Annotated in this window: 48 protein-coding genes and 1 tRNA gene (2 of these 49 cut by a window edge); 13 read left to right on the forward strand and 36 right to left on the reverse strand. The window is 70.0% G+C overall.

The window, feature by feature from the left end; translation table 11 throughout:
• Positions 1-999: the 3' portion of a flavin-containing monooxygenase gene (locus F8S09_RS07630; RefSeq protein WP_152870741.1), read on the forward strand. The gene continues 510 nt to the left of window position 1, outside the view; only the last 999 of its 1,509 coding nucleotides appear in the window; its start codon lies beyond the left edge, outside the window; its stop codon occupies positions 997-999.
• Positions 996-1,820, forward strand: a complete 825-nt coding sequence (locus F8S09_RS07635) for an SDR family NAD(P)-dependent oxidoreductase (RefSeq protein WP_322618634.1) — start codon at positions 996-998, stop codon at positions 1,818-1,820. The genes F8S09_RS07630 and F8S09_RS07635 overlap by 4 nt, the downstream gene beginning before the upstream one ends.
• A gap of 6 nt (positions 1,821-1,826) precedes the next feature.
• Here the strand turns inward: F8S09_RS07635 and F8S09_RS07640 are convergent, their stop codons facing one another.
• The 5 genes from F8S09_RS07640 to F8S09_RS07660 all read right to left on the reverse strand — a co-directional run bounded on the left by F8S09_RS07640 (position 1,827) and on the right by F8S09_RS07660 (position 4,728).
• Positions 1,827-2,477, reverse strand: coding sequence for an HD-GYP domain-containing protein (locus F8S09_RS07640; protein ID WP_152870744.1), 651 nt, complete (start codon positions 2,475-2,477; stop codon positions 1,827-1,829).
• Between the two features lie 105 nt (positions 2,478-2,582).
• Complete coding sequence (locus F8S09_RS07645) at positions 2,583-3,062, reverse strand: hypothetical protein (protein ID WP_152870746.1); 480 nt, start codon at positions 3,060-3,062, stop codon at positions 2,583-2,585.
• Between the two features lie 70 nt (positions 3,063-3,132).
• A complete protein-coding gene (locus F8S09_RS07650) occupies positions 3,133-3,510 on the reverse strand; it encodes a roadblock/LC7 domain-containing protein (RefSeq protein WP_152870748.1) in 378 nt (125 codons plus the stop codon).
• 19 nt (positions 3,511-3,529) lie between these two features.
• Positions 3,530-4,069, reverse strand: coding sequence for a GTP-binding protein (locus F8S09_RS07655; protein ID WP_152870750.1), 540 nt, complete (start codon positions 4,067-4,069; stop codon positions 3,530-3,532).
• Complete coding sequence (locus F8S09_RS07660) at positions 4,066-4,728, reverse strand: hypothetical protein (RefSeq protein ID WP_152870752.1); 663 nt, start codon at positions 4,726-4,728, stop codon at positions 4,066-4,068. The genes F8S09_RS07655 and F8S09_RS07660 overlap by 4 nt, the downstream gene beginning before the upstream one ends.
• A gap of 325 nt (positions 4,729-5,053) precedes the next feature.
• Here F8S09_RS07660 and F8S09_RS07665 point away from each other — a divergent pair, with 325 nt between their 5' ends.
• Positions 5,054-6,235 (forward strand): PAS domain-containing sensor histidine kinase, encoded by a 1,182-nt coding sequence (locus F8S09_RS07665; RefSeq protein WP_227978556.1) that lies wholly within the window; start codon positions 5,054-5,056, stop codon positions 6,233-6,235.
• On the opposite strand, the gene F8S09_RS07670 is transcribed toward F8S09_RS07665, so the two are convergent.
• A complete protein-coding gene (locus tag F8S09_RS07670) occupies positions 6,222-6,620 on the reverse strand; it encodes a winged helix-turn-helix transcriptional regulator (RefSeq protein ID WP_152870754.1) in 399 nt (132 codons plus the stop codon). The genes F8S09_RS07665 and F8S09_RS07670 overlap by 14 nt on opposite strands.
• A 95-nt stretch (positions 6,621-6,715) precedes the next feature.
• On the opposite strand from F8S09_RS07670, the gene F8S09_RS07675 reads away from it, so the two are divergent.
• The gene (locus F8S09_RS07675) at positions 6,716-7,375 is read left to right on the forward strand and encodes an NAD(P)-dependent oxidoreductase (RefSeq protein ID WP_227978557.1); all 660 of its coding nucleotides are present in this window, start codon (positions 6,716-6,718) and stop codon (positions 7,373-7,375) included.
• Entirely contained in the window at positions 7,375-8,271 is an 897-nt protein-coding gene (locus tag F8S09_RS07680) for an NmrA family NAD(P)-binding protein (protein ID WP_152870756.1), read from the forward strand. The genes F8S09_RS07675 and F8S09_RS07680 overlap by 1 nt, the downstream gene beginning before the upstream one ends.
• A gap of 7 nt (positions 8,272-8,278) precedes the next feature.
• Here the strand turns inward: F8S09_RS07680 and F8S09_RS07685 are convergent, their stop codons facing one another.
• From F8S09_RS07685 to glpK, 8 genes are all read right to left on the reverse strand, one after another.
• Positions 8,279-10,210, reverse strand: coding sequence for an HD domain-containing phosphohydrolase (locus F8S09_RS07685; RefSeq protein WP_152870758.1), 1,932 nt, complete (start codon positions 10,208-10,210; stop codon positions 8,279-8,281).
• A gap of 154 nt (positions 10,211-10,364) precedes the next feature.
• Positions 10,365-11,585, reverse strand: a complete 1,221-nt coding sequence (locus tag F8S09_RS07690; protein WP_322618635.1) for a S8 family serine peptidase — start codon at positions 11,583-11,585, stop codon at positions 10,365-10,367.
• A 384-nt stretch (positions 11,586-11,969) separates the two neighbouring features.
• The gene (locus F8S09_RS07695) at positions 11,970-14,153 is read right to left on the reverse strand and encodes an APC family permease (RefSeq protein ID WP_152870762.1); all 2,184 of its coding nucleotides are present in this window, start codon (positions 14,151-14,153) and stop codon (positions 11,970-11,972) included.
• A 378-nt stretch (positions 14,154-14,531) separates the two neighbouring features.
• Positions 14,532-16,814 carry an HD domain-containing phosphohydrolase gene (locus F8S09_RS07700; RefSeq protein WP_152870764.1) on the reverse strand — a complete coding sequence of 761 codons (2,283 nt, stop codon included), beginning with the start codon at positions 16,812-16,814 and terminating at the stop codon, positions 14,532-14,534.
• A 56-nt stretch (positions 16,815-16,870) separates the two neighbouring features.
• Positions 16,871-17,914, reverse strand: a complete 1,044-nt coding sequence (galK, locus tag F8S09_RS07705; RefSeq protein WP_152870766.1) for a galactokinase — start codon at positions 17,912-17,914, stop codon at positions 16,871-16,873.
• On the reverse strand, positions 17,911-19,032 hold the full coding sequence (gene galT, locus F8S09_RS07710; protein WP_152870768.1) for a galactose-1-phosphate uridylyltransferase: 1,122 nt from the start codon (positions 19,030-19,032) through the stop codon (positions 17,911-17,913). Before galT ends, galK begins: the two co-directional genes overlap by 4 nt.
• Positions 19,025-20,521, reverse strand: coding sequence for a glycoside hydrolase family 36 protein (locus F8S09_RS07715; RefSeq protein WP_152870770.1), 1,497 nt, complete (start codon positions 20,519-20,521; stop codon positions 19,025-19,027). Before F8S09_RS07715 ends, galT begins: the two co-directional genes overlap by 8 nt.
• A gap of 105 nt (positions 20,522-20,626) precedes the next feature.
• Positions 20,627-22,138 carry a glycerol kinase GlpK gene (glpK, locus tag F8S09_RS07720; RefSeq protein WP_152870772.1) on the reverse strand — a complete coding sequence of 504 codons (1,512 nt, stop codon included), beginning with the start codon at positions 22,136-22,138 and terminating at the stop codon, positions 20,627-20,629.
• 443 nt (positions 22,139-22,581) lie between these two features.
• Here glpK and F8S09_RS07725 point away from each other — a divergent pair, with 443 nt between their 5' ends.
• Together F8S09_RS07725 and F8S09_RS07730 are read left to right on the forward strand one after the other, a co-directional pair.
• A complete protein-coding gene (locus F8S09_RS07725; RefSeq protein ID WP_152870774.1) occupies positions 22,582-23,619 on the forward strand; it encodes a GGDEF domain-containing protein in 1,038 nt (345 codons plus the stop codon).
• Positions 23,620-23,687: 68 nt separating this feature from the next.
• Positions 23,688-24,794: a M42 family metallopeptidase gene (locus F8S09_RS07730; RefSeq protein WP_152870776.1), complete on the forward strand. Its 1,107-nt coding sequence runs from the start codon at positions 23,688-23,690 to the stop codon at positions 24,792-24,794.
• A gap of 52 nt (positions 24,795-24,846) precedes the next feature.
• Here F8S09_RS07730 and F8S09_RS07735 read toward each other — a convergent pair whose 3' ends face one another.
• From F8S09_RS07735 to F8S09_RS07750, 4 genes are all read right to left on the reverse strand, one after another.
• Positions 24,847-25,899 (reverse strand): glycoside hydrolase family 43 protein, encoded by a 1,053-nt coding sequence (locus F8S09_RS07735; RefSeq protein WP_152870779.1) that lies wholly within the window; start codon positions 25,897-25,899, stop codon positions 24,847-24,849.
• A 1-nt stretch (position 25,900) separates the two neighbouring features.
• Positions 25,901-26,803, reverse strand: a complete 903-nt coding sequence (locus F8S09_RS07740) for a carbohydrate ABC transporter permease (RefSeq protein ID WP_152870781.1) — start codon at positions 26,801-26,803, stop codon at positions 25,901-25,903.
• A gap of 1 nt (position 26,804) precedes the next feature.
• On the reverse strand, positions 26,805-27,758 hold the full coding sequence (locus tag F8S09_RS07745; protein WP_322618636.1) for a carbohydrate ABC transporter permease: 954 nt from the start codon (positions 27,756-27,758) through the stop codon (positions 26,805-26,807).
• 174 nt (positions 27,759-27,932) lie between these two features.
• Entirely contained in the window at positions 27,933-29,246 is a 1,314-nt protein-coding gene (locus F8S09_RS07750; protein WP_152870784.1) for an ABC transporter substrate-binding protein, read from the reverse strand.
• Between the two features lie 248 nt (positions 29,247-29,494).
• Between F8S09_RS07750 and F8S09_RS07755 the strand changes: the two genes are divergently transcribed.
• Positions 29,495-30,463, forward strand: a complete 969-nt coding sequence (locus F8S09_RS07755; RefSeq protein ID WP_152870786.1) for a glycoside hydrolase family 43 protein — start codon at positions 29,495-29,497, stop codon at positions 30,461-30,463.
• On the opposite strand, the gene F8S09_RS07760 is transcribed toward F8S09_RS07755, so the two are convergent.
• Positions 30,460-31,749, reverse strand: a complete 1,290-nt coding sequence (locus tag F8S09_RS07760; protein ID WP_152870789.1) for an MFS transporter — start codon at positions 31,747-31,749, stop codon at positions 30,460-30,462. The genes F8S09_RS07755 and F8S09_RS07760 overlap by 4 nt on opposite strands.
• Before the next feature lie 98 nt (positions 31,750-31,847).
• Here F8S09_RS07760 and F8S09_RS07765 point away from each other — a divergent pair, with 98 nt between their 5' ends.
• On the forward strand, positions 31,848-32,933 hold the full coding sequence (locus F8S09_RS07765; protein ID WP_152870792.1) for a M42 family metallopeptidase: 1,086 nt from the start codon (positions 31,848-31,850) through the stop codon (positions 32,931-32,933).
• Positions 32,923-33,750 carry a hypothetical protein gene (locus tag F8S09_RS07770; RefSeq protein ID WP_152870795.1) on the forward strand — a complete coding sequence of 276 codons (828 nt, stop codon included), beginning with the start codon at positions 32,923-32,925 and terminating at the stop codon, positions 33,748-33,750. The genes F8S09_RS07765 and F8S09_RS07770 overlap by 11 nt, the downstream gene beginning before the upstream one ends.
• An 88-nt stretch (positions 33,751-33,838) precedes the next feature.
• Here the strand turns inward: F8S09_RS07770 and F8S09_RS07775 are convergent.
• The 7 genes from F8S09_RS07775 to F8S09_RS07805 all read right to left on the reverse strand — a co-directional run bounded on the left by F8S09_RS07775 (position 33,839) and on the right by F8S09_RS07805 (position 41,078).
• A protein-coding gene (locus tag F8S09_RS07775; protein ID WP_152870410.1) for an IS630 family transposase occupies positions 33,839-34,808 on the reverse strand; the annotation gives its coding sequence in 2 pieces (ribosomal slippage) (positions 33,839-34,453 and positions 34,455-34,808; 969 coding nt in all).
• Positions 34,809-35,134: 326 nt separating this feature from the next.
• A tRNA-Thr gene (locus F8S09_RS07780) sits at positions 35,135-35,209 on the reverse strand.
• A gap of 59 nt (positions 35,210-35,268) precedes the next feature.
• On the reverse strand, positions 35,269-36,963 hold the full coding sequence (locus tag F8S09_RS07785) for a dynamin family protein (RefSeq protein WP_152870797.1): 1,695 nt from the start codon (positions 36,961-36,963) through the stop codon (positions 35,269-35,271).
• A gap of 65 nt (positions 36,964-37,028) precedes the next feature.
• On the reverse strand, positions 37,029-37,850 hold the full coding sequence (locus tag F8S09_RS07790; protein ID WP_322618637.1) for a prepilin-type N-terminal cleavage/methylation domain-containing protein: 822 nt from the start codon (positions 37,848-37,850) through the stop codon (positions 37,029-37,031).
• Positions 37,847-38,320: a PulJ/GspJ family protein gene (locus tag F8S09_RS07795; protein ID WP_322618638.1), complete on the reverse strand. Its 474-nt coding sequence runs from the start codon at positions 38,318-38,320 to the stop codon at positions 37,847-37,849. Before F8S09_RS07795 ends, F8S09_RS07790 begins: the two co-directional genes overlap by 4 nt.
• Complete coding sequence (locus F8S09_RS07800) at positions 38,317-38,778, reverse strand: pilus assembly FimT family protein (RefSeq protein ID WP_152870800.1); 462 nt, start codon at positions 38,776-38,778, stop codon at positions 38,317-38,319. The genes F8S09_RS07795 and F8S09_RS07800 overlap by 4 nt, the downstream gene beginning before the upstream one ends.
• Positions 38,778-41,078, reverse strand: a complete 2,301-nt coding sequence (locus F8S09_RS07805; RefSeq protein WP_152870803.1) for a hypothetical protein — start codon at positions 41,076-41,078, stop codon at positions 38,778-38,780. The genes F8S09_RS07800 and F8S09_RS07805 overlap by 1 nt, the downstream gene beginning before the upstream one ends.
• Positions 41,079-41,215: 137 nt before the next feature.
• Between F8S09_RS07805 and F8S09_RS07810 the strand changes: the two genes are divergently transcribed.
• Positions 41,216-41,428, forward strand: a complete 213-nt coding sequence (locus tag F8S09_RS07810; RefSeq protein ID WP_152870806.1) for a hypothetical protein — start codon at positions 41,216-41,218, stop codon at positions 41,426-41,428.
• A gap of 52 nt (positions 41,429-41,480) precedes the next feature.
• On the opposite strand, the gene F8S09_RS07815 is transcribed toward F8S09_RS07810, so the two are convergent.
• The 10 genes from F8S09_RS07815 to F8S09_RS07860 form a co-directional block, all read right to left on the reverse strand.
• Positions 41,481-42,182, reverse strand: coding sequence for a M48 family metallopeptidase (locus F8S09_RS07815; protein ID WP_152870808.1), 702 nt, complete (start codon positions 42,180-42,182; stop codon positions 41,481-41,483).
• 20 nt (positions 42,183-42,202) lie between these two features.
• Positions 42,203-43,075 (reverse strand): KPN_02809 family neutral zinc metallopeptidase, encoded by an 873-nt coding sequence (gene ypfJ / locus F8S09_RS07820; protein ID WP_152870811.1) that lies wholly within the window; start codon positions 43,073-43,075, stop codon positions 42,203-42,205.
• 178 nt (positions 43,076-43,253) lie between these two features.
• Entirely contained in the window at positions 43,254-46,673 is a 3,420-nt protein-coding gene (locus F8S09_RS07825) for an efflux RND transporter permease subunit (protein WP_152870813.1), read from the reverse strand.
• Positions 46,674-46,734: 61 nt separating this feature from the next.
• Positions 46,735-47,964, reverse strand: coding sequence for an efflux RND transporter periplasmic adaptor subunit (locus tag F8S09_RS07830; protein ID WP_322618640.1), 1,230 nt, complete (start codon positions 47,962-47,964; stop codon positions 46,735-46,737).
• A 105-nt stretch (positions 47,965-48,069) separates the two neighbouring features.
• On the reverse strand, positions 48,070-48,699 hold the full coding sequence (locus F8S09_RS07835) for a TetR/AcrR family transcriptional regulator (protein WP_152870815.1): 630 nt from the start codon (positions 48,697-48,699) through the stop codon (positions 48,070-48,072).
• A 96-nt stretch (positions 48,700-48,795) separates the two neighbouring features.
• Positions 48,796-49,899, reverse strand: a complete 1,104-nt coding sequence (locus F8S09_RS07840) for an ABC transporter ATP-binding protein (protein WP_152870818.1) — start codon at positions 49,897-49,899, stop codon at positions 48,796-48,798.
• Positions 49,896-51,452 (reverse strand): ABC transporter permease, encoded by a 1,557-nt coding sequence (locus F8S09_RS07845; RefSeq protein WP_152870821.1) that lies wholly within the window; start codon positions 51,450-51,452, stop codon positions 49,896-49,898. The genes F8S09_RS07840 and F8S09_RS07845 overlap by 4 nt, the downstream gene beginning before the upstream one ends.
• A 270-nt stretch (positions 51,453-51,722) precedes the next feature.
• Positions 51,723-52,217 (reverse strand): hypothetical protein, encoded by a 495-nt coding sequence (locus F8S09_RS07850; RefSeq protein ID WP_152870823.1) that lies wholly within the window; start codon positions 52,215-52,217, stop codon positions 51,723-51,725.
• Between the two features lie 74 nt (positions 52,218-52,291).
• Complete coding sequence (locus F8S09_RS07855; RefSeq protein ID WP_152870825.1) at positions 52,292-53,284, reverse strand: extracellular solute-binding protein; 993 nt, start codon at positions 53,282-53,284, stop codon at positions 52,292-52,294.
• A 63-nt stretch (positions 53,285-53,347) separates the two neighbouring features.
• On the reverse strand, positions 53,348-54,367 hold the full coding sequence (locus F8S09_RS07860) for a D-alanine--D-alanine ligase family protein (RefSeq protein WP_152870828.1): 1,020 nt from the start codon (positions 54,365-54,367) through the stop codon (positions 53,348-53,350).
• A 189-nt stretch (positions 54,368-54,556) separates the two neighbouring features.
• Between F8S09_RS07860 and F8S09_RS07865 the strand changes: the two genes are divergently transcribed.
• Both F8S09_RS07865 and F8S09_RS07870 read left to right on the forward strand, forming a co-directional pair.
• On the forward strand, positions 54,557-56,293 hold the full coding sequence (locus F8S09_RS07865) for an ABC transporter substrate-binding protein (RefSeq protein WP_152870831.1): 1,737 nt from the start codon (positions 54,557-54,559) through the stop codon (positions 56,291-56,293).
• 194 nt (positions 56,294-56,487) lie between these two features.
• Positions 56,488-56,610, forward strand: the 5' end (the start) of a protein-coding gene (locus F8S09_RS07870; protein ID WP_152870833.1) for an ABC transporter permease. It continues 900 nt past the right edge of the window; only the first 123 of its 1,023 coding nucleotides appear in the window; the start codon lies at positions 56,488-56,490; the stop codon falls past the right edge of the window.

Consider the following 56,610-nt stretch of genomic DNA (forward strand, 5'->3'; position numbering starts at 1 on the left):
AGCGGGAAGCGGGTCGCGGTGGTCGGCACCGGGGCCTCCGCGATCCAGTTCATTCCCGAGGTGCAGAAGGTGGCGGGGCAGCTCACCGTCTTCCAGCGCACGCCCCCCTGGGTGATGCCCCGGATGGACCATGAGACCAGCGAGCGGCGCCGCGAACTCTTCCGGCGCGTGCCCGCGCTGCAACGGGCCTCGCGCGGCTGGATTTTCGGCATGGCCGAGGCCCGCTTCCTGACCTTCACGAACGAGCGGGCCGGGCGGCTGGCCGAGGGGCTGGCCCTGAAGCACCTCGAAGCGCAGGTCGCGGACCCCGAGTTGCGGGCCAAGCTGACCCCCGACTACCGCCTGGGCTGCAAGCGCATCCTGATCAGCGACGACTATTACCCGGCAATTCAGCAGCCCAACGTCGAACTCGTCACCGAGCCCATTCGCGAGGTCCGGGGCACGGAGGTTGTCACGGCGGACGGCGCGGCCCGGCCCTTCGACGTGCTGATCGCCGGGACCGGCTTCAACGCGACCCAGCCGCCGATGGCCCGCCTGATTCACGGGCGGAGGGGCGTGTCGCTGGCCGACACCTGGAGCGACCACCTGGAGGCGCTGCGGGGGACCACGGTGGCGGGTTTTCCGAACCTCTTCCTGCTGGTCGGGCCGAACACGGCGCTGGGGCACAACTCCATCGTGTACATCATCGAATCGCAGATCGCCTACGTGTTGCAGGCGCTGGACTACCTCGACCGTCATGACCTCGGGGCGCTGGAGGCCCGCCCGGAGGCGCAGGCCGCCTACAGCGACGCCCTCCAGGCCGAGCTGCGCGAGTCGGTGTGGGTGCAGGGCGGCTGCACGAGCTATTACCTCGATGCGGCGGGCCGCAACAGCACCCTGTGGCCCCGGCGGGCGGCGGCTTTCCGGCGGGCGCTGCGGCGCTTCGATCCCGGCGAGTACGCGGTACGCCTGAGTCCGATCCGCCCCACGCCCTTGACCCGGCGCGAGGGCGCGGCGTGACCCCCTACGTCTTCGCGGGCGGGGTCGCCGTCCTCACCGGCGCGGCGGGCGGCATCGGGCAGGCGCTCGCGCACGGGCTGGCGGCGCGGGGCAGCCACCTCGCCCTGATCGACCGCGACGGGCCGGGGCTGGAGCGGGTCGCGGCGGCCATCCGCGCCCAGCACCCGGCCCTGCGGGTCACGGCCCACCCCTTCGACCTCGCCCACACGGGGGGCATCCCCGCCCTGGCGGACGAGGTGCTGCGGGCGCATGGCCGGGTCACCCTGCTCGTCAACAACGCGGGCGTGGCGCTGGGCGGCACCTTCGAACAGGTCACGCCGGAGCAGTTCGACCAGGTCCTGGCGATCAACTTCGGGGCGACCGTGGCCCTGTGCCGGGCCATGCTGCCCGCGCTGCGTTCGTCGCTGGGGGGGCAAATCGTGAACCTGTCGAGCCTGTACGGGATCATCGGCCCGCCGGGGCAGGCGGCCTACAGCGCGAGCAAGTTCGCAGTGCGCGGCTTTTCGGAGGCGCTGCGCCACGAACTCGCCGGGCAGGGCATCGGCGTGACGGTCGTGCATCCCGGCGGCGTCCGCACGGGAATCGCCCGCCACGCCGAGGTCGCTCCCGGTGCCAGCCCCGCCGAGACCGAAGCCGGGCGCCGCGCCCAGGAACGGCTGCTGCGGATGCCCCCCGAGCAGGCCGCCGAGACCATCCTGCGGGCGACGGGGCGCCGCGCCCCCCGCGTCCTGGTGGGCAACGACGCCCGCGCGGTGGATCTGCTCGCGCGGCTGCGGCCGGGGGACTACTGGGGGGTGCTGGGGCGGCTCTTTCGGGGGTAAGTTCGGTCAGGCTTGCAGGGCCGTCCCCTCCGGCACGCAACGCCTCAGGGCGGCGAGCACCTCGGGGTCGAAATGGCGGCCCGACTGCGCGGTGAGTTCGTCCCACACGGCGCCCGAGGTCCACGCGTCCTTGTAGGCACGGGGGGAACTCAGGGCGTCGTACACGTCACAGGCGGCCAGGATGCGAGCGAGCAGCGGCACGGCGTCCCCGGCGAGGCCGCCAGGGTACCCGCTGCCGTCGAGCCGCTCGTGGTGGTGGCGCACCGCCTGCCAGACCGTGAAGGGCAGGCCGGGCACCAGCCGCGAGAGCCCGGCGCTGTAGACCGGGTGGCGCTGCATCTGCCGCCACTCGTGCGGGTCGAGCGCTCCGACCTTGCGCCGCACCCGCCCGGAAATCAACAGCTTGCCGCTGTCGTGCAGCAGCCCGGCGAGGTACGCCTCGCGCACCCGCGCGGGGGCCAGTCCCAGGTCGTGGGCCACCGCGCCCGCCAGGCACGCCACCCGCCCCGAGTGCGCGGTGGGGGGCCAGCCGATGGCCCGCTCCACCACCCCCTGATAGGCGCGGCACCGCCAGTCGGGCCGCTCCAGCGGTGGGCGGGGCGGGGCGGTGGGGTGAGGGCGTGGCGTGGACAGGGAAGCGGTCGGACACAGCGGCATGGTGGGGCGAACCTTTCGAGTGGGGCGGCGGGTCAGCGGGGCGTGGGCAGCAGGAGGCCCCCTCCCACGGTCCCCGGTCGGGGGGCGGGAGGGGGCCTGCCGGGGTCAGAGGGGGCTGAAGACGAACTTGTCGCAGCTTCCGCCGCGCAGCACGCTCTCGGTGTGTTCGCCCAGGTAGGTCTGGCCGGTGATGGCCTCCAGGGCGCCCCAGACCGCGCCCAGGGTGAAGGTGCACTTGCGGTCACTGCCCATCGGCTCGCCCGCCGAGCAGGCCGTGTCCTGGGTCTCGATCACGATGTCCTCGCCCTGCCGGTAGGACCGGGTGACGGCGGCGAGGCAGGTGCCGTTCTTGCCGATGGCGGCGTCCAGCAGGGGCGCGATTTCCTCGACCGGCACGTTGCTGCCCGCCACGCCGAGGTCGGTGGCGAGGTCGCGCCCGCGCACCTTGCCCGCGCGGGTAAAGACCACGGCGGCGCCGTCCTCGCCGAGGGTGTCCTCGACGCCGACGATCACGGCCTTGAAGCAGACGATGGAGTTGAAGTCCCCGACGATGGGGCGCAGCGGTTGGGTGGCAGTGGCAGTCATGAATCTTCTCCTGGCAGGGCTGGGATAGAGGGCGGCGAGCAGGTGCCCAGGGGGGGGGTGGGGCGGGGGTTTACAGGATGCTGGCGACGTCCTGGGCAGTGTCGCGGGCTTCCATGTGCAGCAGCCCGAGGTTCATGCCGGGGGGCGTCACGACGGCCAGCACGCCCTTGGTGCCCGCCGCGTAGATGTAGACCTGCCCGGTCGCGCCGCTCACGCTCATGTCGGTGAGCTGGCCCGAGCCCAGGGTGTCGTTGATGCGCTTGCCCAGGCCCAGCGCGGTCGCGGCCATCGCGGCCACGCGGTTGGCGTCGGTGCCGTCGCTCATCGCCTGCGCGATGGGCAGGCCGTCCACGGTGGCGATCAATGCGCCGCGCAGCTCGGGCATGGAGGTGCGGAGGTTGGTCAGGGAAGCGTTGAGGCGGTCTTGCTTGCTGAGAATCGCGGTCATGGGAGTCTCCTGGGGAACTTCAGCCGCGCAGGGGCTGAGGTGAGAGGGTGGATTCGAGGAGGCGGGCGAGCACGTCACGCGCCTGAACGGGATCGGTGGCGTTGAGCCCCACGACCTGCCCTTCCGGCAGCCCGAAATACAGCGCCACGTCGGCGGGGTCCCACACGCGGGCCTGGTCCTGGCGGGTCACCCCGACCAGAAAAGGCACCGGGATGCGGCTGGTGATGAACTCGAGAATGCTCCGGGCGTGCGCGAAGTCCTGCGGGCGGTCCCCGGCGACGAGGAGCACGAGGCCCAGAGCGCCCTCGCACAGCACCTCCCACATGAAGCTGAAGCGGTCCTGGCCGGGGGTGCCGTAGAGGTGCAGGTCATGCCCGCCGAGGTGCAGGGTGCCGAAGTCGAAGGCGACGGTGGTGTTCGTCTTGCCGATGTCCTCGCTGGCCTCGGCCTCGGTGGCGATCACCGGGGTCTGCGAGAGCGTCTGCACGAAGGTGGTCTTGCCCGCCCCGACCGGGCCGGACACGACCAGCTTGAGGGGCGCCTGGGCAGCGGCGGTCATGCCCGCACCCCCCCTCCGCCCAGACGGCGCAGGGCGCCCAGCAGCCGCTGCACCAGGGGTGCGGAGACGGCGGTGACGGGCGCGGTGTCCACGGCGGTGACGGGTCCCGGCGCAGCCGCCGCCCGCAGCGGCGCGACGAGGTTGGCCGCCCGCAGGCGGTAGAGTGCTGCCCGCAGGTCCTGCTCACTCCAGCCCACCTGCCGGGTGAGGTCGGCGGCGCTCGCACCCCTCTCCAGCACGGGGCGCAGCACGGCCCACGTTCCGGCCAGCGGTGCGGGTACGGATAACGTGCCGGGCACCGCCACGAAGCGGGTCTCGGGGTGCGGCAGGTGCTCGGTCGGGGCAGTAACTTCGGTGTTCAGCACGCTGCCCAGCGGCAGTTCGTAGAACAGCAGGGCTCCGGCAGCGTGCTCGCGGCGCTGGAACTCGAAAGCGCCCCGGCCCTGGGCCGCGAGCTCGAGCAGGACGCCCCTCGCCCGCCCAGCCTCCATCACCGGGAAGCCGTCGAGGTACAGGGCGCGGAGCTGCCCGCGCGTGACCGTGAGTTCCAGGGTGCGGCCTTGATAGGCCTCGTGAAAGTAGAGCGTGCCCGTCTGAACGGCGAGCACCTTGAGCAGGTCGGGCAGCGCGTGGTCTTGCAGGTCGCCGAACAGGGCCATATCAACTCCTTTCTGCATCGGTCGGGACGGGAAGGGGAGAGCCAGCCGTGACAGGCTGGGCTGCTGGACATGCAAACAGGGTTTTAAGACCTGCGCCATCACACGTCTGTCACACTTGATGAGGTACTGATGAGTCTCATAATTCCCGCTAGCAACTCATTGGGCTCAAGCCGCTGGTTCCAACGGTTCAACGTGGAACTTTCTTGTCTAACACGGAACTCAGTCTTCTCATTAGGTGAGTTTTGCATGAGAGTACGCCTGTTGGGCTGTCCAATCGCCAGCGTGAACCATTGCCTGACCTTTCTTCCGTTAGGCTGCCCGAGCGATGTCGCCTGACCCCTCCACTGACCTCTTGCAACGAATCCAGGCCCTCGAAGCCGAGCGTCAGGCCTGGCAGCAGGCCCTGACGCTGTTCAGTGAGGCGCCCGTGCCCTACCTGCTGCTGAACTCGCAGGGCCGGGTGCAGGAGGCCAATGCGGCGGCCTGCACCCATCTCGGACACGGGGCTGAGGCGCTGCGGGGACGGCGGTTCACACGGTTCCTGACGCCGGGGTCACAGGGGACGTTCGAGTGGCTGCTGGGGCAGGCGGGCGGCACGGTGCCGCAGGTCCGGGCCGAGGGACAACTGCTGCACGCGGACGGCACCATGCTCGACGTGCTGCTCGACCTCGCCGCCCCGGCACCAGGCGCGGCGCCGGGACTGCTGCGCCTGATCGTCACCGACATCACGCCCTACAAGCAGGCGCACCGAGACCTGCTCGACATGACCGCCAGCCAGGACGCCCGGCTTCAGGCTGGGGCCACGCACTTCCGGGCCGCCCAGCAGGAACTGGAGGGCGTGGTCACGGTGGTCGTGCAGCAGCTTCAACTGCCGGTCGCGCGGGCGATGAATTACCTGGCGCTGACCCGCCGCGCCCTGGGAGACCCCGCTCCCGAGGAAGTGGCGCGGCCGCTGCTCCAGAGCGAGCGGGCCGTGCAGCAGATCATCGCGCTGCTCGCCTCGGTCGACCGTTACCTCCAGATGCGCCGGATGCGGCTGGGCCTGCGCCGGGTGGACCTGGAGCGGGTGCTGCGCGAGGTGCTCAAGCACGCCCAGCCGGTCATGGAGGGCCGCCATGTCCACGTCACCCACGATCCCCTGCCCACCGTGCTGGGAGACAGCCAGGCCCTCTTCGTGATGTTCGACGAGTACGTCGCCAACGCCCTGAAATACACCAAGGGCCGCGAGATCGCCCGCGTCCACGTGCGGGTGCGCGAGACGGAGACGGAGTACCACATCGGGGTGGAGGACAACGGGACAGGTTTCAACATGCGCCACAAAGACCGCCTCTTTCACCTGTTTGGCCGCCTGCACCCTTCGCGGTCCTACGAGGGCACCGGGGTCGGGCTGGTCACCGTGCGGCGGCTGTGCGGGCGTTTCGGCGGGCGCGTCTGGGCCGAGGGCAAACCGGACCAGGGGGCAACTTTCTGGTTCGCTTGGCCCAAGCTGCCCGTCATCTTGGAGTGAGTGGGGCGCGGTGCTCCGGGGCCGGGGCAGTGGTCGGCGCCTCGCCCGGCTCCCCAGTGCTGAGCTCCACGGCACTGCCCCAGCGGGCCATCGCCGCGATGATCTCCCCCAGTCCTTCACCGCGCGGGGTCAGGGCGTAGTCCACGCGGGGCGGTACCTCGGCATACACGGTGCGGGTCAGGACTCCCTGCTCCTCCAGGTCGCGCAGCCGGGCCGTCAGCGTCTTGGGCGAGATGCGTTCCAGGGCGCGGCGCAACTCGCTGAATCGCCGTGTTCCCCCCAGCAGCTCGCGCACGATCAGGGTGGTCCAGCGCCCCCCCAGCACGTCCATCGTGCGCTCGACCCCACACTCGGGGCGCCGGACTGCCGCATTGCCGTATTTCATGGTTCCTCCTGGGCCTACTGCTTTCTCATAGGATACTGGGTTTCACCTTCCCGCCTCTCTTTCCGGCGGCGCGGGGTGCCCTCTACCGTGGGGACATGACGGCTGGACTTTCGGGTGGGACGCGGCCAGGCATGACGCTGGCCCTGCTGGGGGGGACGGGACGCACGGGCCGCCTGCTGATTGACCGGGCGCTCGCCCAGGGGTACGCGCTGCGGGTGTTGGCCCGCGATCCCGAGCGGCTGCACCGCCGGGACGCCGCCCTGACCCCGGTGACCGGCGACGCCCGCCATGCCGACGACGTGTTCCGGCTGCTTGAAGGAGCGGACGCAGTGCTCAGCACCCTCGGCCCGGTGCGCGGCGACGGGGCGGGCGTGATGGGACAGGCCGCGCACCACCTCGTCGCGGTGATGCCGGGCCTGGGCCTCTCGCGCCTGATCACGCTGACGGGCGCGGGGGTGCGCCAGCCCGGCGACCACCCCAAGCTCAGCGACCGCCTGATTCGCCGGGCGCTGGCGACCCTGCAACCCGACGTGCTGCGCGACTCGGAAGCGCACGTGGCGACCATCACCGCCAGCCCGCTGGACTGGACGGTCGTGCGGGTGCCCCGGCTGGGCGACGGGCCGATGCAGCCGCTGAAGGTGGGCATGGTGGGGGACATTGGCACTTTCGTCTCGCGGGCCAGCACGGCCGACTTCATGCTGCGCGAGCTGGAGGAGGGCCGCTGGGTGCGCCAGGCCCCGGCGGTGAGCCACTGATGGGGGGTCCCGAGCTTCCGCCCCTGCCCGGCCCCGGCGGCTGGCCCGGCCCGGTCTTCGTGATGGGCGCGACGGGCCGGGTGGGCGGCGAGATCGTGCGGCACCTCGCGCCCACCGGGGCCGAACTCTGGGCCGCCGTCCGGGACACCGAGCAGGCGACCCTGCCTCCCGGCGTGCGGCCGGTGCGTTTTGATGTGGCCGATCTGGAAACCTACCCGGCACTGCGCGGGGCGGCCGTTCTCTTCGCGATGTGGCCCCCTGGCACCGGGGTGGCCGACCTGGGGCGGGTCTTTGCGGCGGCGCGGGAGGCGGGCGTGCGCCGGGTGGTTTTCCTGTCGATCCTGGGAGCCGAGCGCCTGTCCATCCTGCCCCACCGCCAGATTGAACGGGAACTGGAGGCGTCGGGTCTGGACGCGGTGCTGCTGCGCTCGGGATACTTCATGCAGAACCTGACGGGCATCCATGCGCCGGAGGTGCGCCGGGGTGAGCTGTTCATCCCCTCGGGCCAGGGCCGCACCAGCGTGGTGGACGTGCGCGACGTGGCCGCCGTCGCCGGACGCGAGCTGGCCCGCCCCCTCACGGCCCCGGCAGTGCGGGCCTGGAGCCTGACCGGACCGCAGGCGCTGACCTTCACCGAGATGGGGCATCTGCTGGGCGTGGCGCTGAACCGCCCGGTGCGGCACGTCAGTCCGGGACCCGTCACCTTCGTCCGGACGGTGACCGGGTGGGGCGTCCCGCGTGGGCTGGCCCTTTTCATGCTCGCCGAGTACACCGTGGCCCGCCTGGGCCTTGCCGCTCGGCTCACGGGCGACGTGGAAACCGCGCTGGGCCGCCCGCCTATCCCCTTCGCCCGCTTCGCGGAGGATTACCGCGAGGTCTGGTTGCCGAACAACTGAAGGCCGCTCAGGCCAAGGCCCGGACCATCGGGGAGCCTTCTTCCCCGCCGCCCCCGGTGTTCAGGGGCGGCGCCCCGCCCAGCACCACGAGGGCCTCGCGGACCACGGCCGGGTCGAACTGCTGCCCGACCTGCGCGGTCAGTTCCGCGAGCGCTTTTGGCTTCGGCCACGCGGCCTTGTAGGAGCGGCGGTGGGTCAGGGCGTCGTACACGTCGGCCACCGCCACGATGCGGGCGACGAGGGGGATCTCCTCGCCCGCGAGCCCACAGGGATAGCCCCGGCCGTTCCAGTGCTCATGGTGGTGCTGGGCGATGGTTTCTGCCATCTGCAGCAGGCGGCTCTGGCCCCCCGCCAGGATGCGGGCACCGATCACGGTATGCCGCCGCATCTGGCGGTACTCCTCGGGGGTCAGTGGGCCTTCTTTGAGCAGGATGCTGTCGGGAATCCCGATCTTGCCCACGTCGTGCAGCCGTGCGGCGATCCGCAGCAGCTCGACTTCCTCCGGCGGCAGCCCCAGCCGCGCCCCGATGGCCGCCGAGAGCTGGCCCACCCGCTGGGTGTGGTCCCCGGTGGTGTCGTCGCGGTACTCGGCCGCCACCGCCAGCCGGGTCACCACCTCGATCTGCGCGAGCTCCAGGCTGTGGGTGCGTTCGCGCACCTCGGCCTCGGCGGTGGCGCGGGCTTCCTCGGCGGCCACCATCCGCAGGCGGTTGAGTTCGGCCTGATGCTGCGCCCGTTCCACCTCGAAGCGGGCGGTCATGCCCTGCACCCGCTCGTCAACCTCGGCGTTCAGCAGGGTGCGCTCGCGCCCATACAGCTGCTCTAGGGCCTGAAAGGCCAGTTCCGTCTGTCCCAGCCGGGCCTGAAGTTGGTACAGGCAGCGCAGCGCGTCGCAGCCCACCTTGGGCCGCCCGATCTCGTCGGCCAGCCGCAGCGCCCGCTCGAAGATGCCGATGGCCTCGGGCAGGGCGCCCTGCCGAACATGCACTTCGCCCAGGTGCAGCAGCACGTCGAGCTGCCCCTCGACATCCTCGGTGTCCAGGGAGATCTGCTCGGCCTCGTGCAGCGTCTTCCGCGCCTCATCCACCCGGTTCCAGGCCAGCAGGACGCGGGCGAGACCGTCCAGCGCCGACAACTCGGCATAGCGGTTCTGCACGGCCCTGGCCAGCTCCAGTGCCCTGGCATAGTGCTTGTGCGCGTCGGCCAGGCGGTCCAGCTCATAGTCCACCCCCGCCAGGTTAAGGACGGCGAGCGCTTCCAGACTCTGATTCTTGAACTGGCGGGCCGAGGAAAGCACTTCCAGAAAGTAGTCGTAGGCTTTTCCCAGGTCGCGCAGGTCCTGATACAGGTCACCCAGGTTCAGCAGCAGATTGCCCTGCACCCGCAGCATCTGCTCGTCGGGGTCGGGGGTGCCTGTCGAAAGGGTGTAAGCGGAGGTCAGGCAGTGCAGAGCTTCCGGGTACTCCCCCCGCTTGGTCAGGAGAACGCCCATATTGCCCAGGGTCTTAACCTGCCCCAGGACAGAGCCCCGGTTTTCGTAGGCCACCAACACTTTTTCGAGTTCGGTCAGGGCCTTTCTCGACTCGCCGGTCGCGTGGTAGGAAGCCGCCAGGAGATTCCTGATCTCGACCTCTCGGTCCGGGGAGGGTCCCAGGCCAAGCGCGGCCTGGGCATGGTCATGGGCGGCGGGCCACTCGCCCATGTCCGTCAGCAGATCGGCCAATAGGTAGTGCGTGTCGGCCAGCTCCCCCCAGCAGTGCAGTTGCTGGTACAAGTGGAGGGCCAACTCGTACTGCTTGCGGGCCGACGCATGGTCTTCCCGGACGCTGTCCAAACGACCAAGCCGGAGGGCAGCCTCGGCCACCCTCCGCAAATCCCCCTCCGCCTGGGCGCCTGTCAGCGCTTCCAGCGCGGTTTCATAAACCTGATCGTCGCCCACACCTGTCAGGGTAGTCGGCGCTCCTCTCAATTCTCTTACTTTTCTTGTCCCCCTCGTCCATGCACCGGGTGGTTTCCGGTCAAACCAGGGGAGGGAACGCGGCCTGTTCCCTCCCCTGGCAGACCCCTGGATTCAGGCCGGGAGGGTCCGGGTGTTACTTGAGCACATCCTTGAGGAAGGCCTCGAGGTTCATCAGGCCCTTCTTGCCCAGCTTGTCCTTGTACGGCGCGTTCATGCCGTTGTTGTACAGGTCATAGGACTTTTCGGCCATCTTCTTGGTAAGGTCCTTGAGCGGTACGTCAATGCCTTGCGAGAGCGCGAGGGCCAGGCCGCCTGCAGCCATCGGCGTGGCCATGGAGGTGCCGCTCCACGACACCAGCATGCCGTCGGGGCCAGGCGTGTAGACATTCTCGCCGAGGGCCACCATTTCGAGGTTGGAGCTGTAGTTGGAAAACGGAGACTTCAGTCCTGCGGTGTTCACGCTGCCCACGCTGAGGCTACGCTCGCCCGCGCCGCCGGAGGCCATGTCGTGCGCGGGGTAGCTGATCGCCGGGCGGTTCTCGTTGCCCGCCGAGGCGACGACCAGAACGTTGTTCTTTTCCGTCGCCCGCTTGATCGCGTCCTGCACGATGGCCGAACGTTCCTCGCTCCCCAGGCTGAGGTTAATGACCTGAGCGCCCCTGGCGACCGCCCAGTCGATGGCCTGCGCGACGTGCAGCACGTCCCCGGAGCCGTCCGGTCCCAGCACCCGCAGCGGCAGAATGGTCGCCTTGGGCGCGATCTGGAGCACGATGCCCGCCACACCCGTGCCGTGGCCGTAGCCGCCCTCGCCCAGCACGCCTTCCTCGTCGGGGTTGGTGTCGCCCGCGTAGAAGTCGCGCCATTCCCCGGCGGGCGCCAGTGATCCGGCCAGTGCCGGGTGGTCCACATCCACACCCGTATCGATGACGGCGACCTTGATGCCCTGCCCCAGCTTGGGCGCCAGGGTATGTGCCTGCTCCAGACGGATGATCTGGAAATTCAGGTTGTTTTCCGGGATCAGGTCGTACTGCCCCTTGATCCACATGGTGCGGCCTTCGGCCGTCCAGAGGCTAAAGTCACCCTTGATCCACATGGTGCGCCCCTGCATGGTCGCAATGGCACTCGCCGAGAAGGCCCCCAGGTTGCTCTCAGGGGTCTCCGCGAGATTCTGTGCCCGCAGACCCGAGCCCCTCGCCTGCGCCGCCGAGAGCCCCAGTACGGCGTACCCCTCCTGGGCATCAAACATCAGGGCGGGGGCGCCGTAGGTGGCCTCCACCTGTTCGCGGGTGGTCCCGGCCGGGACCCGGACCTGCACGACGTGGCTGGGCCGCGCTGCCGTCGTCTGGGAGCCCACGGCGGTTGGCCCCTGCTGCGAGCAACTGGCCAGGATGAGAGACGAGAGGATAAGAACTGCTGCGGTAGAGCGCTTGACCATGACAACCTCCGTGAGAATTGACCAGTAAAGCCAACTCGCTTCTCAGAATCCTAACCCACTTTACATTCACGGAGTCCGCTCCAAACTGGAAGGCCATCTTCAGCTTTCGGGGGTAGCCATGGGGGAGGAGAGAGGCTCTGAAGCAATAGCCGGGCCAGCAGTAATACCGACCGCCTACCACCCTACCCAACTCGGCTCTGTCACGCAGCTCAAATGCACTGCTCATCTTAACCGAGTCTTCATTCTCTCATGCAAACGAGGGGCGGCCCGGGTGGCCGCCCCTCTCGCCGTGGTGGTGGCCGACTATCCGCCCACGTGGACGACCGGGCGCCGGGTCATATCCGGCTCGGCCACCCGCAGCACCTCGTGGGTCAGCGGCGGAATGTCGCCCTCGCCCGCGAGGAGGAAGCGTAGGGCGTTCTGGGCGGGGCCTTTCTCGCTCCACTCGAAGTACACGTGGGGGGGCGTGCCGGTGTGGTCACGCATCCACAACAGCACGGCGGCCAGCGTGTTGGGCACGCTGCTGCCCCTGGCCCGCAGGATGCGGTGCGGCCCCACCCGGACCCCGCACACCGGGACCACCGCGCTGAATTCGCTCGCGTCGGTGACCGCCACTTCTAGAAAGAGGGCCGCGTCCCCCGGTGAGAGGTGATTGTCGAGCCGCACCTCCAGCGCCTTGAGACGGTATTCCTCCGCGTCGCCTTCGTTGAGGCGGTTGGCGATAAAGCGCAGCGGCAGTCCCCGCGCAACGACGTCCCGCACCATCTGCTGCGCTTCCCCGTCGAGAACCACGCTCTGGACCCGCAGCTCTGTGCTGCGCTGCACACGCGATGCCGCACTGACGAGCACGATGGCAAGGACGAAGAGCAGCGCGATCCACAGCCCCTCGGGGCGCTCGCGGACGGTAACCACGCTCGTATAGATAAACAGCAGGCTGATCAGGCCGAAGGCCAGGGCCGCTCCCCGGTGCCCCCGCCCCCGCTCGGTGAGGAAGACGGCGATGGCCGCCGAGGTCATCAGGGCCAGCACGCCCGTCGCGTAGGCCCCTGCCTGCGCGTCCACGTCGGCGCGGAACAGGGCCGTGACTACGGCGCTGACCCCCACGAACAGCACGACCAGCGGCCGCGTCGCCCGCGTCCAGTCGGGCGCCATGCCGTAGCGCGGCAGGTAGCGCGGCACGATATTGAGCAGCCCCGCCATCGCTGACGCCCCCGCGAACCACAGGATCAGGATCGTGGCGAGGTCATAGAGGCTCCCGAACCCGTCGCCCAGCCGCTCGTGCGCGAGGTAGGCCAGCGCCCGGCCGTTCGCCTTGCCGGGAGGGGTCTGCACCGTGACGCTGGCAGCCCCCCCCTGCGGGGTCACCGTGACCGTGAAGGGCACCCGGCCCCCCACCGTGTCCGCGTCTACCGTGTAGGTGCCGGTGCGCCCGGCGGGCAGGGTCAGCGCGTGGACCTCGCGCGGGCGGGTGGGGTGGTCGAGCGGCACGTTCGCCACTGCGCGGCCCGATCTCAGGTCCGCCGCACTCACCGTCTTGGTGACGGTCGTCGCCGCCCAGAACTCGTGGCGGGGAATCAGCAGGGTGGTCACCAGGCTGGAGCCCAGCAGCATCACGCTCATGATCAGCGCGGCGGTGGTCAGCAGTTTGCGGGTGTTGCGGATGCGGCCACGCGGCTTTTCCGGCCGGTCGCCCGCTTCCCCGCGCACCAGCGGCATCACGACCACGCCCGTCTCGAAGCCCGAGAGCCCCAGCGCCAGTGCCGGAAAGACCAGGAGCGCCGCCCCCGCCAGCGCCAGGGGCGAGAGGTAGGTCCCGCTCAGCGCCTCCCACCAGCCACTCAGCAGCTCGGGCCGGGCCAGCACCTCGGTCAGCCCATGCCCCACCACCACCAGGCTGAGCCCCAGGTACGCGGCCACGATGCCCACTGCCAGCCCGATGGCTTCCTTGAACCCCTTGAGGAAGACGGCTCCCAGCAGGGCCAGCAGCCCCAGGGTCACGACGACCCGCTGGCCCTCCAGCACGTCCCGCAGCAGCGGCGTTTCCAGCAGGTGCGCGGTGGCGTCGGCGGCCGAGAGCGTGATGGTGATAATGAAGCCGGTGGCGACGAAGCCCAGCAGTGAGAGCACCAGCAGCTTGCCCGGCCAGTAGGCCAGCAGCCGTTCGAGCATCGACAGGCTGCCGTCCCCGTGCGGACTCTCGCCCGCGACCCGGCGGTACATGGGCAGGGCACCCAGGAGGGTGACCAGCACCAGCACCAGCGTCGCCACGGGCGCGAGGGCTCCTGCGGCCAGCGCGGCAATCCCTGGCTGATAGCCCAGGGTGGAGAAGTAGTCCACCCCGGTCAGGCACATCACCTTCCACCAGGGCTGGGTGCGGTGCTCGTGCTGCACTTCCTGTTCGCCCTCATAAAAGCCTTCGGGCTCGGGCGTGTCGGTTTCCAGAAACCAGCGCCGAAAGGCGCCGGAGGGCGCGTTGGGCGAACTCATCGGCGGAGTCTAGGCCCGCCCCCGCCCCGCCGCCCACTGGCCAACTGGCCAGTGCCGGGGGGTCTACCCTTGCCGCGCGGCCACGTCGGCGCCTTCTCCCGGAGCTGTCCTGCCGGATCCCACCTCACGCCTTAAGCGCTGAGCCGCAGACCGCCGATATCATCGTCTCGCTGGCTCGCCTCGCGCTGGGGGACTCGCCCATCCCAGAGCGGCTCGTGCGGGAGTTGCCGAATCGGTGCTTTCCCGGTTCGGTGACGCAATGGACGGCCACCGTTTTGCTCCTGTTCACTCGGGTTGAACCGTTCTTGTCCCTGTTCAATCTGAATCCGTGTTACAGATGCTGCCCCACTGGTTCTCCAGACTCCGCGGAGGGTCATGTCAGCTCCCAGCCGGGGGCGTGGTGGCCATCAGCGCACCGCTGGAGCTGACCGACTGGAGATCCACCGTCTCCACGACCTTCAGGAAGGCCGTCACGACCGCCGGGTCGAAGTGCCGCCCCGATTGCGCCCGCAGCTCGGCCAGCGCTTCCCCGTGGGTCCAGGCCCGCTTGTAGGGCCGGGCCTGGGTAAGCGCGTCGTACACGTCGCAGATGGCAAAGACGCGGGCCGCCAGGGGAATCGCCTCCCCCGCGAGGCCGTCGGGATAGCCGCTGCCGTCCCATTTCTCATGGTGGCTGCGAATCACGTCAAGGGTGCCGGGAAGCAGGCCGCGCAGCCGCCCGGCGAGTTCGGCTCCGCGCTCGGCGTGCGTCTGCATCACGGCCCACTCCTCTGGGGTCAGCTTGCCGGGCTTGAGCAGCACGGCGTCGGGAATGCTGAGCTTGCCGATGTCGTGCAGGGAAGCGCCCTGCCGCAGGGCCTCGAGCCGCTGTCCCCCCAGCCCCAGCCGCTTGCCCAGCGCCACACTGAGGGCCACCACCCGCTCAGTGTGCCCGGCGGTTTCGAGGTCGCGGGCCTCGAGCGCCACCCCCAGCGCGAGCACGCCGCTGTGCAGGGCGTGGCGCACCTCCTCCACCGCCCGCTGCTGCTCGGCGGCGTGGCTCAGGCGCCACGCGACCGCCTCCAGCAAACGGCGCACCTGCGGGGTGATCACCCGCCATGAGCTAAAGTTCAGCAGGCCCACCGCCCCAGTCACCCGTCCGCCGCTGCGGACCGGCACAATCACCACGCTCTTGAGGCCGCAGCGCCGCCAGGGCGAGAGTGCCAGCGGCTCGGAGGCGTAGTCGCTGCTCCAGACGGTCGTGCCGCGCAGCAGGGCCTGTCCCGCCAGTCCCACCCCCTCGCGGTAGACCATGCCCTGAAGCACGGCCAGCGCCTGAGGCTCCAGTGCGCCGTCGATATGCCGCGCCACGAAGCGTTCCCCCTCGCACTCCAGCCGGGCGCTGACCTCGAAGCCCAGCAGCCGCCGGGCCAGCGAGAGGCCCTCCTGCACCACCTCCTGAGGGGTTTCGAGGGCTTCGAGCCGGGCAGTGAAGTCCTCGACGGTGGGACCCGGTTCGGCGCCTGCCCCCGCCGCCGCGAGGGCCTGACGCTGGCGCTCCTTATCCTCGTACATCGCCGCGTCGGCCAGGGTCAGGGCGCGGCCCAGGGGCGTTCCCTGGCCCACCGTCACCGTGCCGTGGGCGAAGGGGGGCAGGTCACCTTCCTGCCGCAGCGCCGCCTGCGCATCCGCGGCGACCTGCCGCGCCGCCTCGGGGCGGGGACCGGGCAGCAGCAGCACAAACTCGTCGCCGCCCCAGCGGGCCACCACGCCGCCCGGCCCGGCTCCCGCCTGCAGCGCCCGAGCGACCTGCCGCAGGTACTCGTCGCCCGCCGCGTGCCCGCCCGCGTCGTTGATCGCCCGCAGCCGGTTGAGGTCCAGCATGGTGACGGTGAGGTCCCCCGCCACCGACAGCTCCCCGTACCGCCGCGCCAGCCCCCGGCGACCCAGCAGCCCGGTCAGCGAGTCGCGGTGTTCGCGCCCGCGCTTTTCTATGCGCTCCCGTTCCAGCGCCTCCACCCGCAGGCGGCTGAGCTGCGAGCGCCGCGTCAGCAGCGCGGCCGTCAGCAGCGTCAGGACCAGCGCGAGCAGGCTCACGCCCGCCGCCAGGTCAGTGACCCGCCGGGCTTCGTCCTCCCGCGCGGCCCGCACCCCCGAGGCCAGGCGTCCCAGCCGCGCGGCATGCAGCCTCCCTGGGGCTTCTGCGCCCTCCTCCAGCAAACGGCCCAGGGCCGCCGCGACCGGGGCCAGCGACCACGGCCCCTCGCGGACCCGGCTGGGCGGAAAGCCCGGCAGCGTGAGGGGCACCGGGGCCGTGCGCTCGCGCTCCTCGGTCCAGAGCAGCCGGGCGTGCAGGGTCCGCAGCCGCGCCCGGCACTCCCGCAGTTCGCCCTGCACGTCCAGCGTGAGGCCGCCGGGTGCAGCCGCCTGCCACGTCAGGGCACGGTGGTGCTGAACGGCCGCCGCAGTGTCGGCCAGCAGCAGCAGGGTGGTCCGCTCGTGCTCGGCCGAGCGCAGCAGCAGCAGTGTGAAGCTCCCGGCCAGCAGCGTCAGACCCAGCAGCGCGGCGGCCCAGCGGCGCGGTACGGTGCGGGTGTGTGCCTGCGCGTGGTCGGGTGGGGCAGCACCCCGTCCCCCGGGGGTCCCGGCCTGCCACAGGTTGTCCTTGTCCGCTCTGGTCACCTCACCCCCAGGCTGCTCGCCCTCCCCTCACAGGGGTCTGACAGTCCAGCTACGGCCTACGGCACCACCCGCCGCGCCCGGCCGTCCCCGGCGCCCAGCGCCGCGTCCCCCACCGCCGCCGCCGTCCCCGCCCGCACCAGCGCGACGAGCGACCCACCAAAGCCTGCCCCGGTCATCCGGGCGCCGTACACGTCGCGGTGGGCTTGCAGCGCCGCAACGAGAGCGTCCACGACCGGGTGCGAGACCGCGTAGTCGTCCCGCAAGCTGGCGTGCGAGGCGTTCATCAGTTCCCCGAACCGCTCTGGACTCACGCCCGGCCGCACCGCCTCCAGGACCCGACCGTTCTCGGTGACGACGTGCCGGGCACGCTCGCGCAGGGGCGAGGGCAGCCCCTCTACCCAGGCCGGGTCTGTCACGTCCCGCAACTCGGGCACACCGAGGAGCCGGGCGGCCTCCTCCACCTGGGCGCGGCGCTCGTTGTAGCCGGAGTCCGCGAGTTGACGGGGCACCCCGGAGTCGATTACCAGCACCTCGGACCCCGCAGGAAGCGGCAGCGTCTCGCGGTGCAGGGTGCGGGTGTCCAGAAAGAGCATCTGCCCCGCCCGCGCGAAGGTGCTCGCCATCTGGTCCAGGATTCCCGACTTGACGCCCACGTACTCGTGCTCAACCCGTTGCGCGAGGAGGGCCAGCGCCTCGTCGTCCGCGTCCAGCACGCCGAGGTCGCGCAGCGCCCGCAGGGAGGCCACCTCCAGCGCGGCGCTGCTGGAGAGCCCGGCGGCCATCGGCACGTCGCTCGTCACGTGGACATTCAGGCCCTCCCGCGCCCCCCCCAGCGCCAGAGCTCCCGCCACGTAGCGGGCAAAACCCCCGGCGGCATTCTCCCCGACCGGGAAGGTGGCGTGCTCGTCCAGATCGGCGGCGTAGACATGGTGCTCACCCGTGCCGTTGGGGGCCAGGCGCACCGTCGCCTGCTGCGGAATGGCGGTGGGCAGAACGTACCCGCCCTGGTAGTCGGTGTGCTCGCCCAGCAGGTTGACCCGGCCCGGAGCGCGGGCGGTGACAGTGGGGCCGTGGCCGAATATCTCCTCAAACATTTTCATGGGACCTCCAGCGCCCGCAGCTCGGCGGCGGCGGCTTCCGGGAACTTGTCGTTGGCGAACTCGCCCGCCCCCTGCTCGGTTCCGGCGAGGTACTTCATGCGGCCGGGTGCCCGCAGGTAGGGGTACAGCTCGATGTGAAGGGGAAAGTACTCCGGGGAGAGGGCCGCGTGGGCCTCCCCGTCCAGCGGTGCCTGATGCACGGTCAGTAGGTAGGGCGTCCGTACGCCGAAGAGGGCGTCGAGCCGCAGCAGCGCGTCTTTCAGCGCGCGGGCGAAGGCCAGCCGCTCTCCGTCCGTCAGCTCCGACAGAAGCCCCACTGGGCGGGTGGGCAGCACCCACGTTTCGTAGGTGTAGCGGGCGAAGGGGGGCACCACGCTCAGCGCGTCCCCCTCGTCGCGGATGAGCCGTATCCCCGCTTCCCGCTCGTCGGCCACGAAGTCGGCCAGCCAGGGCCGCCCATGCTCCTCCAGGTGCGCCCGCGCTCCCTCCAGCATCCGCGCCTGCACGGGGGGAACGTGGTCGTAGGCGTAAATCTGCCCGTGCGGGTGGTGCAGGGTCACGCCGACCTCCACGCCCCGGTTCTCGAAGGCGAGGACACTGCGAATCTTTCCGGTCGCCGCCAGCCGGGTGGTGCGGTCGGCCCACACCCCGAGTAGGAGGGCCATCTGCGCCTCTGACAGGTCGGCCAGCCGCCCCGAGGGGTCCTGGCTGAACACCACGACCTCGCACTTGCCGGTGCCCGCCCGCTCGGAGGGGGAGGCGGGGTGCTCGGGCGGCGGCGCGTTCAGCGTCAGGCTGGGAAAGCGGTTGTCGAAGACGGCGAGGTCGTACGTTCCCTGCGGCAGCTCGGTGGGGTGCTCGGAATTGGTGGTCGGCGCGAGGGGGTTGTACTCGGGCGGCGGCAGAAAGGTGCGGCCCAGGCGATGCGCGGCGTACATCACCCACTCGCCGCGCAGGGGGTGCCAGCGCATCGTGGGGCGGGGAACGGGCGGGTCCCCGGCGGGGCTGGGAATCTCGCCCCGGACCTCGATGGGCTGGAGGCCATAGAGGGTCAGCGCCCGGCCGTCGGGCTTGGTGAAGTCGGCGGAATGAAAGGGGAGGGGAGCCGTCTCAGTCATGGGGCACCTCGCGGTAGCCGTGGGCGGGAATGCCCTCCGCCGCCTTCCCCGTCAGGTTGAAGGTGCCGCGCCCGAAGTGGGTCACGGCCCCGCCGAGGCTGCGGGTCAGGGTGCGGGGACGGTCGGGCGAGCTGATCTCCAGACAGCGGCGCAGCAGCCCCAGTTCGTGCCCGTCCAGCCCGCCGAGGGGGTCGCTGCTGGCCCGCAGGCCGCCGATCACGTCGAGCATCCCGGCCACCGCCCCGCGCTCCTCGTCATTCAGAAGACTGCGCTCCCGCCGCACGATGGCGACATCGGGGTCGGGCTGATACCACGCGTGCTGGTACCAGCGCGACAGCGCCGTGTGCAGCGCATTCCGCGCCGAGGGGCCGGTCGCGTCGCCCAGCCACAGCCGCCGCGATTCCTCCTCCCAGAGGGGGGCCACGTCCGGCCCGGTCCGCATGGCGTCCACCAGCCCCACCGAGGCGGCGAGCGGTGCCCCGCAGCCCAGCAGGAAGGCGTCCTCGCCCGCCCCGTCGCGCAGGGCTTGCAGGCCCATCCGGTACGCCCCCGCCCGGCTCACCGTGGGGTCATGCCGCACCCCCGGCAGCGCCCCGCCGAACAGGAAGTCCAGCTTGAGGTACGGGTAGCCCCATCCCCGCACCGTCGCCGCGAGGTCGCGCAGCCAGGCCCGCACCTCCGGGTGGGTGGTGTCCAGCGCGTGGTGCGGCGTGCCCCAGTTGTGCCCGGCGAGCAGGGGCGTGCCGTCTTCCCCCCGCAGCAGCCACTCCGGGTGCTCGGCGGCCAGCCGCGAGGTCGGCGCGGCCAGGAAGGGGGCCAGCCACAGCCCCGGCGTGAAGCCCAGTTCCGAAAGCGGCCCCGGCAGGTCGCGGGCGTGCCCGCCGAAGTCGGGGGACGGGTCCAGCCAGTCCCCGATGCCCGCCTGAAAGCCGTCGTCGAGCTGGAAGACGTCGAAGGGGAGGTCCAGCTCGCGGGCCAGCCGGGCATTGTCCAGCACAGCCCCCAGCGTCACCTCCCGGTAGTACGAGTACCAACTGCACCACACCCGCAGCGGCGGCGGGGTGCGGGCGGTCATGGCCTGCCCCAACCGTGCGGCGAGGGCCTCCACGGTGCCGATCACGTTCCCCGTCTCCTCCCAGGCGACCTCGGTAGGCGTTCCCTCCTGGGTGCAGGTGACTTTGATATTTCCCTCCCCCGCGCGGGCCTCCCAGTGGGTGAAGGTGGCCGCCGCGTCCCCCGCGCACCCGACCCAGCCGCCCCCGTCCGGGCGAATCAGCGCGATCAGGGTATGCGAGCGCCACACGCCCGCCTCGCCGCTGGGGAGGAAGGCGGGGTCGTGGCCCTGCTCGTGCCGCCAGCGCATCAGCGGGACGCTCTGGCGCTCGGTCAGGGGCCGCAGCTCGGCCTCGCTCCACGACTGGTAACCGCTGACGAGAACGCGCACCTCTCCGGGGGGGGCGGGGAGGGTCCAGTGGGTGGGGGGGGCCATGCCGCAGGATACGGTGGGGGAGGCCCTTCGCCGGACCCGGCCGGGCTGAAACTCCCGTTCATGCACCTGGGGAATGGAAGAGTGGCGGGGCCGACGGCGGGCGGCTCAGGCTTCCCCGTCCTGTTCCTCCTCCGCCCACCCCCGGCTGCGCTCGACCGCCTGCCGCCAGCGGGCGAGGCGGTGCTCGCGTTCATCGCCAGGCAATGCGGGCTCGAAGACGCGCTCCTCTTGCCACAGCCGCGTCACGTCGCCCGGTCCCTCCCAGAAGCCCACCGCCAACCCGGCGAGCAACGCCGCGCCCAGCGCCGTCGTCTCGGTGACGCGGGGGCGCACGACCGGCACGCCCAGCAGGTCGGCCTGCATCTGCATCAGGAGGGCGTTGCGGCTGCCCCCGCCGTCCACCCGCAGCTCGCGCAGCGGGGCCGCGTGGTCCTGCCTCATGGCGAGCAGCACCTCGGCGGACTGGAAGGCGGTCGCCTCCAGCGCGGCGCGGGCGAGGTGCGCCCCGGTCGTCCCGCGCGTCAGGCCCACCAGCGTGCCCCGCGCGTAGGGGTCCCAGTAGGGCGCCCCCAGCCCCACGAAGGCGGGCACGAAATACACGCCGCCCGACGTGGGCACGCTGGCGGCCAGCGCCTCGACCTCCCCCGCCTCCCGGATCAGGCCCAGCCCGTCGCGCAGCCAGCCCACCGCCGCGCCCGCCACGAACACGCTGCCCTCCAGCGCGTAGGTCCGCCTGCCCCCCAGGTCCCACGCCACGGTGGTCAGCAGGCGGTGGCCGCTGGGGACCGCCTGCTCGCCCGTGTTCAGCAGCAGGAAGCAGCCGGTTCCGTAGGTGTTTTTCGCCATGCCCGGCGTCAGGCACGCCTGCCCAAAGGTCGCCGCCTGCTGGTCGCCCGCGATGCCCGCGACCGGAATCCGGTGCCCGAACAGGTGCGCGGCGGTATGCCCGTAGACCTCCGAACTGGGCCGGACCTCCGGCAGCAGGGCGCGGGGGATGTCCAGCAGCGCGAGGAGTTCGTCGTCCCAGCCCCCGGTGTGCAGGTTGTACAGCAGCGTCCGGCTGGCGTTCGTCGCGTCGGTGACGTGCCGCTCGCCCCCCGTGAGCTGATAGACCAGCCACGAGTCCACCGTGCCGAAGGCCAGCTCGCCCCGCTCCGCCCGCTCCCGCGCTCCGGGCACGTGGTCGAGCAGCCAGCGCAGCTTCGTGCCGCTGAAATAGGGGTCGAGCAGTAGGCCTGTCCTCTCCCGGAAGGTGTCTTCCAGGCCCCGCGCCCGCAATTCGGCGCACAGGGGCGCGGTACGGCGGTCCTGCCACACGATGGCCCGGTGCAGCGGCTCCCCGGTGCGGCGGTCCCACAGCAGCGTCGTCTCGCGCTGGTTGGTGATCCCGATGGCGGCCACGTCGGCGGGCCGTGCCCCGGCGCGGGCCAGGGCTTCTTGCGCCACGCCGATCTGGGTGCTCCACAGCTCGCCGGGGTCGTGCTCGACCCAGCCGGGCCGGGGAAAGTGCGGCGGCACCTCCTTTTGCGCGAGGGCCTGCACGGTGCCCTCCCGGTCAAAGAGCAGCGCCCGGCTGCTGGTGGTGCCCTGATCGAGTGCGAGGACGTACCGGGTCATGGGGCCTCCAGGGGCAGGGGAGAGGAGGGGCGGGGGAGGAACCGGAAGCGGGGGGCTTCTCTGACAGCCCTCTTACCCCGCTTCCCCGGCAAAGGGCCTTGCCCGGACGGTGGCGAGCAATTCCCGCTTCCAGCGCCTCCTTTCCGGGAGAGCGCCGGTCCCGATCCAGAGGCCTGCTGCCGGGTCGCGGGGAGACGGGGACAGTCCGTGGACAGGTCGGGGGAGCGGCGGGGTTCCCCCACGGGGTGCCACCCCACAGTCAGGCCCACCCCGGCCGCCCCCTCTGCATGAAAGAACACCGCTCCGTTCTACTGCACCCTGGGCTTCCCACGGCGGGATCACAGCTCCCGTAACGCGTGGCGCGGCATTTCTTGGTCCTGGCTGGAGGGACCGGAATGGTGTGATGGTGGTGTGAGAGCGCTCCGCGTACAGTGCTGCGCTATATGCGCCGCTCGTGGCTCCGGCTCCCGCCCCTCGATCCGCTGAGGCTGGTGTTCTGGGCGCCGATGGTGGCCGCTGGGCTGGGGCTGATCATCCTTTACGGGCGTGGCATTCCCTCGCCCTTTTACGTGGGGGTGCTGGTGGCCGCGATCGTCTTTGACCTGCTGGGCCTCTTCGGTCCCACCTGGCTGCGGGCTCGGCTGCGCGAGCAGTTTCCGGTCGCCTACCTGCTGCTGCTGCTGAGCGCGTGGGCCGCGTCGTTCTATGTGCTGCCCGGCCATCCCGCCACCCCGATGGTGCGGCTGGCGGCGCTGATGCACACGACCACCCTGTACGTGTTCCTGTTCCTGCGGCGGCGGCCACTGGTGGCCGCGTGGCACGCGCTGGTCACGCTGGGCGCTTTCCTGGCCGTGGTGCTGCCCTACAGTCTGCAAAGCTACGGGCGCGGCGGGGCCTTCGACGGGCCGATGCTCCCGCTGACGCTGCTGCTGACCCACGGCACGCTGATCCTGACCCTGCGCTCCTTCGCCGAGGCGCGGTTCGCCCTCGCCGAGGCCCGCGTCCGCGCCCAGGCCCTGCACGAGCTGGCACACCATGACCCCCTGACCGGGCTGCCCAACCGCCGCGCCCTCGAACAGGACCTCGCCGGGCCGCCCACCGGGTCCGTCCTGGCCGTGGTCGACGTGGACGGCCTCAAGAGGGTCAACGACACGTTGGGCCACGCCGCCGGGGACGACCTGCTGCGGCGCTTCGCCCACGGCTTCGCCCGCGCGGTGGGGCCAGGGGGCCGCGCCTACCGCATCAGCGGCGACGAGTTCGCCCTGCTGATTCCTGGTCCGGAGATTCCCCACCTGGAAGACCTCGTCGGGACAGTCGCCGGGGAGGTGCGCCGGACCTACCCCCAGGCCGACGCCAGCGTGGGCGGTGCCCCCTGGCAGGCGGGTGAGTGCGCGAGCGCCTGGCTTGCCCGCGCCGACCGTGCCATGTACCGCCACAAGGAGCGGGAGCGCCGGTCGGGGCAGGCGGACGACCGGACCTGAGGGGGAAGGGCAAAAGGCACAAGGCCAAAGCGGAATGCCCTCTGCTCCCGCCGCCCTATCCTGGCCCCATGCCCGCTCCCCAGCCCAGTCCCGACACCCAACGCCTCCTCGCCCATCTGCGCGGCCTCGTGGCCTTGACCGGCCCCAGCGGCTCCGAGGAGGACGTGATTCGCGCCGCGCACCGCGCCGCCCTGCCGCTGGCCGACCGGGTAGAGGTGGACGCCTTCGGCAACGTGGTCGCCGTGCGGGAGGCCGCTGATTCCGGTGCCCGCCGCCTGATTCTCGCCGCGCACCTCGACGAGGTGGGCTTCCGGGTGCGGGCCGTCACGCTGGGGGGGTTCCTGCGGCTGGAAAAGGTGGGCGGCACCGACGACCGCATCCTGCTCGCCCAGCGGGTGCACGTTCGCACCGAAGGGGGGCCGCTGCTGGGGGTAATCGGCACGAAAAGCGCCCACCTCCTGACTGACACCGACCGTGCCCGCGTGGTTCCGCAGGCCGAGCTGTACGTGGACGTGGGTGCCCGCAATGCCGAGGAAGCCGCCGAAATGGGCATCCGCGTCGGCGACCCGGTGGGCTTCGTGGGCGAGCTGGCCGAACTCGGGCGCGGCAGTGGCCGCTTTGTGGCCCACGCCCTCGACGACCGCGCGGGGGCCGCCGTGCTGCTTGCCCTGCTGGAGCGCTACCGCGACACGCCCCCGCCCGTCACCCTGATCGTGGCCTTTACCACCCAGGAGGAGGTCGGCCTGCGCGGGGCCACCGCCGTCGCCCGCGCCCAGCAGGCCGACGTGGCCCTCGCCCTCGACATGACGGCCGCCGACGACACCCCCGAGTTCGCCGCCCCGCACCTGCGGCTGGGCGGCGGTCCCACCGTCAAGGTGATGGACTTTTCCACCCTCGCGCACCCTGCCGTGCGCCGGGGGCTGGAGGCCGCCGCCCAGGCCCGTGGCCTGAACGTGCAACCCGAGCTGCTGCGCGGCATCGGGACCGACGCGGGAGCGTTGCAGCACGCGGGTCGGGGCATTCCGGCGGGAGCTGTCTCGGTCGCCAACCGCTCTACCCACAGCCCGGTGGAGGTGCTCGACCTCGCGGACCTGCTCGGGGCGCTGGAGTTGCTGGACGGCTTCGTGCAGGGGTTGCCGGGCCTCGACCTGCGCTTTGTGGCGCTGGACGAATAAGAAGAAGGTCCCTCCGAGCAGCCGAGCCGGAGGGACCTTCCTTTGCAGGGCTTCAGGGCCGCGCCGGAGCCACCTGCGGGGTCAGGCTGGGGCCTTTCAGCACTGCCAGCCCGTTTTTCCAGGTCAGGGCGTCGATCCGCATGGACCGTTGCCCGCCGTTCTCGTAGCCCACCTGCCCCGCCGTCCAGGCGTGGTAATACAGCCATGGGTTGCCTTTCCCGTCCGTGATGATGCCCTGCCCGCCGGGTCCGGCGACCTTGCCCTTCGTCGCCAGCCACGGTTCCTCGCGGCTGAGTTTCCGGAAGGGGCCGGTCGGGCTGGACGCCACGGCGTAGCCCACCGCGTAGGTGTCGCTGTTGTAGTCGGCGGCGCTGTAGAAGAGGTAATACTTGCCCGCCCGCGCATACACCTGCGGCGCCTCGATCAGGTTGCCCTCCCACAGCGCCCCGTTGTAGAGCAGGTCGGTGGCCTTGCCGGTGAGCTTCAGCCCGTCCGCGCTGAGCTTCTGAACCCAGATGCCAGTGAACTGGTTGCAGCAGTTGCCGTCGTTCTTCCAGTACAGGTAGCGCTGCCCGTTCTTGTCCTGAAAGGGGCTGGCGTCGATGCTCCCGCCGAGGTCGAGCTGGCACACCAGCGGGGCCTTGTTCGTGTCGTTGAAGGGTCCGGTGGGCAATTTGCTCACCGCTGCGCCGATGCACTGGCGCCCACTCTCGGTGTGGCGGGCAGTGTAGTACAGGACGTATCCCGCGCTCGTGCGGGCCACTTCCGGCGCCCAGGTGTAGCCCCCGGTCGCCCAGGCTCCCAGCCGCCCCATGCCCTCGCCCACCCGCTGCCACTTCACGAGGTCGCTGCTTTTCAGCACGGGCAGGTCCACCCCGCCGCTGTTCGTGCCGTAGGCGTAGTAGGTGCCCCCCACCCGCAGGATGAAGGGGTCGGGGAAGTCGTCGGGAATGACGGGATTGGTGTAGGTCGCGGGCTTGGCGGCGGGCCGGGCCTGGGCGAGCGGCCCACTGCCCCCGGCCCCGGCGGGCGCCCCACTCGTGCCCAGCCCCAGCAACAGGGCGGCGAGCAGGGGAGAGGCGGGAGTGCGCAAATTCAGCCCCATGTCACTCCTTGAGGCCCGTGGTGGACAGGCCCTCGATCAGGTAACGCTGCGCGAGCAGGTAAGCGATCAGCACCGGAATGCTGGCGATGGCGGTCGAGGCCATCAGCTTGCCGTAATCGGTCACGTAGCGCTGCGAGAAGGTGTTCACGCCGACGGGCAGCGTGAGCTTGTCCACATCGGTGATCACGAACGTCGGCCAGATGAAGTTGTTCCACGACCCCATGAACGAGAAGACCGCCAGCGTCACCAGCGACGGAATGCTCAGCGGCAGGATCACGTGCCACAGCACCTGCAGGCTGTTCGCGCCGTCCAGCCGCGCCGCTTCTTCCAGCTCACGCGGCAGCCCCAGGAAGAACTGCCGCAGCAGAAAGACCCCGAAGGCCCCCGCCATCCCCGGCCAGATCAAGGAGTGAAAGGAATTGATCCAGTCAAAGCGGATCATCATCAGGTACTGCGGAATCAGGGTGACGATCCCCGGAATCATCATCGAGCCCAGGATGAACCAGAAAATGGCCTCGCGCCCCGGAAAGCGCATGCGGGCCAGCGGATAGGCGGTCAGCGCACACAGCGCCACATGCAGCACCGTGAACACCGTCGCCACGAAAAACGAATTCCACATCCAGCGCAGGATGTTGCCGTCGGGCGAGGTCAGCACCTCGCGGTAGTTCTCCAGGGTGGGGTTGGCGGGCACCCACTGGGTCGGCGTGGAGATCACGTCCACCTCCGGTTTCACCGAGGTCGCCAGCATCCAGTACACCGGGGCCAGGAAGATCACCGCCAGCACGCACAGCAGGGCGAAACGCGGGATGTCGCGCGGGGGCCGGAACCGGCGGGGAGGCCTGGCAGGCGCGAGGGCGACCGGGGCCGCCGCGTGTGCCCCGGCGCGGGGCGAGGGTGTCACCATCCTAATTCTCCCCTCTGGCGTCTCGCGCCATGATGCGGAATTGCAGATACGTGAAGATCAGCATGACCAGCCCGAACAAGAAGGCCATCGCGGAGGCGCTGGAGAACTGGTTGTTGGAAAACGCCTCCTCGGTGATGTACTGAATCGTGCTCTGGGTGCTGCGATTGGGGCCGCCCGCCGTGATCACCAGCGTCTGCCCGAACAGCTGGAAGCTCGCCAGCACGGTCGTCACGAACACGAACAGGGTGACCGGGGCCAGCAGCGGCCAGGTGATGAAGCGGAACTTGGCCCAGGGGGTCGCCCCGTCGATCTCGGCGGCCTCGTAGTAGCTCTGCGAGATGTTGCCCAGCCCGGCCAGGTACAGGGTCATGTTAAAGCCGATGGTCCACCACACCGTCCCCACGATGATGGGCACCCACGCCAGCCCCTCGGTCGAGAGAAAGGGCAGCGGCTGCATCCCCAGCAGGTCGGTCCGCACCGCGTTGACCAGCCCGATCTGGTTGTCGAACATCCAGCGCCACAGGATGCCCATCACCGAGACGGTCAGGATGCCCGGCAGAAAGAACACCGACCGAAAAAAGGCCCGCCCGAAGATGGGCCGGTGCAGCAGCAGCGCCAGCCCCAGCGACGTGCCGATCAGCAGGGGCACGCTCACCAGCGTGAAAAAGCCGGTGTTCTTCATCGAGTTCCAGAAAAACTGTGACTGCGGCGTCTCCGGGTCAAACAGGTTGCGGTAGTACTCCAGGCCCACGAAGGGCCGCGTCTCGGCCAGCAGGTCCCAGCGGTGCATGCTCACAAAGAGGCCGTAGCCCACCGGGTACACCACGAACACTAGAAAGAGGGCCAGGAAGGGCAGAAGATACAGGTAGGGGGTCAGGGCGCTGCCCTCGCGCCCTCCCCGGCGGCGGCGGGCCTCGCGGGGACGGGCCGCCTCGCCCGGAACGCTGAGGCTCACGGCGCCCTCCGGTCCAGGGCGGCCCGGTGCGGCGCCAAAGGTCGCCGCGAGCACCGGTTCAGGCGGCGCTCGCGGGCGGGAGGCATGGGTTGCAGGTGGGTCATGGGGTACCTCCTCCGGTGCGGGGGAGGCGGGGTCCGGCCAGGTGTGCCGGACCGGACCCCGCCACGGGGCTTACTGGAAGGTCTTGCGGGCCTGCTGAATCTGCTTGTTGGCCTCGCTGACCCCGGCGTCCAGCGCCGCCTTCACACTCTGCTTGCCGCTGTAGGCGTTGGCCCAGGCGTTGTCGAAGGGGCCGAGGACCTGTCCGCCCCAGGGGAAGCCCGAGGTCGCGTAGATGTTGCCCAGCTTCGAGAACACGCCCGCGATGGGCCGGTTCTCGAACTTCTTGTTGTTGGCGACGGCGGGCATCACCGGGAGGCTCCCGGCTTCCGTCCAGGCGAGGTTCTGGGTGGGCGAGGTCATCCAGTTGACAAAGGCCAGCGCGGCGCGGCGCTTGTTGGCGTCGTACCCGGCCCGCTGCTTGGGCAGCGTCATGTGGCTGCTGCCGCCCCAGGCCGCGTCCTGCTTGGTGCCGATGCGCGGCACAAAGGCCACCCCGAAATTCATCTTCTGCTGCTCGAAGCGGTCGAGGTACCACTGCCCCGAGGGGAAGAAGCACACCTTGCCCTGGCTGAAGGCCGCGAGTTCGGCCTCCTCGGTGCTGTTGGGGCGGGCCACGTTGTGCTTCTGCACCAGGTCCACCAGGAACTGCACGCCCTCGACCGCCTGCGGCGAGTTGAAGGAGGCGTTCAGGTTCTTGTCCACCAGCGAGCCGCCGTTTTGCAGGATCGCGGCGTAGGCCAGGCGCGAGCCCACCCAGTTGTTGTACAGGCTGATGCCCCAGGTATTCAGGGCCTTGGGATCAAAGCCCGACTGCCCCGGCTTGCGGCCATTGCGGTCGGTCGTGCAGGCCCGCGCCGCCGCCAGCAGTTCGGTGCGGTTGGTGGGCACCTTGCTCACGCCCGACTTCTTCATCAGGTCCTTGTTGTAGAACATGACGTAGGCGACCGAGGAGATCGGCACCCCGTAGGATTTGCCCTCGTAGTCGGCGGTCTTGAACAGCGGGCCGTAGAAGCGCGACTTGTTGATGCCCGCCGCTTGCAGCTCCGCGTTCGTGAGCGGCGACACCGCCCCCCGCGCGACGAAGTTGGTGATCTGGTCCTCGTTGATCACCACGACGTCGGGAGCGCGGCCCGAGGCCACCAGCGAGGGCAGCTGCTGCCAGGTCGTGCCCCAGGGCTGGGCCTGCGCCTTGACCTCGATGTTGGGGTTGGCCGCGTTGAACTGCGCGATCAGCCGCTCCATGACCGGGCGGTCGGCTCCGGTAAAGCCGTGCAGGTAGGTCAGGGTGACTTTCGGCCCCTTGTAGGTCGAGGTCTGGGCGGCGGCGACTCCGCCGAGACCGGCGGCGAGCAGCAGGGCAGTGACTTTGACGGTCCGGTTCATGGTGCCTCCAGGGTGAGAAAGGAAAAGAGGGTGGCGCAACCCTCAGATGGTGGCGGTTTCTGCTCCTCCCGGGGGGCCAGGAAACTGGGCCGGGACGCGCTGGCCCGGCAAACACCGTGTCTAAAGGATTGCTTGGCGCGAGCATACCACCCTGCCTCCCCGCTCTCCTGCGACACTGCGGGCGTCAGGTTGACCGAATCTTTAACCGCCTCCAGCCGCTCTCCTCGCCCGCCACTCCCGGAGACCCCATGCCCGACGCTGCCCTTCCCCAGACCTACACCAACCCTGTCTATCCGCACTACTTCGCCGACCCCTTCGTGCTGCGGCATGGCGACGACTACTACGCCTACGGCACCAGCGGCCGCCCCCACGAGTCCGGCCGCGCCTTCGAGGTGCTGCACTCGCGCGACCTGCTGCACTGGACGGCGCTGGGCGGGGCACTGGAGCCACTGGGGGGCGAGAACGCCCGTGACTACTGGGCGCCGGAGGTGGCCTTCCACGAGGGGCAGTTCTACATGTACTACTCGGCCGGTGTGGGCGATAAGGGCCACCAGCTCCGCGTCGCCGTCGCTCCGCGTCCCGAGGGGCCTTTCCGTGACGCCGGGGTCATCCTCACGCCGGACGACCCCTTCACCATCGACGCCAGCCCCTTTCAGGACGAGGACGGACAGTGGTACCTGTACTACGCCCGCGACTTTCTGGACGGCGAGCGGGTGGGCACGGCGCTCGCGGTAGACCGCCTGGAGGACATGACCCGCCTCGCTGGGGAGCCGCGCACGGTGCTGCGGGCGACCGCCGACTGGCAGATCTTCCGGCAGAACCGCGAGATGTACGGATCGACCTATGACTGGTACACGCTGGAAGGGCCATTCGTGGTCAAGCGCGGTGGGCGCTATTACTGCTTTTACTCGGGCGGCGCATGGGAGGAACCCAACTACGGCGTGTCCTGGGCAGTGGCTGACCATCCCCTCGGCCCCTGGACCGAGCCCGAGTCGGACGGCCCCACCCTGCTGCGCTCGGTGCCGGGTCAGGTGGTCGGTCCCGGCCACAACTCGGTGGTGACGGGTCCCGACGGGCGCGATTACCTCGTCTACCACGCCTGGGACCCGCAGAAGACAGCGCGGCGGATGTGCATCGACGTCATCGAGTGGACGCCGAATGGCCCCCGCGTGGACGGCCCCAGCTTCACGCCGCGCCCGGCCCCGCTGCCCCGCTAAAACTGACGCGGCGCGGGCGGCGGGGTGGGGGAGGGCCGCGCCCCCTCGTCCCCCGGCCCCGCCTCGCCCAGGTGCAGCGAGCGCAAGGCGGGCACCCGCCACGCGACGAGAGCGACGACCAGCAGCGTGACCACCCCGCCCGCCCACACCGAGCGCACGGTGCCCAGGGCGCTGGCGGCCACGCCACTTTCCAGCGCCCCCAGTTCGTTGCTCGACCCGATGAAAACCAGGCTCACCGCCGCCACCCGCCCGCGCAGGTGATCGGGCGTCCGCAGCCGCAAGATGGCCTTGCGAATCACCATGTTCACCCCGTCGAACACCCCGGTAAAAAAGAGGGCGACCAGCGACACCGCGAAGTCCCGCGACAGCGCGAACACGATGATGCTGACCCCGAACCCCGCCACGCCCAGCAGCAGCGTGCGCCCGCTGTTCCGCAGCGGCGGGTGCCGGGTGGCCCACAGCATCACCAGCAGGGCGCCGACCGCCGGGGCTGCCAGCAGCAGCCCCAGCCCGCGCGGCCCCACCCCCAGGATGTCGGAGGCGAAGACCGGCAGCAGCGCCACCACCCCTCCGAACAGCACCGCGAACAGGTCCAGCGCCATCGACCCCAGAATCACCGGGTCGCGCCGCACGAACCTCAGCCCCCCCCGGATGCTCTCGGCCATGCTCTCCCGCTCCGGGGGCGCGGGCTGCGGCTTGGGCGCGATGCGCCACAGCGCCGCCCACGCCGTCAGCGTCAGCCCCGCAATCAGGACGTAGGTGCCGGTCGCGCTCCAGGTGGCGAGCAGCAGCCCCCCCAGCGCCGGGCCGATGATTCCGGTCGCCTGCCCCACACTCCCCAGCCACGCCGAGGCGTTCACGAAGGCGGACGCCGGGACGATCCGCGTCTCGAACGCCGACGACGCCGGGTCCCCGAACCCCCGCGCCACCCCCGCCACGAACACCAGCACGTAGAGGAGCGTCACGGTGCCCGCGTCCGCCCCACGTGAGGCCAGGGCCAGCCCCAGGGCACACGCCGCGAACACCAGCCGCGTAACGAGCAAGATCGCGCGGCGGTCCAGCCGGTCGGCGTAATGCCCGCCGATCAGGGCCAGCCCCAGCGCCGGGATCGCCTCCACCAGCCCCAGCAGCCCCAGCGCGAGCGGGCTGCGCGTGAGTTCGTACACCTGATACCCGATGGCAACCGCCAGCATCCGGCTCGCCAGCGAGGAGAAGGTGGAGGAGAGCAGCAATGCCCGGAACTCCGGGAACCGCAGGGCGGCGGCAGCGTCGGCGGGGGCGGTCATGCGGGGAGACAGCCTAGTGCAGCCCGGCCTCCCGGACCGTGGGGCGCCGCGTCTCTTCGGAAGGGACGGACTGCGGCAGAACCGATAGGATGCCCCCCATGCTCCCTGCCCTCCGCGACCGCCTGCGCGAGCTGTGCGACATCGACGCCGTCTCCGGCGACGAGCGGCCCCTGCTGCGTTCCCTCCGAACCGCCCTCGCCGGGCAGGTGGACGACTTCCAGATCGACGTGGCGGGCAACGCCTACGCGGTGCGGCGCGGCCCTGCTCCCGGCCCCACCGTCCTGATCGCCGCCCACACCGACGAGATCGGCCTGATGGTCAAGAGCATCGAACCCGGCGGCTTCATCCGCTTCGAGAAGATCGGCGGCGTGATCGACAGCCTGCTCCCCGCGCGGGCGGTGCGGGTGCGCGGCGTGAACGGCGTGATCGGTATGAAGTCCGGCCACTACCAGTCGGAAGCCGAGCGCACCCAGGGCCGCAAGGCGGGCGACCTCTACATCGACCTGGGCTGCTCCAGCGCCGCCGAGGTGGAGGCGCTCGGCGTGCGGATCGGGGACCCAGTGGCCTTTGTCAGCCCGCTGCTGGAGATCGGCGGGCAGCCCCACCTCGTCGCGGGCAAGGCCATCGACAACCGCCTGGGCTGCGCGGTGCTGCTCGAACTGGCGCTGGGGGCCGCGCCCGCCGCTGGAACGGTCATCTACGCCTTCACCGCCCAGGAGGAGGTGGGCCTCAAGGGGGCCAAACTCGCCGCCGAACGCTTTCGCCCCGACCTCGCCCTCGCGCTGGACACCATGCCCACCGGCGACACGCCCGACATGAGCGAGCACCGCGACTTGAATGTGCGGCTGGGCGCGGGTCCCGCTCTGCAAGTGATGGCCGGTCCGGGTGGCCGCGCCAACCTGCTGCACCCCGGCGTGCGCGACTTTCTGGAGGAGGTGGCCCGCGAGCGCGGCGTGCCGCTCCAGGCCTGCACCTTCAGCGGTGGTTCCAACGACTCGGCCGCGATGGCCTGGGCCGGGCTGGGCCTCGCCGCCGGATCGCTGACTCTCCCCAGGCGCTACTCGCACTCGCCCCTCGAACTCGCCGACCTGCGCGACGCCGTGGGCGCCGCCGAGGTGCTGCACGGCGTGGTGGGGCGGCTGCCTAATCTTCCCGACTTTACCTTCCTGCCCGATGACGCCTGACCCCGGTCCCTCCGGCGCGGGCGACCTCTGGCACGTCTACACCGACGGCAGCACCCGCCACGAGCGGCGGCAGACCTTTTCCGGCTGGGCGGCGCGGGCAGTGCAGCCGCAGGCGCGGGAGGTGCGTCAGGTCAGTGGCGCCCGGCCTGGCGGCACCTCGCTGGAGGCCGAAACCGAGGCCATCCTCGCCGGGCTGCGGCTGGTGCCCGGCGGCGCCCCCGCGCGGCTGCACAGCGACCTCGACCTGGGAACGCTGCTGGAGGTGCTGCACTCCCCGGCGGGGGAAGCCGCCCGCGCCCATCTCGCGGACGTGTGGGTCCTGCCCGTCGCCCGCAACCGGGGCCGCCACCCTGCCGACATGCACCGGGTCGCCCGCGCGGAAGAGGCGGATGCGCGGAGCGGCGAGCCTGTGGGCAGCACGGGCCTTTCCAACGCCACCCAGGAGGCCCTGGGCCTCGCCCGCACCGGGCCAGCCGACCCCCCGCTTTCCCTGGGCGAGGCCCGGCGTCTCCCCGGACAGGCGGGGCCGCTCCAGCTCCGGGTCGCCGGTCTGCCGCCCGCCCTCGACGGTGGACCAACCGCCCTCAGCCTGACCCTCGACCTGGGTTCCCTGACGGGACGTGGGCGCACGCCGGAAGAGGTCATTCAGACCGCCCTCCACCCCCTGCTGACCCTGCTCACGCACGGCGCACTCGTCGAGGTGCGCGTGCCTCCCATCTGGGCGGTCCCGACGCAGGCCGCCGCCTCCGGCCTCGCGGGCGTCCGGGTGCTGGCTCACCCAGACCCCGCGCAGCAACACGAGGAGGGGCGTGCTTGACTGAGTCAAGCCGCTGACGTCCTTCTATCTAAATATATACAACCTAACCCCATCCTGACGATCTCACGCCACTCTTCCCCCACATGCCCTAGAGCATTTGACATAAAAAGATGTTTGGGAAGGTATGGGTGAACCAACCGAAGACATCTCGCAACGTCACAGCGTCCAAGGCGGCCCAAATGCTTTGAAGCAGGGCCGGTATGTTTCGCCAATCTCCAGCCCGGACCAGAGCTTTGATCTTGGAAAACAGCATCTCGATGGGGTTGAAGTCTGGACTGTAAGGCGGCAAGAACAACACCGAGCAGCTCTGGGCTTCGATGCGCGTCCGAACGGACGCGCGATGGTGCGCCGAGAGGTTGTCCAGCACGACGACCTGTCCAGGGGTCAGGGCTGGGCACAACACCTCCTGCACATACCACTCGAAGATGGGTCCGTTGACAGCACCCTCGACCACGAGGGGAGCAAAGGGGCCGGTCGCTTGGACCGCGCAGATCAACGTTTGGTTACGACCCCAGTTGCGCGGCACGGCATACCGGACCCGGCAGGTCCGGTGTGCTCGCCCATATCCCCGGGTCATCGCGGTATTGAACCCACTCTCGTCGAGAAAGACCAGCCGTGCGGGTGTCTGAAGGTAAGGCATGAGGTCGTTCAGGAACTGCTGGCGCAGTTCCTCATTGCGTTCGGACGCGACCCGCGTTTTTTTTGTAGGTGATGCCGTGCCGCCGGAACACCCGGTCCACCGTGCGATAACTGATCTTTAAGCCGGTCTTGGCCTCCAGCTTGCGGGCATGTTCTTCCAGCGAGGCGTCGGGGTCCTCCTCCAGCAACTGGAGGAGGACCTGTTCATGCTCGCTCTGCACCGTGCGACGACGCCCGGTGGGCCGCTTCACGTCCCGCAACGTGCCAGCCGCGTGTTTGTTCAGGTACAGCTCGACCGTCCCGACCCACACCTGGAACGTCTCGGCCACTCGCTGATGGTCGCTGTCTTTCAGCGCTGCCGCCACGATGCGCTCCCGCAGGTCCACGCTGTACCCCCGCGCCCCCACCCGTTTCTGCATAACCTTATTATGTCAAATGCTCTAGGCATGGCCGCCTGGCAGTCTGGCAAATTCAGAGGCTGTCCATGGACCCAAATGTGGCCCCCTCTCTCCCCCCCAAAAGGGGTGCCCAACAACAGGAGTGTGCGGACGGTGTCGGGCACCACACCAACTCAGGCGGCAGTAGAGGCCCAAGCGTGGAAGACCAAGCCGCAGCCCCGACCCACACCAGACACCTGCGGGAGTTGAGCCTGCAAACTGTGGCACAACTGTGGCAATGGGCCAGAATGTGGCAGAAGGGCGCAGAGGCTAAAAACAAAAAACCCGCGCTAGGCGGGCTTTCTCTCTGGAGCCAGAGGTCGGATTTGAACCGACGACCTACTGATTACGAATCAGTTGCTCTACCCCTGAGCTACACTGGCGCGGCAAAAATGCTGCACGCACAAGGGTAGACGATGGCCCCGGCCTTGTCAAACGGCCCTTACCCCAGCGCCTTCACGTCAGCCTGAAGGGCTTCCAGCCGCGACCGCAGCTCGGCGGCGCGGGTGCGGGCGGCCTCCAGCCGGGTCTGCTCCTGCGCGGTGAAGCGGGTGTAGGGGCTGATCGCGTCGCGCAGCCGGGCGTCGGCGCGTTCCTGCTCGCGCTCGTACTCGCGGCGGATGATCTGTTCGAGGGCCTCGCGCAGCCCCCCCACCTTCTGCCGGAGCTGGCGGTGGGCTTGCAGCCGCTTGTTGGGCAGCACGAAGAGGCCCAGACTCCCCAGCGTCAGCCCGGCGAGGATGCCCCCGGTGAAGTCCAGCGCCGACGCCCCCACCAGCGCCCCGATGCCCGCACCCAGGCCGATCCCCCCCGCGAGGCCGCCCACCGCGCCCTTGAGGGCATCCTCCGCGTCGCGGGAGAGCTGGCGGGCGAGTTCCTGCTCGGTGGTTGTTTCCAGGTGCTGGCGGGCGCTTCCGGCGATGCCCTCCAGCAGCGCCCCCCGGTCATAGGAGAAGCGGGTACGGGCCACCTCGCCCTGGGGCTGACGGCGGATCAAGAAGGCCTGCACGTCCTCCCAGAAGTGCAGATTGGCTTCCACGAAGCGGTCAATCATGGTGCCGAACTGCCGGTCAATGGCGTCGGGAAGGTCCGCCACCGCCTCGCGCCGGAACCCCTCCTCCAGTTCGCGGCTGTTGATCAGGCCGCGCAGGTTGGAGAACCTCAGCTTGTCGTCGATAAAACGGTCGGCCCGCACCTCGAACTCGCCCAGCAGGCGGCCCAGTCGGTTGAGCTGGCCGTCAAGCTCGCCCAGCATCGTTTCTCGGTGGCGTTCGCGCTGGTCTTCGAGGTCGCGCAGGATGACGAGGTCCTCCGTGAGGGTCTTGCGGGCGGCCTCGGCCCGCGCCTCCTCACCGCTCAGGATCTCGGCAGCAGTCGAGAGCGGGCTCTGCAGCTTCAGGCGGGTGCGCTCGGTTTCCGAGAGGCGGGCCTGAAGGCCGCCGCGCAGCGTCCGGAAGCCCTCGTCGCCGCCTCGCTGCTCGGCCCGCGCACTGATCAAAAAGACGGGCGGCGTCAGGCCCAGCACACCCCGCGCCCCCGTCTCCACGAACTGCCGCACCTGCTCGCGCTGCTCGGGGGTCTCCAGCAGGTCCGCCTTGTTCACGACCATGATCACGCTGCGGCCCCAGCGGGCGGCCAGCGAGAGGAACTGCCGCTCAGACTCGGTGAAGGGCCGGTCCGCCGAGGTCAGGAACAGCACGAGGTCGGCGCGGGGCAAGAAGCCCTCGGTCAAGGCCTGGTGCTGGCGGATGATCGCGTTCGTGCCGGGGGTGTCCACCAGCGCCACCCCCTCCAGGCTGGGCAGCGGGTAGGTCAGGCGGCTCACGAAGGGGTCGCGGGTGGGTTCCATCTCGCCAGGGCGGTCGCCATGCACGAGGACATAGATGCGGTCGGTGGTGGGCGTGACGCCTTCCGGAAGGACTGCCGCACCCAAAAGCGCGTTCACAAAGCTGCTCTTGCCCGCGTTGAACTCGCCGACGACCACCAGCAGGAAGCTCTCATCGAGCGCCCTGGCCGCCCCCCGCGCATACTCGACGGCCTCCGGAGGCGCTCCCTGCGTCTCCAGAAAGGCCTGGAGATCGGCGAGGAGCGTCCGCTCGCGGGAAAGGAGGTCTTGCACGGGGGCGGTGACGAGCATGGGGCAAGTGTAGAGCCTGCCTCCGGGGGGCGCGGGGCAGGCTCAGGGTTGTTTGAAGGGTGGGGTCAGTTGACGGCGACCTTGCCCAGGTTGGCGGGATAGACGGTGATGCTGTACTCATCTGTGGCGTTGGGCAGGCGCAGGAGCGTGCCGCGTGACTGCCTCGCCACAGCCAGGTTGATGGTTACGCTGCTCACGGGGTTGGTCGCCGATGGGGGATTCCCGTCTGCCGCCGCGTAGGTAAACATGGTGTAGGTGTTGGCGGACGTGGTGAAGCCGCTCGTCTCCGTGATCGCCACTGCAGGTGCGACGTAGTCGGAAAGGATATTGGCCTCTCCACCCATGGGCACAGCCGGGGCGGACGAGGGGGGAAAGGTGGCGCCTACCGGCGACGAGGCAAGATTGGCCCGGTACTCCACCAATACCCAGGCGTTTCCATTGCTGTCGTCCGGCCCAGGATTTCGCCAACTCGTCGCAGCGGTACCAGTCACCCAGACAGAACGCTTGACAGGGTAGTAGGCGAGGAATCGGTAGGCCGTGGTGCCCGCTGCGGGTGGGAGAATCATGGCAAGGATGGGGTGGGTGTTGACTGTCCAGTTCTGGTTGCCGGTGGTGGGGTTGCGGCTGGTGGGGGCGTTGGTGCTCACCATGGCAATCGCCTGTCCCGGCGGGTACACGTACCACGCCTCTTTAAGCTTCCCGACGATGAGCTGCTGCGCATTGAGCATCTCCTGCTGCAACTCGGCGCGTGTGCTCGACTGCGCCGAGATGCGGCTGCTCTGGCCGAAGAAATTCACCAGCGCAAGCAGAATGACGCCCATCAGGGCCATCCCCACCAGCAGTTCGACCAGCGTCAGGCCAGCCGTGCGCGTTCCCGGCCGATTCACTGCGGCCTCAGCACGTCGAGGGTGAGGGTCACGTCCTGCCGACCGGTCTGGGAGGTGACGACCAGACGGCGCATGCGGGGAGGCGCCGCCGGAGAACTGCCCGGCGCATTGACCACGCTCTGAGTCGCGCAGGTAGTTGTGCGGATGGCGGTGGGCGCACCTGCTGTACCCGTTCCCAGCACATTGGCCCGCGCATCGAGCGACTGAAAGCGGACCGAATAGCCAGCGGGAAGAGCGATGGGGGCGCATGCCCGGTCGTAATTATCCTGAGTCGACCAAGCTCCCCTTACCTGCTCCAGCAATTGCTGGGCCTGTGAGGTGGTCCCCAGTTGCTGCTGCGCTTCGCGGTTCAGGCCCAACGATCCGGTTAGGGTAGCCGTCAGCACCGCGGCGAGCACGGCCAGAATCGCGATGGACACCAGAATCTCGATCAGGGTGAAGCCACCCTGCCGCCGCGCTGCGCCCCTCACAAGCCCCCCTGGGTCACGATGACCTTGCCCGTCACGCCGACCACGCGGATTTCCAGCGGGGTCAGACCCGGAAAACTGCTGCTGACCCGCAAGACTTTGCCCACTGCCCCCGCGAGTTCGCCGTAAGGAGCCGTGTAGGCGACCTGATTGCCCGCTGCGCCCGTGCCCGAGCAGTTGGACGGACAGCGCAGCGTGATGTTCCCTGGCAAGCGCCGCTCACTGCTGCCCACCAGATAGCGCGTGGAGTTCCCCGCGTCCCAGGAGACGGTCGTATTCACGCTACCCCTCTGCGCCTGCGAACGGGCGCGGCGCAGATCGGTCGCCATCTGGGTGGTCGCCTCGCGCAATTCGGCCGAGCGGATGCTGCGTACGGAACCAAAGCCCAACAGTCCCGCCAGAATGCCGATGATGGCGATGACGACGAGAAATTCGATCAGGGTCACGCCGCCCTCCCGCATCAAAAGGCCTCCGCCGCCATCTGGCGCATGACCACTTTCCCCAGGCCCTTTTGCGGCTCTGTCTCGGCGGCCGCCGTGATGGTCCAGCGCGGCGACACCGGGAAGAAGGGGGGGGTGACGCCTTCCTTGAGACGCTGGTCGTAGGTGAAGTCGCGACCGTAGCCCGCTCTGTCGCCAACCAGCCCGAAAGCTCCATACCAGTTCTCGATCAGGCTGCCGATCAGGTGCACGTCTCCCTGAGGCAAACGGTTACTGTAATTCTGGGCCGTCACTTCCCCCGTGCTAGCGATCATCGCCGTGTGCAGATTGAGGTCACGGCGCGTCTTTTCCGACAGGATGATGTCACCGTCCTGGCTGTAAATCCCAAGGATGTTCTTGGGCTTCTTCGTACAGGGAGGGGTGGCTTTGAGCGAGGCATACGAGCAGGGCGTATCCGACATGGTGAGGTCAGTATCGACCTTGACGTCTCCGCTCGAGGCGATGGTGACGCCCGCGAATGACGCCAGCGCCGGGGGTACGTTGCCCAGGGAGCCGTCTTCCTTATTGCTGCTGCGCCGATCCGGACCGCGCAGCGACTCGAAGCGCTCACCGTAGATCACGCCGTTGAACTTTCGGCCCTGCGAAATCCACGAGCCGCTGGAGTTTTTCTTGGACAGGTTGCCATCCTTGTCGACGCGGTACTCGTTGTTGGTGTCGATCACCTTCTCTGTCACGTTGCGGCAGTTCTGCGCGTACATCCAGTAGCCGTTATTCCTGCCATCATTGTGCGAGGCACGTCCCTTTTTAAGATCAGGAGCCGCGGTCCACTCTGGCAGCGGGTCCCAACGCTTGAGACCAGTATTCCAGAGGTCAGCCCAGACAGGAGTGTCCGTCCAAGAGCACTCGCGGACCGTCTGGCTCCCTGCCTTGAGAAAGCGGATGTACTGAAAGACGGGGTTGGGTTCGGGCCATTTCTGGGCAGAGGCGTCATACGTCGTGTTCAGCGGCAGTCCGTTCGAGCCGCCCGCCATCAACTCGACGCCCAAGGCGTTGCCCAGCATCAGGCCCTCGGCCAGGGCCGCCGCTTTTTGGTCGTTTTCATTGATGGGGAGTGGCTTATAGGCGGCGTTGAAGTCCGTCTTCTTGTAGTCAATCTTGGTGGGGTCGGTCTCATTCTTGAGGAAGTTGACCGTGCGGGGGGACTTGGCTACCTCGTCGGCCAGCCACTTGTTCTGCTTCTCGGCAGTATTTTCCGTATCGGGGGCAGGCGTGGGAGTCGAGTTGCCAATATGCACTCCTGCCGTAGACTCGCAGTTGCCGCCGGGGGCCAGCCCTTCTTTGGGCAGGTCGGTGCATCCCACGCTACTCACCTTGCCCCGAAACTGGGCGCGTGAGTTGCCCGTAAACAGGAATTTCTCGTTGGTGTGGATGGAGCCGTCGAAAACCTGATCGTCGAAGTTCACGGTGGGTGCCCCGGTCGGGCTGTAGGTGCCGCTGGGCTTGAGGCGGTGGTGATTGGTCATCAGCACGTCTTCGAGCAGGCTGGGCAGTTCGATCTCGAACCACCACTGGTTCTCGGCGGTGCGGCTGGCAGTCAGGACGCGGGTTGCCCCGCCGAGTTGCCCGCGCACCCGCAGCCCTTCGAGCCGAAAGTAAAAGCGATACTTCACAGGGGTCAGCTGCACTGCGCGGACGGGCCGAAGGGTAAAACGGGCCTCGCCCACTGCCTGCTCCTGCCTCAAGAGGCTGTTCCACCATTGCAAGCGACTGGCGGGATCAGCCACGTTGCTGGGGCGCTCGCTGCCTGGCGTGCTAGGCAACACATCAAAAGCGGCAGGCTGCACATACTGGGCGAGCAGTTCAAACTGGTTGGCCGGGGCTCCGGCCGCAACCTCGCAGGCTTTGGCCTCCGGAAACGCCTCGACGTCCTCCGCCCGGCTCCCGGTCCTAACCTGCAAGAACTCGGAGGTCGGTGTCCAGCTTGACGCGCTGCCCACTTGGTTGCAGAACTGCTCAGCCTGCACCTTCAGTACGGCCGGAGTCGTCGAATAAGGTACTACGATGTGATCAATGGTGCTTCCCCCCGCGCCCGTCCGGTTCGGGGAGAGCAAGGCCTCCACGTCCCGCAGTCGGCTCTGCGCCAAGGCCACCCCCGACTCCGCCGCATACTGTGCCCGCAACGTCGCCGCCTGATCCGCCGTATTCTGGCGACTCCCCAGCCCCAGCCGCAGCGTCGCGGCCAGGATGCCTGCCAGCAGCAGCAGGGTAAACAGCACAACAATAATCATCGTCGCGCCTTCGGTGGCTCGTGGACCTCTCATATCTCCCAGTCTGCTGGGGCAGGGAGGCCGGGCCTAGCCCCCGAATAGGGGCGCGTGAAGCCGCCTTCATATCCCTCGGGCGCTCCGCTCGCGCGGGGAGAGCAGACTGGTCCCCATTCCCACAGGAGGTGCCCCCCATGACCGGACCCTACGACCGTCCCCCCATGCCCGCCACCGAGCCGACCGACACGCCCGCCCCCATCCCCGAGCGGATGCCCGGCGGCGACGACACCGGGCCGATTATGGACCCCCCCATGAACCCGGACCTGCCGGGGATGCCCGAACCGGACCCGACAAGCAATCCAGACACGCCGGGCCTGCCCAGCCCCACGCCCATGCCCGCGATGTAGGCACATGCCATCTTGCGCCGCCGACCTGACACGGTTGGCGGCGCTGCCGTTGTCAGCGGGTCAACAGCGTGCGCCCCTGCTCACGCAGCCAGCGCCGCCACCGCGCATGCTCGGGCATCAGGCGGGCCACGTGTGCCCAGTAGCGGAGCGAGTGGTTCAGTTCCAGCAGGTGCGCGGCCTCGTGCAGGGCGACGTAGCGGGCGACTTCCCGGGGGGCGCGGCTGAGCGCCCAGTGCAGCCGGATATCCCCGCGCGAGGAGCAACTGCCCCAGCGGGTGCGGGCACCGCTCAGGGCCACCCGCCCCAGCCGGTCACGGGCACCCAGTGCGCCCGCGTATTCCTCCACCCAGGCGCGGAAGACGGGCAAGGCGGCAGCACGGCTCCACGCCTCCAGAGTCGCGGCGAGGTCTAAGCCGTGAGGAAGGTGTAATTCGTCACCCACCCGCTCGGCCTGACGCAACCCCGGTACCAGCCGCAGGGTCAGCGTTTCGCCCAGGAAGGGGTAGGGGGAGCCGTCCTGCCATGCCGCCGGGGGCGACGGCCGCGCCGCGAAGGTCCGCAGGTGCCGCTCGGCCCACTCTCGGCGGGACTCCACGAAAGCGGCGAGCGTCTCCTCCGGTGTGCGGACGGGGGCGTGCAGGACAACCTCGCCGGGGCGGACCTGAAGGGCCAGCGTGCGGCGGCGGGCGCTGCGGCGCAGCTCCACGGGAACGCCCCCGACCGTCCACGGGGGGGCAGGTCGGGGGCGCGGCATGGCTCTGTTATAGCGGCTGGTTAGAGCTGGTTGTAGTCCTGGTTGAAGGTGTCGCACTGGTTGGGGTCGCCCGTGCGGAAGCCGGTCATGAACCAGTTGACCCGCTGCTGGCTGCTGCCGTGGGTAAAGGAGTCGGGCACCACGTAGCCCCGGCCCTGGCGCTGCAAGGTGTCGTCCCCGATGGCCGCCGCCGTGTTCACGGCCTCGCGCACGTCCTCCTGGGTCAGGTTGGCGAGGCTGGACACCTGATTGCCCCACACCCCGGCGAAGCAGTCGGCTTGCAGCTCCAGGCGCACCCCGTAGCTGTTGGCCTCGGCCTCGGTGCGGGCGCCCTGCTGGGCGCGGGTGACCTGATCGGCGATGCCCAGTTCGTTCTGAACGTGGTGCCCGACCTCGTGCGCGATCACGTAGGAGTAGGCGAAGTCGCCGCCGCCGCCGAGCTGACGGTCCATCTGTGCGAAAAAGGAGGTGTCGATATAGATCTTGTTGTCCAGCGGGCAGTAGAAGGGGCCGGTCGCGCTCGTCCCCTGGCCGCAGGCGGTGGGCACCGACCCCCGGAAGGACACCAGCACGGGCTTGGTATAGGTGCGCCCGGCTTGCTGGAAGATGCCGCCCCAGACTTCGTTGGTGCTGCCCAGGATGCGGTCGAGGAACTCGTATTCCTCGGTTTCGCCCGCCGTTCCCGCCTGGGTCTGGGGTTGCGTCTGCGTCTGAGTCGGGACCGTCTGGCCGCCCGTGACGACGCTGGGGTCTACCCCGAAAAACATGGCGATCAGGGCGATAAGCAGGCCGCCGATGCCGCCGCCTACCGCGAGGCCGCCCCCCGGAATCCCACCCCCACCCCCGCTTTGCTGCACGCCGCCGCCGCTGCGGGGAAGGTTTTTCCAGTCCATCTCCAGCCTCCTTCGCTGCGCCCGCCATTCCAGCGCGGCCCGGACCAGCGGGCTGCCTCTCTGTTCTGCGTGGCTCAGGGGGCATTGTAGGAGTCCCCCCGTGAGCGGGCCTTGACCAAGCCATAGGAAAAGGGGCGGGGGGGTCAGCCGCCCCTCCACCCCTCCCCTGCCCCGGCGCTCAGTCCGAGGCGGGCACCGCCCCCAGCGGCACGGGCGCAGGCGGGGCCACCCGCCGGCGCTCGAACTGGTAGAAGACGGCGGGCACCACGAAGAAGGTCAGCAGCGTGGACGTGATCACCCCGCCCAAAATCACGATGCCCAGCCCCCGGCGGAACTCGGCGCCGTCGCCCTGACCCAGCACCAGCGGAATGCTGATCACCAGCACGGTCAGCGTGGTCATGATGATGGGCCGGAAGCGCAGCTCGGCGGCCTCGATCAGCGCCTCGCGCAGCGGCAGCGAACGCATCCGCTCGGTCACGAATTCGAGGTACAGGATCGAGTTCTTGGTGGACAGGCCCAGCAGGATCACCATGCCCAGCACCGTGATCACGTCGAGGTCCACCCCGAACAGGGCCAGCGTCCACAGCGCCCCCACGATGGCGAGCGGCACGGGCAGCAGCAGGTAGATGGGGTAGCGGAACGAGTTGAACTGCGACCCCAGCACGAGGTAGGTCAGCAGCACGGCGAGGATGAGCACGACCGGGCCGTAGAACACCAGGTCCTCGGTCAGGCCCGCCGTCCCGAAGGAGGACGCGTTGCCCAGCGTCACCCCGTCGGTGAGGATTCCGGCCGCCGTCGCCCGGTCGATCAGCGTCTGCTGGTAGGCGAAGGCGTTGGGACCGCCGGGCACAAGGTCGATGTCGAGGCTGGCGGTGTACGCCTTGTTCAACCGGCTGAGGGTGGCCGGGGCCTGCCGGGTCTGGAAGGTGCCCAAAGCGGCGAGCGGCACGTTGGCCCCCAGCGCGGGCGCGAAGACCGTCTGGTCGAGCAGGCTCTCGCCGCCCTGCACCTGCGCGGGGTCGAGCCGCACCACGATGTCCACGCTGCGGTCGCCGTCGCGCAGGCGGCCCGCCACGCTGCCGTCGTTGTAAGTCCGCAGCGCCTGCGCCACGTCGGAGACGGTCAGGCCGGTGCCCGCCAGCCGCGCGGGGTCCGGCACGAAGGTCCGCTCCTGCCGGGTGGCCGAGAGACTGCTTTCCAGCGAGGCGATGTTGGGGTCGGCCGCGAGCAGCCGCACCAGTTCCCGGTTGCGCTCCACCAGCAGCGCCTGATTGGGCGCGGTCAGGGCGAGGCTGAGGTCCGAGCCGCCCCCCGGTACGCCCTGCTGCGAGGCCACCCGCACCTCCGCACCCGGCACCCTGGCGGCGATGGCCGAGAAGTCGCGGGCGTAGTCGGCGCCGAGGGCCTCGATGCCGGGGCGTTCTTCGCGCGGGGCGAGGGTCACGGTCAGGCTGGCCGTGTTCGCGTTCGTGCCGCCCAGCACGCCGCCCGCGCCCACGCTGGTCTGCACCAGCCGGACCTCGGGGCGGGCCAGCAGGTTTTCCTCCAGCCGGGCGGTCAGCGCGTTCGTGCGCGAGAGTTCGGTGCCAGGGGGCAGTTCCACCTCGGCGGTCAGGATGCCGCTGTCGCTCTGGGGAATAAAGGCGAAGCCGATATTCCGCATCGCCAGCGGCACGCTGAGCAGGAAGGCGCCCGCCAGCAGCATGACCACCCAGGGCCGCCGCAGCACCCCGCCCACGCTGCGGGCATAGGCGCGGGCGGTCGCGGTCACGCCCCGGTTAGTCCAGCCGTGCAGGGTGCCCGTCAGCGCCTCGAGGAGAGCGAGCAGGACCGTCAGCAGGTAGCGGACCAGGGTCAGCAGCACGGGCGCGAGCAGGATGGACAGCGCGGCGACGGCGGGCAGTTCCAGCTCGGTCAGGCGGTCCAGGCCCACCCACAGCGCGGCCCCCGCCAGGGCGAGCAGCAGCAGGCCGGAGAAGGTCCGCACCCCCGCCAGCGCCTCCCGGAAAAAGCGTGGCAGCCGTCCCAGCACGCCGGGCACCTGCCGCCAGCCGATGGGCTGCGGGTCACGGGTGTAGGCCATGCGGACGGTGAGAAAGAGCAGGCTCTCGAGCCAGCTCAGCGTGATCGCCGCCGCCAGCCCCAGCCCGAACTGGCTGAAAAACTGGCCCAGGATGCCCGGCATGAAGGACAGCGGGATCAGCACCGCGAGCAGCGAGAAGGAGGCCGCCGTGACCGCCGAGAAGACCTCCGAGCCGCCCACCAGCACGCTGCGCAGCAGGCCATAGCCCATATCCCGGTAGCGCTGCACGTTCTCGGCCACCACGATGGAGTCGTCCACCACGATGCCGATGGCGACGATGATCGCCAGCAGCGAGACGATGTTGAAGGAAAACCCGAACAGGCTGTAGAGCAGCGGCGCGGCGCTGATGGAGATCGGGATGGCGAGGATGACCGCGAAGACCGTGTTCAGCCGCCCCAGGAACAGCAGCACGATCACGCCCACCGCGCCGATGGCGATCAAAAACTCCTTGAAGGTGTCCTCCACGGTCGCGCGGGTGGCGGTCGTGGTGTCGCTGGCGAGGGTGAGCTGATAGCCGTCGGGGAGCGGCTGTTCCGCCAGCGCCTCGGTCACCTCGTCTGCCACCGCCACGCTGTTCGTGCCGCTGGCCTTGCGGACGCTGAGGAGGACGGCGGGCTGCCCGTTCACGCGGGCATAGCTGGTCGGCCGGGCGGAGGTGTCGCGCACGGTCGCCACGTCCGCGACCCGCAGACCGGAGGCGGGGTCCACGACGATGCGTTCGACCTCCGCGAGGCTGGTCGGCGTGTTGCGGGTGGAAAAGCCCACTGTGGTGCCGTCCTGGGTGACGCTGCCCGCCGGGAGGTCCAGCGCCGAGGCCTGAATCGCCCCCGCCACCCGCCCCGGCGTGAGGCGGTAGGTCTGGAGCCGGGTGGGGTCCAGCAGCACCTGCACCTGCCGCGCCGGGCCGCCCGACACCGCCACGTCGGCCACGCCGGGCACGCGCTCCAGCCGCGGGACCAGCGTGTCCTCGGCGTAGGCGGCCACGTCGGGGGCGCGGGCCGAGCCGCCCAGCAGGGCCAGGGTCAGGATCGGCGTGGCGTTGGGGTCGAACTTCTGCACGACCGGCGCGTCCGCCCCGCTCGGCAGCGTGCCGCGAATGGCGGCCACCGCCTGCGAGACGCTGTTGGCCGCCGAGTCGATATTCGTGTCGTCGGAAAAGGTGATGACGACCGCCGACTGGTTGCTCACCGAGGTCGTGTTGATGTCCACGACGCCGCCCAGGGTGCTCACGGCGGCCTCGACGCGCTGGCTGACCTCGCGGTCCACCTGATCGGGTGTTGCGCCGGGGTAGGCGGTCGAGACGGCCAGCACCGGCACCTCGAAACTGGGCAGCAGTTCCACCCCCAGCCGGGTCGTCGCCAGCAGGCCGAACAGCACCACCATCACGAAGATGCCGATGGAAAAGACGTAGTTGCGCACGCTGAAGCGCACGGCAGGGTGAACGGGCGGCTCGGGGGTGCCGTCGGGCAGGGTGCCGCGCGGCAGGTCGAACTCGGGGGGATCGTGGGTGCTCATGCGAACTCCGGAAGGGGGAAGTCAGGCCGGGAGACGGAGGGGCGAACGCGGTCAGCTCGCCTCACGCGCCGCCCCCCGCCACGCGCACCCGCGCCCCGTCCTGGAGGCTGCCCGGCACGGGGGTGATCACCTGCGCCCCGGCGTCCAGCCCGCGCACGGCGACCTGGCCCCGCGCCTCGGCGTCCACCTGCACGGGCACGCGCTGGGCGACGCCGCCCTCGACGACGTAAACGGCACTCTCGCCGCCGTCCACGCTCAGGGCCGACGACGGCACCAGGACGCCGCCGCCCACCGTCGCCCGGTAGCGCACCTGCGCCGCGCCGCCCACCGGGAGGTCGGCCCCGCCCTGCACCCGCGCCGTCACGGGCACCAGGCGGTCGCTCCCCGCCACCCCGCTGACCTCGTTCACGACGGCCACGTAGGTCTGCCCGCCCGCGTCGAGGTTGAGCCGGGTGCCGGGCGTCAGCGCCGCCGCGTCGGCCGGGGTCACGGTGAAGCGGGCGCGGACGTTCCCCGCCTCCACCAGCCGGAAGACCGGGCTGCCCTGCCCCACCGCCTCGCCGACCTCGGCCGCGACCGACACCACGACGCCCGCGAAGGGGGCACGCACCACCGTGCGGGCCAGCGCGGTTTCGGCCTGGGTGACCCCGGCGCGGGCGCTCTGCACGCTCAGTTCCAGGGCCTCCGGGCTGCCTGCCCCCGCCTGCCCGTTTTGCGCGAGCGCGTTGCGGGCCTGCGCCAGCGCACTCTCGGCCTGCGCCTGCCCCGCCTGGGCCGCGAGGAGTTGCGCTTGGGTGATCTGGTCGTCGTCGTAGCGCTCCTGGGCGTCCTGCGCCTCCTGCCGGGCGCGGCGCAATCCGAGTTCGGCGGCGCGGACGGACGCTTCCAGCGCGGGCCGGGCGGCGTCCACGGCGTCGCGGGCCTGCCGCAGGCTGAGTTCGGCCTGTTGCAGCCCCAGCCGCGCCGAGGTCAGGGCCTGCTGCGCCGCCGTGTCGTCGAGCTGCACCACGCCCTGCCCGCTCGTCACCCGCTCGCCTTCCTGCACCAGCACGCGAATCACCGTGCCGCCCGCTTGCGCCGCCACGTTGCTGTCGCGGCCCGCCTCCAGCGTGGCGGCCACCGTGCGGGGCACCGTCAGCTCACCCTCCCCCGCCCGCACGGTCCGCACCGCGAGCGCGGTCGTCTTGGGCGGCGGGGTGGAGAGACTGGTAGCCGCCTCCTCCCCTCCCCCCTCGGGCGAGCAGGCGGTCAGCGCGAGCAGCAGGGTCAGCGGCAGCAGGGTGCGGGTCACGCGGGCCGCCGGAGGGGAGAGGGAGCGGCAGGCTGGGGGTAGGACATAGGGGAAACCTCCAAAACAGGGCAGATGGCCGAAGGCGAAGGATCAGGACTGGGGGGGCTAGGGCTGGGGCGTGAGGCCGGGCCACAGCAGGCCGAGCAGCGCGGAGACGAACCCGTCCGGGTCGGCCGGGGGGGCGGGGGCGGGCGGGCAGGAGGAGGTGGGCTCTCCCTCTGCCCCGGCGAGCAGTTCGCGGTAGACGTGCTGGGTGAGCGCCCCCAGCAGCGCGGAGGCGGCGACCCCGGCGTCCTGCGGGCGAACGCGGCCCAGGGCCATCTCTGCCCGCAGGTAGGCGGCCAGGGCGTCGAGGTCCCGGCGCACCGGGTCCCCGATCCGGCGCAGCAGGGGGTTGTGGTCCGGGGCGTGTCCCTGCGAGAGCATCAGCGTGAGGCGGGGCACCACCCGCGCCGCGTCCTCCAGAAAGCGCCGGGCGACGTGTTCCAGATGGTCACGCACCCGGCCCGTCCCCACCCGGCCCGGCAGGTCGTCGCGCCAGGGGGTCACGTCGTGCAGGCCCACCGCCGCCTCGAACAGGTCGGCCTTGGTCGCGTAGCGGGTAAAGAGCGTGCCCTCCGCAACGCCGACCCGCCGCGCGATCTCGGCGGTGGTCGCCCCCACGCCGCGTTCCAGAAAGACGGCGCGGGCCGCTTCCACGATCTGTTCATCCGAGACACTGCGCGGCCGGGCCATGTTCCTGAGTATGGACTCAGGAATACGGGGGCATAGGGACGTTTGGCTACAGTGCGCGGCTGGACCGGGGGGGGCCGGAGGGGGGCCGCGCCGGGGCTACTGCACCGCCCGCGCCGGACAGGTCACGCGCACGCGGGCCTCGGCGCCCTCCGGCCAGACCTCGCTGCCGGACGTGTGGACCAGCAGCTCCTGCCCCCCCAGCCGCACCGCGTAGGTCACGTCGTGGCCCTTGTACTCGCGGGCCACGATGGTGACCGGGGTGCCGTCCTCGCCGGGCTGGGCGAAGGCCAGATGTTCCGGGCGCACGCTGACCAGCACTGCCCCCTGCGCGGGGTCTTCCAGCGGCACGTCTCCCAGCGCGGTGCGGGCCACCCGGCCGCTCGCGGTGCCCGAGAGCAGGTTGCTGCAGCCCAGGAAGTTGGCGACGAAGGCGGTCTTCGGGTGCGCGTAGACCTCGTGCGGGGGGCCGATCTGCTCGGCCCGGCCCGCCCGCATCACGACGAGGCGATCGGAAAAGGCCAGCGCTTCCTCCTGATCGTGGGTGACCAGAATCGCGGTGGTCCCGCTCTGGCGCAGGATGGCGCGGACCTCCTGCCGGGTGGAGTGGCGCAGTTGCGCGTCGAGGTTGGAAAACGGCTCGTCGAGCAGCAGCAGCGCGGGCCGGGGCGCCAGGGCACGGGCCAGCGCCACCCGCTGCTGCTGCCCGCCGGAAAGCTGGTGCGGATAACGGCCCTCGAAGACGGTCAGGCCGACGAGCGCGAGCGTCTCGCGGGCGCGGGCCAGCCGCCCGGCGCGGGGCAACCCTTGCAGGCCGAACAGCACGTTCCCCAGCACAGTGAGGTGCGGAAAGAGGGCGTAGTCCTGAAACACCAGCCCGACGCCCCGCCGCTCCGGGGGCACGGGCGGGGCCGTCATCTCGCGCCCGGCGATGCGGATGCTCCCGCTGTCCGGCGTCTCCAGCCCCGCGATCAGGCGCAGGGTGGTCGTCTTGCCGCAGCCCGACGGCCCCAGCAGGGTCAGCAGCTCGCCGGGCGCCACGCTGAGGTCCAGCGCCTCCAGCACGGGGGGCAGCCCCGGCGCGTAACTCTTGGTCAGGGCCGCGATCTCCAGCAGTGGGGCGGCGGGGGCCGAGGGCGTTAGCGTCGTGCCCGACGCCCGGCGATTCAGCAGGGCGCGGAAGCCGGAAGGGGGGTGGGTCATGTCCTCTCTCTCCTCAGGATCAGCACGGTCAAGAGCGACCCGCTGAGGGCCAGCACCAACGCGTAGGGGGCGGCCGAGGCGTACTGCGCTTCTTCGGTGTAGGTCCAGACGTTGCGGGCCAGGGTGTCGAAGCCGGTCGGGGCCAGCAGCAGGGTCAGCGGCAGTTCCTTGAGGACACTCAGGAAGACGAAGGCCGCGCTTGCCAGCAGGCCGGGGCGCATCAGCGGCAGCGTGACCTGCCAGAGCGTCCGGGCAGGCCGGGCGCCCAGCACCCGCGCGGCCTCCTCCAGCCGGGGCGTGGCCTTGGCGAGCGAGGTGCGGATGGGGCCGATGGCCTCCGCGACGAAATGCAGCGTGTAGGCCAGGATCAGCAGGGCGAAGGTCTGGTACAGCCCCGGCGCCGACCTCAGCACGAAGAAGACGAGCGCGAGCGCGAAGGCCAGCGGCGGCGTCGCGTAGCCCAGATACGCCACCCGCTCGGTGATCCTGGCTGCCCGCCCCGCGTAGCGGTTGCCGATGTACGCGAGCGGAAAGGCGAGCGCCGTCGTGGTCAGCGCCGCCACCCCCGCCGCCGTCAGCGCCGAGCGGGTCGCGTCCCACAGCCCGGCGAGCGCGTAGGGATTCTGCTCCAGCCGCAGCCAGTAGCCCACCGTCCCCAGCGGCACGATCAGGGCGGCTCCCGCCAGCAGCCCGATAAAGACCCAGGCGGGCAGCGTCCAGCCGCGCAGGGGGACGCGGGCGGGCTGCCGCGCCCCCCCCGGCGACACCCGCGAGAGAAAGACGCCGCGCATCAGCCGCGCCTCCAGCCACAGGGTCAGCCCGGTCACAGCGAGCAGCATCAGCGCCAGCCACGCCGAATACACCCGGTCGTAGGCCGCCGTGTACTGCTGGTAGATCGCCGCGCTGAAGGTGGGGTAGCGCATCAGGCTGGTCACCCCAAAGTCGCCCAGCACATGCAGGGTGACCAGCAGGCCGCCCGACAGCCACGCCGGGCGCAGGTGCGGCAGCGTGACCTCGCGGAAGGTCTGCCCCGGCGTGCGGCCCAGCAGCCGGGCGGCGTCCTCCAGCGCGGGGTCCTGCGCCCGCAGCGCGGCGTGCAGGTTCAGGAACAGGTACGGGAAGGTAAAGAGGGTCAGCACCCCCAGCGCCCCCCAGAAGCCGCTCGGCCCCGGCCAGCTCAGGCCCGTCGCCGCCCAGATGGTGCCCCCCGGTCCGCTCGCCGCGATCAGGGCGTAGGCGCCCACATAGCCCGGAATCGCCAGCGGCAGCACCCCCAGCAGCGTGAGGACCCAGCGCGGCCGGAAGGTCGTCCGGGCGGCCAGGTACGCCAGCGGCAGCGCCACCGCCGTTCCCGCCAGCAGTACCCCCAGCGCCAGCCCCAGCGTGTTGCGCAGCAGTTCCAGATTCCGGACTCGGAACACGATCTCGCGCAACTCCTCCGCCTGAGCACCGAAGGCCCGCAGCACCAGGTACGCGAGCGGCAGCAGCACCCCCAGCGCCGTCAGCAGGGCGGGCAGGGCCAGGGTGGGGGGCAGTCGGCGGCGCAGGGTCATGGGCGGGGGCAGGCCCCACAGGGGGCCAACCGCGCCAAGGTATCAGAGCAACTTGGTCAGGATTGGGGGGCAGGCGTCCCGCCTGCGGGTCATCCGGCACACTTCCCCTGTCTTCGGACGGGGAACATACCAACGGGAACCGAGAGGACTACACCTCACAACGAGGTGAGCGCCCGTGGCTTCAACACGGACGCTCGGAAAGGGGGTGCTCTCTTGAGACACAACGCCACTCTGAGAAGAGGACAACCCCGGCCCCGGCTGGGGGTTTTGCTATCCCCCCTCCGCCCCGGTCCACCGCTCCCGCCTCCCAACCAGTTCGGCGGCAGCCAGCGCGGGCAGCAGGCTCAGCAGCAGGCCAGTGGCGAGGCCGAGCGTCACCGCCCCCCTCTGCTCCGGCGGAAGCCCGCCCACCAGCAGAGCGTTGAGGCCCAGGCCACCCAGCGACAACGCCAGCACTGCCAGCAGGCCCACGCCCCAGGACACCCAGACGGCCTCGCCCGGCCAGCGCCTGCGTCGGGGCAGGGCGCACACCAGCCCCACCAGCAGGCCCAGGATCAGGAAGATGTTCGAGAAGCCGATGGTGAGCGGGTCAAGAGGCTCCGAAGGCTCCGGCTCCCACATCAGCACCGGCCACAGCGCGGCGACTATCCACGCGGGCCAGCCCAGCGCTCCCAGCACCCGCGCCGGGGCAGGCCGCAGCCGCAACGCGCCCAGCACCGCCGCGCAGGTCAGCAGGGCACCCAGCACGCCTCCCAGCAGATCCATGCCCGTATCTCACCACAAGCGCAGGAGGCCCCACCCGCAGGCGAGACCTCCCCCTCTTGGGCTGGCGACTGTCCTTACAGCAGACCCGCCTCCCGCAGCAGCCGCTGGGCCTTCTCGATGTTCTTGGGCAGCACGGCGGGGTCCACGCGCGGGCTGCGCTTGGTCACGTCGCTGAAGGGCAGCATGGTGGTGGGCTGGATGATGTTGCCGATCACCGGGTACTCGAAGTTCACGCTCAGGAAAAAGGTCTGGGCGTCCTTGCCGGTCAGCGCCGACAGGAAGCGGGTGGCGGCCGCGCGGTTCTTGCTGGTCTTCAGGATGGCCGCGCCCGTCGCGTTGCCCAGGTTGCCGATGTCGCCATTCTTGAAGAAGTAGGTTTCCACCGGGTAGCTCAGGCGGTTCACGCGCTGGATGTAGTAGTGGTTGGTCAGCGCCACGTCGATCTCGCCCGCCCGCATGGCCTCGAGCATCCCCACGTTGCTGGTCTTGTAGTCCTTGGGTTGCAGCGCCTTCATGCCCGCGATCCACTGCCGGGTGGTGGCCTCGCCGTGCTTGGCGATCATGCCCGCCAGGAAGTCCTGGAAGGAGGGGTAGCTGACCGTCCAGCCGATGCGCCCCTTGAGGGCAGTCATCTTGGGCAGGTCGAGGATGCTGTCGGGGAGGTCGCCCGGCTTGATCTTGTTGGGGTTGTAGGCCAGCACCCGGAAGCGCACGGTGGTCGGCAGCCAGGTCCGGTCGTCGGGCACGTAGTCGGGCGCCACGCCGCGCACCATCGCGGTCGTGAGCTTCAGGAACTTGCCGTCCTCGGCGAGCTCGCCCAGCGCTCCCACCGAGTTGCCCCAGAACACGTCGGCGGGGCTGCGGGTCCCCTCCTCGCGCAGCGCGGCGACCAGTTGGCTGTCGGTGCCGTAACGGACGTTGACCTTGATGCCCGTCGAGCGCTCGAACTGCTGCACGATGGGGTCCACGAAGGTCTTGGCGCGGCCCGAGTACACGGTGATCTGGGACTGGGCCAGCGAGGAGCCGGACAGCAGCAGGGCGGCGGAGGCGAGCAGGAAGCGCTTCATCGAGCGAATCCTAAGTAACTCACTCGGGATTGTCAACACGATGGGGCGGCGGCCCCAGTGGTCCTACCGCCGTTCCAGTGCCAGCTCGATCAGCCGGGTCACCAGCTCGCTGTAGCTCAGGCCCGCCGCTCCGAACAGCTTGGGATACATGGAGGTCGTGGTGAAGCCGGGCATGGTGTTGACCTCGTTCAGGAACAGCTCGCCCGTCTCCTCCACATAGAAGAAGTCCACCCGCGCCAGCCCCGCGCAGTCCAGCGCCCGGAAGGCGGTCAGGGCGAGGATGCGGACGCGCTCGGCCACCTCGGCGGGAAGGGGGGCGGGGATGTGCATCTCGGCGCGGCCCTCGGTGTATTTCGTCTCGTAGTCGTAGAAGTCCGCGTCGAAGCGCAACTCGCCCACCGGGCTGGCCATCGGCGCGTCGTTGCCCAGAATCCCGACCTCCACCTCGCGGGGCTTGTGCGGGGTCATCGCCTCCAGAATCACGCGGCGGTCGAGGGAAAAGGCGAGGTCGAGGGCCGCCTGCAACTCCTGGGGACGGCTCACTTTGCTGATGCCCACGCTGGAGCCGAGGTTGGCGGGCTTCACGAAGAGGGGAAAGTCCAGCTCGGCGGCGCGGGCCTCGACCTCCTCCGGCCGGGTCTGCCACTCGCCCCGCAGGGCCAGGCGCCAGTCCACCTGCGGAATCCCCGCCGAGGCCAGCACCTGCTTGGTCATCACCTTGTCCATGCTGACGGCCGAGCCCAGCACGCCCGACCCCACAAAGGGAATCCCGGCCAGGGTCAGCAGGCCCTGAATGGTGCCGTCTTCCCCCATCGGGCCGTGCAGCAGCGGAAAGACGGCGTCGTAGCCTTCCGCACTCGCGGCGCGGTGCAGCACGAGGTCGCCGCCGGGAATGGCCTGCCCGGTTTCCAGGGCGCGGGCGGTGTCGGTCGGCGGCAGCCAGCGCCCCTGCGGGCTGATGACCACCGGGGTCACGTCGAACTGGTCGCGCGGCAGGGCGGCGAGCACGCTGCGGGCGCTCATCAGGCTGACTTCGTGTTCGCCGGATTGACCGCCCGCCAGCAGCAGGATGCGCTTCTTCATCGCGGGGCAGTATGGCACCCGCCGGGGGGGCTGACCCAAGGCCCCTTGAAACCTCTCACATGCCCCGCTCAGGCTGCGCTATGATTGGCGCCGTCTGACATCCCCAACGTTTTGGCCCGGTCACCCGACCGGACTGCGGCACCCTTAGACCTTATCCAGACCCTCTCCCCGCTCCCTTCAGGAGGCACCATGAAGAAAGTCGCTCTGCTCAGCTCGCTGCTCCTCGCCGCCGCTGCGGTCACCAGCACCGCGCAGGCCGCCGTCGCCCGCGACACGCTGGTCGTGCAGTGGGCCAACGACGTGCCCACGCTGGACCCCGCCGCCACCTACGACACCGCCTCGGGCGCGATCGTGGAGAACATCTACGAAACCCTGGTGACCTACAAGGGCGCGAGCATCCGCGACCTCGAACCCCTGCTGGCGACCAAGTGGGCGATCACCAACAGCGGCAAGACGTACACCTTCGACCTGCGCAAGAACGTCAAGTTCCACTCCGGCAACACCATGACCTGCGCGGACGCCGAGTACACCTTCGAGCGCAACCTCGTGACCAACGCCGCGGAATCGGGCAACTGGTTTTTCTCCGAGAGCCTGCTGGGGACCGGCGCCAACGCGAACGACGACAAGAGCATCACCTGGGCCAAGATTGACCGCGCCGTGGAGTGCAACCGCGCCGGACAGCTCGTCTTCACGCTGCCCAAGGTCGACCCCGCGTTCCTGTCCAAGCTCGCCTACGCGGGCCAGAGCGTCGTGGACCGCCAGCACGCCATCAAGGTGGGCGAGTGGAAGGGCACCGAGGCCGACTGGAAGAACTGGATCGGCAAGGACCTGCAGGGCAGCAACCTGAACAAGCAGCCCAGCGGCACGGGCGCGTACCGCCTGGTCCGCAAGGACGCCAACGCGATCCTCGCGCAGGCCTTCCCCGGCTACTGGGGCAAGAAGCCCGCGATCACCAACGTCGTGATTCAGAAGGTGCCCGAACTCGCCGCCCGCCAGCAGGCCTTCCTGCGCGGCGACGCCGACATCATCGAGACCGGCGGCCGCGCCAACATCGAAGAGCAGCTCAAGGGCAAGCCCGGCGTGGTCGTGGTGGACGGCCTCCCCAACACCAGCGCCACGGCGATTTTCATGAACGAGAAGATCGCTGACGCCAGCCGCCTGGGCAGCGGCAAGCTCGACGGGCGCGGCATCCCGGCGAACTTCTTCAGCGACGTGAACGTGCGCCGCGCCTTCGCGTATTCGTTCAACTACGCGCAGTACATCCGCGACGTGCAAAACGGCAAGGGCAAGCAGCGCACCATGCTGCTCCCCGACACCTTCCCCGGCTACGACGAGAAGGTCAAGACCTACAAGTACGACGCCAAGCAGGCCGAGGCGTACTTCAAGCGGGCCTGGGGCGGCAACGTCTGGAAGAACGGCTTTACCCTGAACGTGTCCTACCGCGCCGGGGCCGTGGCCAGCCAGACCGCCATGGAGATCCTGAAGAAGAACGTCGAAGCGCTGAACCCCAAGTTCCGCGTGAACATCCAGGCCAAGGAATGGTCGGCGATGCTCAACGACTCCAAGGCCGGCAAGGAGCCCATGATCATCATCGGCTGGGCACCTGACTACGCCGACGCCGACAACTTCATGTACACCTTCTACTCCAGCAACGGCTACTACTTCCCGCGCAACAACTGGAAGGACGCCAGCGTGGACAAGTGGCTGGAGCAGGCCCGCAGCACCACCAACGCTGCCACCCGCAACCGGCTGTACTCGCTCGTCGGGCAGCGGGCCTACGAGCAGGCCCCCTTCGTGCTGATCCCGGCGGGCGTGGGCATCATCGCCCACCGCGACAACCTCGTGGGCGTGAGCGCCCGCGCGTACAACCCCATGATCAGCTTCGACGACACGGGCACGTATTGGAAGGAACTCAGCAAGAAGTAAGGCAACGGACCCGGCAGGGACAGGGACGGCCGACATGGCCGTCCCTGTCCCCCTTTGTGTGGGGGCGCCCCGCGTGTATGGTGGAGTGCTGACGCTTTTTCCCGCCTCACCTGCTTTCATCACACCCCGTGCCCCAGGGGCGAGAATCAGCGCCGACTCCCGGACCACCGGAGACTCCCCTTTCCGAGGTTTTCATGCTCAATTTCATCGTCCGCCGCCTCATTCAGATTCCGCTGGTCATGCTGGCCCTGTCGGTGCTGATCGTGGCCCTCACGATGCTGCTCACGCCCGCTCAGCGGGCGGCGGGGTACATCCGT

The sequence above is a fragment of the Deinococcus terrestris genome, assembly GCF_009377345.1.
Taxonomy (GTDB): Bacteria; Deinococcota; Deinococci; order Deinococcales; family Deinococcaceae; genus Deinococcus; species Deinococcus terrestris.

What these genes read in the sequence shown, in the direction of transcription:
- F8S09_RS07640 (WP_152870744.1), bottom strand. Translation starts at nt 2,477, where the DNA reads ATGCCGCTGTGTCCGACCGCTTCCCTGTCCACGCCACGCCCTCACCCC.
- F8S09_RS07645 (WP_152870746.1), bottom strand. Translation starts at nt 3,062, where the DNA reads ATGACTGCCACTGCCACCCAACCGCTGCGCCCCATCGTCGGGGACTTC.
- F8S09_RS07650 (WP_152870748.1), bottom strand. Translation starts at nt 3,510, where the DNA reads ATGACCGCGATTCTCAGCAAGCAAGACCGCCTCAACGCTTCCCTGACC.
- F8S09_RS07655 (WP_152870750.1), bottom strand. Translation starts at nt 4,069, where the DNA reads ATGACCGCCGCTGCCCAGGCGCCCCTCAAGCTGGTCGTGTCCGGCCCG.
- F8S09_RS07660 (WP_152870752.1), bottom strand. Translation starts at nt 4,728, where the DNA reads ATGGCCCTGTTCGGCGACCTGCAAGACCACGCGCTGCCCGACCTGCTC.
- F8S09_RS07665 (WP_227978556.1), top strand. Translation starts at nt 5,054, where the DNA reads ATGTCGCCTGACCCCTCCACTGACCTCTTGCAACGAATCCAGGCCCTC.
- F8S09_RS07670 (WP_152870754.1), bottom strand. Translation starts at nt 6,620, where the DNA reads ATGAAATACGGCAATGCGGCAGTCCGGCGCCCCGAGTGTGGGGTCGAG.
- F8S09_RS07675 (WP_227978557.1), top strand. Translation starts at nt 6,716, where the DNA reads ATGACGGCTGGACTTTCGGGTGGGACGCGGCCAGGCATGACGCTGGCC.
- F8S09_RS07680 (WP_152870756.1), top strand. Translation starts at nt 7,375, where the DNA reads ATGGGGGGTCCCGAGCTTCCGCCCCTGCCCGGCCCCGGCGGCTGGCCC.
- F8S09_RS07695 (WP_152870762.1), bottom strand. Translation starts at nt 14,153, where the DNA reads ATGAGTTCGCCCAACGCGCCCTCCGGCGCCTTTCGGCGCTGGTTTCTG.
- galK (WP_152870766.1), bottom strand. Translation starts at nt 17,914, where the DNA reads ATGAAAATGTTTGAGGAGATATTCGGCCACGGCCCCACTGTCACCGCC.
- galT (WP_152870768.1), bottom strand. Translation starts at nt 19,032, where the DNA reads ATGACTGAGACGGCTCCCCTCCCCTTTCATTCCGCCGACTTCACCAAG.
- F8S09_RS07715 (WP_152870770.1), bottom strand. Translation starts at nt 20,521, where the DNA reads ATGGCCCCCCCCACCCACTGGACCCTCCCCGCCCCCCCCGGAGAGGTG.
- glpK (WP_152870772.1), bottom strand. Translation starts at nt 22,138, where the DNA reads ATGACCCGGTACGTCCTCGCACTCGATCAGGGCACCACCAGCAGCCGG.
- F8S09_RS07725 (WP_152870774.1), top strand. Translation starts at nt 22,582, where the DNA reads ATGCGCCGCTCGTGGCTCCGGCTCCCGCCCCTCGATCCGCTGAGGCTG.
- F8S09_RS07730 (WP_152870776.1), top strand. Translation starts at nt 23,688, where the DNA reads ATGCCCGCTCCCCAGCCCAGTCCCGACACCCAACGCCTCCTCGCCCAT.
- F8S09_RS07735 (WP_152870779.1), bottom strand. Translation starts at nt 25,899, where the DNA reads ATGGGGCTGAATTTGCGCACTCCCGCCTCTCCCCTGCTCGCCGCCCTG.
- F8S09_RS07740 (WP_152870781.1), bottom strand. Translation starts at nt 26,803, where the DNA reads ATGGTGACACCCTCGCCCCGCGCCGGGGCACACGCGGCGGCCCCGGTC.
- F8S09_RS07750 (WP_152870784.1), bottom strand. Translation starts at nt 29,246, where the DNA reads ATGAACCGGACCGTCAAAGTCACTGCCCTGCTGCTCGCCGCCGGTCTC.
- F8S09_RS07755 (WP_152870786.1), top strand. Translation starts at nt 29,495, where the DNA reads ATGCCCGACGCTGCCCTTCCCCAGACCTACACCAACCCTGTCTATCCG.
- F8S09_RS07760 (WP_152870789.1), bottom strand. Translation starts at nt 31,749, where the DNA reads ATGACCGCCCCCGCCGACGCTGCCGCCGCCCTGCGGTTCCCGGAGTTC.
- F8S09_RS07765 (WP_152870792.1), top strand. Translation starts at nt 31,848, where the DNA reads ATGCTCCCTGCCCTCCGCGACCGCCTGCGCGAGCTGTGCGACATCGAC.
- F8S09_RS07770 (WP_152870795.1), top strand. Translation starts at nt 32,923, where the DNA reads ATGACGCCTGACCCCGGTCCCTCCGGCGCGGGCGACCTCTGGCACGTC.
- F8S09_RS07785 (WP_152870797.1), bottom strand. Translation starts at nt 36,963, where the DNA reads ATGCTCGTCACCGCCCCCGTGCAAGACCTCCTTTCCCGCGAGCGGACG.
- F8S09_RS07800 (WP_152870800.1), bottom strand. Translation starts at nt 38,778, where the DNA reads ATGCGGGAGGGCGGCGTGACCCTGATCGAATTTCTCGTCGTCATCGCC.
- F8S09_RS07805 (WP_152870803.1), bottom strand. Translation starts at nt 41,078, where the DNA reads ATGAGAGGTCCACGAGCCACCGAAGGCGCGACGATGATTATTGTTGTG.
- F8S09_RS07810 (WP_152870806.1), top strand. Translation starts at nt 41,216, where the DNA reads ATGACCGGACCCTACGACCGTCCCCCCATGCCCGCCACCGAGCCGACC.
- F8S09_RS07815 (WP_152870808.1), bottom strand. Translation starts at nt 42,182, where the DNA reads ATGCCGCGCCCCCGACCTGCCCCCCCGTGGACGGTCGGGGGCGTTCCC.
- ypfJ (WP_152870811.1), bottom strand. Translation starts at nt 43,075, where the DNA reads ATGGACTGGAAAAACCTTCCCCGCAGCGGCGGCGGCGTGCAGCAAAGC.
- F8S09_RS07825 (WP_152870813.1), bottom strand. Translation starts at nt 46,673, where the DNA reads ATGAGCACCCACGATCCCCCCGAGTTCGACCTGCCGCGCGGCACCCTG.
- F8S09_RS07835 (WP_152870815.1), bottom strand. Translation starts at nt 48,699, where the DNA reads ATGGCCCGGCCGCGCAGTGTCTCGGATGAACAGATCGTGGAAGCGGCC.
- F8S09_RS07840 (WP_152870818.1), bottom strand. Translation starts at nt 49,899, where the DNA reads ATGACCCACCCCCCTTCCGGCTTCCGCGCCCTGCTGAATCGCCGGGCG.
- F8S09_RS07845 (WP_152870821.1), bottom strand. Translation starts at nt 51,452, where the DNA reads ATGACCCTGCGCCGCCGACTGCCCCCCACCCTGGCCCTGCCCGCCCTG.
- F8S09_RS07850 (WP_152870823.1), bottom strand. Translation starts at nt 52,217, where the DNA reads ATGGATCTGCTGGGAGGCGTGCTGGGTGCCCTGCTGACCTGCGCGGCG.
- F8S09_RS07855 (WP_152870825.1), bottom strand. Translation starts at nt 53,284, where the DNA reads ATGAAGCGCTTCCTGCTCGCCTCCGCCGCCCTGCTGCTGTCCGGCTCC.
- F8S09_RS07860 (WP_152870828.1), bottom strand. Translation starts at nt 54,367, where the DNA reads ATGAAGAAGCGCATCCTGCTGCTGGCGGGCGGTCAATCCGGCGAACAC.
- F8S09_RS07865 (WP_152870831.1), top strand. Translation starts at nt 54,557, where the DNA reads ATGAAGAAAGTCGCTCTGCTCAGCTCGCTGCTCCTCGCCGCCGCTGCG.